Source organism: Xylophilus sp. Leaf220 (assembly GCF_001421705.1).
In the GTDB taxonomy this organism is placed as follows: Bacteria; Pseudomonadota; Gammaproteobacteria; order Burkholderiales; family Burkholderiaceae_C; genus Xylophilus.
On the sequence record NZ_LMKO01000012.1, the window covers coordinates 1 to 57,671 of the forward strand.

General features: G+C 68.6%; 45 protein-coding genes and 1 tRNA gene (1 of these 46 running past the window's edge). 28 read left to right on the forward strand and 18 right to left on the reverse strand.

Features of this window, described 5'->3' with window-relative positions:
• Nucleotides 1-125: 125 nt before the first annotated feature.
• Nucleotides 126-1,481, forward strand: a complete 1,356-nt coding sequence (locus ASE76_RS08875) for an IS5 family transposase (protein WP_055837925.1) — start codon at nt 126-128, stop codon at nt 1,479-1,481.
• 1,112 nt (nt 1,482-2,593) lie between these two features.
• On the opposite strand, the gene ASE76_RS20520 is transcribed toward ASE76_RS08875, so the two are convergent.
• Together ASE76_RS20520 and ASE76_RS08880 are read right to left on the reverse strand one after the other, a co-directional pair.
• The gene (locus tag ASE76_RS20520) at nt 2,594-3,022 is read right to left on the reverse strand and encodes a hypothetical protein (RefSeq protein ID WP_156362609.1); all 429 of its coding nucleotides are present in this window, start codon (nt 3,020-3,022) and stop codon (nt 2,594-2,596) included.
• Nucleotides 3,023-3,368: 346 nt separating this feature from the next.
• Nucleotides 3,369-4,874 carry a SulP family inorganic anion transporter gene (locus ASE76_RS08880; RefSeq protein WP_055837928.1) on the reverse strand — a complete coding sequence of 502 codons (1,506 nt, stop codon included), beginning with the start codon at nt 4,872-4,874 and terminating at the stop codon, nt 3,369-3,371.
• A 368-nt stretch (nt 4,875-5,242) separates the two neighbouring features.
• Here ASE76_RS08880 and ASE76_RS08885 point away from each other — a divergent pair, with 368 nt between their 5' ends.
• Entirely contained in the window at nt 5,243-6,427 is a 1,185-nt protein-coding gene (locus ASE76_RS08885) for an MFS transporter (protein ID WP_055837930.1), read from the forward strand.
• Between the two features lie 19 nt (nt 6,428-6,446).
• Nucleotides 6,447-7,499 (forward strand): adenosine deaminase, encoded by a 1,053-nt coding sequence (locus tag ASE76_RS08890; protein ID WP_201781852.1) that lies wholly within the window; start codon nt 6,447-6,449, stop codon nt 7,497-7,499.
• A gap of 63 nt (nt 7,500-7,562) precedes the next feature.
• Here the strand turns inward: ASE76_RS08890 and ASE76_RS08895 are convergent, their stop codons facing one another.
• Nucleotides 7,563-8,468 (reverse strand): LysR substrate-binding domain-containing protein, encoded by a 906-nt coding sequence (locus ASE76_RS08895; protein ID WP_236698391.1) that lies wholly within the window; start codon nt 8,466-8,468, stop codon nt 7,563-7,565.
• A gap of 130 nt (nt 8,469-8,598) precedes the next feature.
• On the opposite strand from ASE76_RS08895, the gene ASE76_RS08900 reads away from it, so the two are divergent.
• A complete protein-coding gene (locus ASE76_RS08900; RefSeq protein ID WP_055837936.1) occupies nt 8,599-9,225 on the forward strand; it encodes an FMN-dependent NADH-azoreductase in 627 nt (208 codons plus the stop codon).
• A gap of 160 nt (nt 9,226-9,385) precedes the next feature.
• On the opposite strand, the gene ASE76_RS08905 is transcribed toward ASE76_RS08900, so the two are convergent.
• Nucleotides 9,386-10,582, reverse strand: a complete 1,197-nt coding sequence (locus ASE76_RS08905; protein WP_055837938.1) for an amino acid aminotransferase — start codon at nt 10,580-10,582, stop codon at nt 9,386-9,388.
• 180 nt (nt 10,583-10,762) lie between these two features.
• On the opposite strand from ASE76_RS08905, the gene uvrB reads away from it, so the two are divergent.
• From uvrB to glf, 12 genes are all read left to right on the forward strand, one after another.
• Nucleotides 10,763-12,880 carry an excinuclease ABC subunit UvrB gene (gene uvrB, locus ASE76_RS08910; protein ID WP_055837942.1) on the forward strand — a complete coding sequence of 706 codons (2,118 nt, stop codon included), beginning with the start codon at nt 10,763-10,765 and terminating at the stop codon, nt 12,878-12,880.
• Between the two features lie 199 nt (nt 12,881-13,079).
• Entirely contained in the window at nt 13,080-13,616 is a 537-nt protein-coding gene (gene iscR / locus ASE76_RS08915) for a Fe-S cluster assembly transcriptional regulator IscR (protein WP_055837945.1), read from the forward strand.
• An 80-nt stretch (nt 13,617-13,696) separates the two neighbouring features.
• A complete protein-coding gene (locus ASE76_RS08920; protein ID WP_055837949.1) occupies nt 13,697-14,917 on the forward strand; it encodes an IscS subfamily cysteine desulfurase in 1,221 nt (406 codons plus the stop codon).
• Between the two features lie 47 nt (nt 14,918-14,964).
• A complete protein-coding gene (gene iscU, locus ASE76_RS08925) occupies nt 14,965-15,369 on the forward strand; it encodes a Fe-S cluster assembly scaffold IscU (RefSeq protein ID WP_055837952.1) in 405 nt (134 codons plus the stop codon).
• Between the two features lie 3 nt (nt 15,370-15,372).
• On the forward strand, nt 15,373-15,696 hold the full coding sequence (gene iscA, locus ASE76_RS08930) for an iron-sulfur cluster assembly protein IscA (RefSeq protein WP_055837955.1): 324 nt from the start codon (nt 15,373-15,375) through the stop codon (nt 15,694-15,696).
• Between the two features lie 61 nt (nt 15,697-15,757).
• The gene (gene hscB, locus ASE76_RS08935) at nt 15,758-16,276 is read left to right on the forward strand and encodes a Fe-S protein assembly co-chaperone HscB (protein WP_055837958.1); all 519 of its coding nucleotides are present in this window, start codon (nt 15,758-15,760) and stop codon (nt 16,274-16,276) included.
• Between the two features lie 60 nt (nt 16,277-16,336).
• Nucleotides 16,337-18,205 (forward strand): Fe-S protein assembly chaperone HscA, encoded by a 1,869-nt coding sequence (gene hscA, locus ASE76_RS08940; protein ID WP_055837961.1) that lies wholly within the window; start codon nt 16,337-16,339, stop codon nt 18,203-18,205.
• A 47-nt stretch (nt 18,206-18,252) separates the two neighbouring features.
• The gene (gene fdx, locus ASE76_RS08945) at nt 18,253-18,591 is read left to right on the forward strand and encodes an ISC system 2Fe-2S type ferredoxin (RefSeq protein ID WP_055837963.1); all 339 of its coding nucleotides are present in this window, start codon (nt 18,253-18,255) and stop codon (nt 18,589-18,591) included.
• The gene (gene dnaQ, locus ASE76_RS08950; protein ID WP_055837966.1) at nt 18,591-19,334 is read left to right on the forward strand and encodes a DNA polymerase III subunit epsilon; all 744 of its coding nucleotides are present in this window, start codon (nt 18,591-18,593) and stop codon (nt 19,332-19,334) included. The genes fdx and dnaQ overlap by 1 nt, the downstream gene beginning before the upstream one ends.
• 26 nt (nt 19,335-19,360) lie before the next feature.
• Nucleotides 19,361-19,435: transfer RNA gene (locus tag ASE76_RS08955), tRNA-Val, on the forward strand.
• Between the two features lie 263 nt (nt 19,436-19,698).
• Nucleotides 19,699-22,269 (forward strand): glycosyltransferase, encoded by a 2,571-nt coding sequence (locus tag ASE76_RS20525; RefSeq protein ID WP_236698392.1) that lies wholly within the window; start codon nt 19,699-19,701, stop codon nt 22,267-22,269.
• Nucleotides 22,266-23,435, forward strand: coding sequence for a UDP-galactopyranose mutase (glf, locus tag ASE76_RS08965; protein WP_055837972.1), 1,170 nt, complete (start codon nt 22,266-22,268; stop codon nt 23,433-23,435). Before ASE76_RS20525 ends, glf begins: the two co-directional genes overlap by 4 nt.
• 28 nt (nt 23,436-23,463) lie before the next feature.
• Here glf and ASE76_RS20530 read toward each other — a convergent pair whose 3' ends face one another.
• The 3 genes from ASE76_RS20530 to ASE76_RS08975 all read right to left on the reverse strand — a co-directional run bounded on the left by ASE76_RS20530 (nt 23,464) and on the right by ASE76_RS08975 (nt 27,632).
• Nucleotides 23,464-23,670, reverse strand: a complete 207-nt coding sequence (locus ASE76_RS20530; RefSeq protein WP_156362613.1) for a hypothetical protein — start codon at nt 23,668-23,670, stop codon at nt 23,464-23,466.
• A gap of 159 nt (nt 23,671-23,829) precedes the next feature.
• Nucleotides 23,830-26,892, reverse strand: a complete 3,063-nt coding sequence (locus ASE76_RS08970) for an FAD-binding and (Fe-S)-binding domain-containing protein (protein WP_055837975.1) — start codon at nt 26,890-26,892, stop codon at nt 23,830-23,832.
• A 50-nt stretch (nt 26,893-26,942) separates the two neighbouring features.
• Nucleotides 26,943-27,632, reverse strand: coding sequence for a GntR family transcriptional regulator (locus ASE76_RS08975; RefSeq protein WP_055837977.1), 690 nt, complete (start codon nt 27,630-27,632; stop codon nt 26,943-26,945).
• A gap of 129 nt (nt 27,633-27,761) precedes the next feature.
• Here ASE76_RS08975 and ASE76_RS08980 point away from each other — a divergent pair, with 129 nt between their 5' ends.
• Complete coding sequence (locus tag ASE76_RS08980; RefSeq protein WP_055837980.1) at nt 27,762-29,000, forward strand: alanine--glyoxylate aminotransferase family protein; 1,239 nt, start codon at nt 27,762-27,764, stop codon at nt 28,998-29,000.
• Nucleotides 29,001-29,203: 203 nt separating this feature from the next.
• Here the strand turns inward: ASE76_RS08980 and ASE76_RS08985 are convergent, their stop codons facing one another.
• Nucleotides 29,204-29,707, reverse strand: coding sequence for a copper chaperone PCu(A)C (locus ASE76_RS08985; protein ID WP_055837983.1), 504 nt, complete (start codon nt 29,705-29,707; stop codon nt 29,204-29,206).
• A gap of 327 nt (nt 29,708-30,034) precedes the next feature.
• On the opposite strand from ASE76_RS08985, the gene ASE76_RS08990 reads away from it, so the two are divergent.
• A complete protein-coding gene (locus tag ASE76_RS08990) occupies nt 30,035-31,168 on the forward strand; it encodes an NAD(P)/FAD-dependent oxidoreductase (protein ID WP_055837986.1) in 1,134 nt (377 codons plus the stop codon).
• Nucleotides 31,169-31,198: 30 nt separating this feature from the next.
• Here ASE76_RS08990 and ASE76_RS08995 read toward each other — a convergent pair whose 3' ends face one another.
• Nucleotides 31,199-32,257: a quinone-dependent dihydroorotate dehydrogenase gene (locus ASE76_RS08995; RefSeq protein WP_055837989.1), complete on the reverse strand. Its 1,059-nt coding sequence runs from the start codon at nt 32,255-32,257 to the stop codon at nt 31,199-31,201.
• 35 nt (nt 32,258-32,292) lie between these two features.
• Between ASE76_RS08995 and rpiA the strand changes: the two genes are divergently transcribed.
• Nucleotides 32,293-33,000 (forward strand): ribose-5-phosphate isomerase RpiA, encoded by a 708-nt coding sequence (rpiA, locus tag ASE76_RS09000; RefSeq protein WP_055837992.1) that lies wholly within the window; start codon nt 32,293-32,295, stop codon nt 32,998-33,000.
• Between the two features lie 46 nt (nt 33,001-33,046).
• Here rpiA and ASE76_RS09005 read toward each other — a convergent pair whose 3' ends face one another.
• From ASE76_RS09005 to ASE76_RS09025, 5 genes are all read right to left on the reverse strand, one after another.
• A complete protein-coding gene (locus tag ASE76_RS09005) occupies nt 33,047-33,688 on the reverse strand; it encodes a glutaredoxin family protein (RefSeq protein WP_055837995.1) in 642 nt (213 codons plus the stop codon).
• A 181-nt stretch (nt 33,689-33,869) separates the two neighbouring features.
• Entirely contained in the window at nt 33,870-35,921 is a 2,052-nt protein-coding gene (locus ASE76_RS09010; RefSeq protein WP_055838000.1) for a M3 family metallopeptidase, read from the reverse strand.
• Between the two features lie 92 nt (nt 35,922-36,013).
• Entirely contained in the window at nt 36,014-36,868 is an 855-nt protein-coding gene (gene folD, locus ASE76_RS09015; RefSeq protein ID WP_055838003.1) for a bifunctional methylenetetrahydrofolate dehydrogenase/methenyltetrahydrofolate cyclohydrolase FolD, read from the reverse strand.
• Between the two features lie 73 nt (nt 36,869-36,941).
• On the reverse strand, nt 36,942-37,568 hold the full coding sequence (locus ASE76_RS09020; protein WP_055838006.1) for a response regulator transcription factor: 627 nt from the start codon (nt 37,566-37,568) through the stop codon (nt 36,942-36,944).
• On the reverse strand, nt 37,565-40,120 hold the full coding sequence (locus ASE76_RS09025; RefSeq protein WP_055838009.1) for a PAS domain S-box protein: 2,556 nt from the start codon (nt 40,118-40,120) through the stop codon (nt 37,565-37,567). The genes ASE76_RS09020 and ASE76_RS09025 overlap by 4 nt, the downstream gene beginning before the upstream one ends.
• A gap of 153 nt (nt 40,121-40,273) precedes the next feature.
• Here ASE76_RS09025 and aceE point away from each other — a divergent pair, with 153 nt between their 5' ends.
• The 3 genes from aceE to lpdA are packed head-to-tail and all read left to right on the forward strand — an operon-like array spanning nt 40,274 to nt 46,568.
• The gene (gene aceE / locus ASE76_RS09030) at nt 40,274-42,991 is read left to right on the forward strand and encodes a pyruvate dehydrogenase (acetyl-transferring), homodimeric type (protein WP_055838012.1); all 2,718 of its coding nucleotides are present in this window, start codon (nt 40,274-40,276) and stop codon (nt 42,989-42,991) included.
• A 17-nt stretch (nt 42,992-43,008) separates the two neighbouring features.
• Nucleotides 43,009-44,709: a dihydrolipoyllysine-residue acetyltransferase gene (gene aceF, locus ASE76_RS09035; RefSeq protein ID WP_055838015.1), complete on the forward strand. Its 1,701-nt coding sequence runs from the start codon at nt 43,009-43,011 to the stop codon at nt 44,707-44,709.
• The gene (gene lpdA, locus ASE76_RS09040; RefSeq protein WP_055838018.1) at nt 44,706-46,568 is read left to right on the forward strand and encodes a dihydrolipoyl dehydrogenase; all 1,863 of its coding nucleotides are present in this window, start codon (nt 44,706-44,708) and stop codon (nt 46,566-46,568) included. The genes aceF and lpdA overlap by 4 nt, the downstream gene beginning before the upstream one ends.
• A gap of 149 nt (nt 46,569-46,717) precedes the next feature.
• On the opposite strand, the gene ASE76_RS09045 is transcribed toward lpdA, so the two are convergent.
• Nucleotides 46,718-47,254 carry a C40 family peptidase gene (locus tag ASE76_RS09045; protein ID WP_055838021.1) on the reverse strand — a complete coding sequence of 179 codons (537 nt, stop codon included), beginning with the start codon at nt 47,252-47,254 and terminating at the stop codon, nt 46,718-46,720.
• Nucleotides 47,255-47,451: 197 nt separating this feature from the next.
• Here ASE76_RS09045 and ASE76_RS09050 point away from each other — a divergent pair, with 197 nt between their 5' ends.
• From ASE76_RS09050 to ASE76_RS09070, 5 genes are all read left to right on the forward strand, one after another.
• Entirely contained in the window at nt 47,452-48,537 is a 1,086-nt protein-coding gene (locus ASE76_RS09050; RefSeq protein ID WP_156362672.1) for a PQQ-dependent sugar dehydrogenase, read from the forward strand.
• Between the two features lie 74 nt (nt 48,538-48,611).
• Nucleotides 48,612-49,211 carry an isochorismatase family protein gene (locus ASE76_RS09055; RefSeq protein WP_055838024.1) on the forward strand — a complete coding sequence of 200 codons (600 nt, stop codon included), beginning with the start codon at nt 48,612-48,614 and terminating at the stop codon, nt 49,209-49,211.
• A gap of 114 nt (nt 49,212-49,325) precedes the next feature.
• Nucleotides 49,326-51,299 (forward strand): propionate--CoA ligase, encoded by a 1,974-nt coding sequence (locus ASE76_RS09060; protein ID WP_055838026.1) that lies wholly within the window; start codon nt 49,326-49,328, stop codon nt 51,297-51,299.
• A gap of 58 nt (nt 51,300-51,357) precedes the next feature.
• A complete protein-coding gene (locus tag ASE76_RS09065) occupies nt 51,358-52,038 on the forward strand; it encodes a DUF1345 domain-containing protein (protein WP_055838029.1) in 681 nt (226 codons plus the stop codon).
• Between the two features lie 199 nt (nt 52,039-52,237).
• The gene (locus tag ASE76_RS09070) at nt 52,238-53,218 is read left to right on the forward strand and encodes a ferritin-like domain-containing protein (RefSeq protein WP_055838032.1); all 981 of its coding nucleotides are present in this window, start codon (nt 52,238-52,240) and stop codon (nt 53,216-53,218) included.
• Nucleotides 53,219-53,335: 117 nt separating this feature from the next.
• Here the strand turns inward: ASE76_RS09070 and ASE76_RS09075 are convergent, their stop codons facing one another.
• From ASE76_RS09075 to ASE76_RS09085, 3 genes are read right to left on the reverse strand one after another with little or no spacing between them, the layout of a single operon-like run.
• Nucleotides 53,336-54,250, reverse strand: a complete 915-nt coding sequence (locus tag ASE76_RS09075) for a DMT family transporter (protein ID WP_055838035.1) — start codon at nt 54,248-54,250, stop codon at nt 53,336-53,338.
• On the reverse strand, nt 54,247-54,825 hold the full coding sequence (locus tag ASE76_RS09080) for a methylated-DNA--[protein]-cysteine S-methyltransferase (protein WP_055838037.1): 579 nt from the start codon (nt 54,823-54,825) through the stop codon (nt 54,247-54,249). The genes ASE76_RS09075 and ASE76_RS09080 overlap by 4 nt, the downstream gene beginning before the upstream one ends.
• A 54-nt stretch (nt 54,826-54,879) precedes the next feature.
• The gene (locus tag ASE76_RS09085; RefSeq protein ID WP_082448240.1) at nt 54,880-56,496 is read right to left on the reverse strand and encodes a DNA-3-methyladenine glycosylase 2 family protein; all 1,617 of its coding nucleotides are present in this window, start codon (nt 56,494-56,496) and stop codon (nt 54,880-54,882) included.
• 169 nt (nt 56,497-56,665) lie between these two features.
• On the opposite strand from ASE76_RS09085, the gene ASE76_RS09090 reads away from it, so the two are divergent.
• Nucleotides 56,666-57,671 carry the 5' portion of a phosphomannomutase/phosphoglucomutase gene (locus ASE76_RS09090; RefSeq protein ID WP_055838039.1) on the forward strand. 377 nt of this gene lie beyond the right edge of the window, so 1,006 of the gene's 1,383 nt are visible here — the first part of the coding sequence; it begins with the start codon at nt 56,666-56,668; the stop codon falls past the right edge of the window.

Genomic DNA, 57,671 nt, shown 5'->3' on the forward strand with positions numbered 1-57,671 from the left:
AGTCCGCCCTGAACAACCCGCAAGCCGTTGATCTGGTTCGTAGTTCTTCGGGTTGATGGGCGCGGGATTTGCAAGATATGGTTTTGCCAGTACCTGTTTTCTTGCAAATTCCTCCGGAAAGTCCGATGGGTCCAAAGCCTTCGCAGCCGCAAACGGCCGAGCTGTTCCGTCCACGACTGGACCAGCAGATCAACATGCAGCACCCGCTGGTCAGGCTGGCGGCGCTGATCGACTGGGCGCAGATCGAGCGTACGTTCGCGGTCTCATTCACGTCCGGCCGCGGGCGGCCCGCCTTGCCGGCGCGTCTGGTCGCCGGGCTGCTGTACCTGCAGCACACCTTCGATGCCTCCGACGAGGCGGTGGTCAACACGTGGGTGGAGAACCCGTACTGGCAGTTCTTCTGTGGCGAGACCTACCTGCAGACCGAACTGCCCATCGATCCATCCAGCCTGACGCGCTGGAGAAAGCGTGTCGGAGAAGAAGGCGTGGAGACGCTGCTGGCGGCCAGCATCGAGGCGGCCCGGCGTGGCGGCGTGATCCAGAAGGCCAGTGCGCAGCAGGTGATCGTGGACACCACCGTCATGCCTAAAGCCATCGCGCATCCGACCGACAGCCGGCTGCTTGACAAGAGCCGCCAGCACCTGGTCAAGGCGGCCGAGCAGAACGGACTGCGGCTGCGCCAGAACTACAACCGCGTGGCACCGCGCCTGGCCGCCCAGATCGGCCGCTACGCGCACGCCAAGCAGTTCAAGCGCATGAAGAAGGCCGTGCGCACGCTGCGCACCCGTGTCGGCCGGGTGCATCGCGAGGTACAGCGCCAGCTGCACTTACTGCCCGAAGCGGCCAAAGCCAAGGTGCAGGACCTGCTGCAGCGCACCGGTCGCATCCTGACCCAGCGCACGAAGGACAAGCACAAGCTGTACGCCCTGCACGCGCCCGAGGTGGAGTGCATCAGCAAGGGAAAAGCCAGGACGCCGTACGAGTTCGGCGTGAAGGTCAGCATCGCCACCACGTTGAAGGAAGGCCTGGTCGTGGGCATGCGCTCCATGCCGGGCAACCCTTACGATGGCCACACGCTGGCCGAGACGCTGGAGCAAGTGGGCATCCTCACCGGCACGGACAAGCCGCCCGCCACGGCCATCGTGGACAAGGGCTATCGCGGCGTGGAGATCGAAGGCGTGCGCATCCTGCGCTCGGGGCAGCGGCGCGGCGTCACCAGAACGTTGAAAGCCTTGATCAAGCGGCGCAGCGCCATCGAGCCGGCCATCGGGCACATGAAGATGGACGGGCGGTTGGGCCGCAATCCGCTCAAGGGCGCGCTGGGCGATGCGCTGCACGCGGTGATGTGCGGTGCCGGGCACAACCTGCGTCTCATCCTGGCCGCGCTGCGGCTTTATTGCGCCCGCTTCGGGCTGTCGATGCAGGCGGTTATTGCAGCGCTGCTCGCCGCTCCGGTCGAGAACCGATCGGCCTGCGGCTGAGAACGGAATTGTTCAGGGCGGACTNCTTTATTGCGCCCGCTTCGGGCTGTCGATGCAGGCGGTTATTGCAGCGCTGCTCGCCGCTCCGGTCGAGAACCGATCGGCCTGCGGCTGAGAACGGAATTGTTCAGGGCGGACTTGGTACGCAGTGACTATTCAATGAAATTGCAGGGAGTAGCAGTTGTCCAGCTACTTGCAAGATTTGCATTGAGCGCCGGTACCATGTCTGCTTTCGGCCAGAAGCGGTCACTCGCCAAGGCCGCTCATAACTTGTATAAGCAAATGACACTCCGCCCAGAAGTACGGCAGCTTACAGAACTTGGTGTTCTGCCAGCAGAGGGCTCAGCGTCCGTCGAGGTTCTTGAACGTTACGAGGCCCTCATCCGCGCCATATCTTCCCCACTCTTAGATGATGAAGCGCGGGCACTGTCCCGTCTGTTTGGGCAAGACGATTGCTTTGGTTTGGCATTTACACTCGTTCACCTTATTGAGTCTTCGCCTGGGTGGCCTTTGGCCGATGTGCTATCGGACCAATCGAACGAATGGCTTCAGAATTTGCAGGGCCGGGCGTCCTGGAAAATTGAATAACGCGTGGCTTAATCGTCCGCTTCTGCTCGGCGGATGTAGCCGCTTTGGGCCCGAACCAGCCGCACTACAACCTGAAAATGGCTCTTCCGTGACGCAGCTGTGGGCCTAAAGCCAAGCCACAGCGCTACAGAGCTAGCAAAACCACGCCATTACCTTCCATAGCTTGTCTAATTCGTCATCGTGCACCAGTAGAACAAATATGCCAAAGACGATAAAGCAAAGAGCAAAAAAAATGCCGAGTCCCGGTGAGTTCTTCAACCAGAACTGAGCGCCGAGGAAGCCTCCCAGTAGTACAAATACTGTAAACACGGACCAACGCTTAATCTCCTCCGAAGTTTTGTATTCATGGCGTTAGATACATGCAATAGGCTTGGTATTATGCTACTTCCTACTTCCTACTTCCTACTTCCTACTTCCTACTTCCTACTTCCTACTTCCTACTTCCTACTTCCTACTTCCTACTTCCTACTTCCTACWTCCTACCGCGCGGCTGCTTTGGTCCCAAATCGGACTCTCAGGTCAAACTACGACGGCGGCTTCCGATTAAGAACTCGTTCTGACCACAGACGGGATAAATAAGAGGTTAATATCGAAAACAGAAAAGTGGCTACACCAATGGTGACGATGAGTTCCCACTCATGAGGCTTGTCAGGGTCTGGGTGGGCCCGGAGATAAACGCCGCGTAAGCAAAAGAAGAGAGCCATGAGGCAAAGCATCCGCGTTCTAAAACGTATCGCCTTCCCGCGCGCTGCGAGCTTGACGTCCCGATCCAGGTCCGCAGCCTCGATTTCCTCACGGTAGGCAAGCCTATGCGAATCCAAATTAGATATGCCTCTCATGCGCAGTTCGGCTTGGAGGGCGGCAGCCGCTTCTTCCGTCAGCTCTCGCGTCAGCGCCAAATGGATTAACTCGTCATCATGCAGTCGTGAATAGTGCTCGCCGAAGGTGGACATGTTGGGGCAAATAGTACGGAGGGAGGGCTAGAGCACGGCTCTTTCTGAGTGACTGCTTCTGGCCGGTAGCAGCCACTGAATTTTAGGAGTGTTATTGCGTGGCTAGCGCGAACCACGACCTCCCGCGCCATGCAGAAATCTCAATCAGGCACTCCAGCAAAAGATCGCGCCGATGGCATGCTCTGCGCAGCGACATAAAGGAGGAGGCAGCAGGCCGGGGGACAGTCGCGGAGAAGAGTGCGCCGTCGGCGTGATTGCGCGCAACACCAACGCGGCTGCACAAAAGCCAACCACTCGGTAAGACACGGATCCAGAGCCCCGCGTCAAACCAGACCGGCCCCCACCCTCACCGCGACACCGACAACCGGTCGATCAACACCTCGCTCGCCCGGTTCAACCCCATCACCTCCACCCGGCACCCGTGGTGCTCCAGCCGCTGCACTACCTTGTCCAGCGCCGCGATCGCTGTCACGTCCCAGAAGTGGGCCTGCGATACGTCGATGCGCACAGGGCGGCCCTCGGCGCCCAGGATGTCGAAGGCGTCGATGAACGCGTCGGCCGAGGCGAAAAAGACCTGTCCGCGGACCTGCCAGTGGCGTGTGCCCGGGCCGCCACCGGTGGCACCAGTGTCGGTGTCGTCGTCGTGGGCCTGCACCTCCAGCAGCCGCGCCACCTTGAAAGTGAAGAACACGCCGCTCATCACCACGCCGACCGCCACACCTGACGCCAGGTTGTGGGTGGCCAGGGTGACGGCCACGGTGGCCAGCATCACGACGCTGCTGCTGCGGGGGTGGCGCACCAGGGTGCCGGCCGATTTCCAGTCGAAGGTCTCGGCAGACACCATCACCATGATCGCCACTAGCGCGACCACCGGCACCTGCGACACCCAGGGCTTCAGCGCCACCATCAGGATCAGCAAAAACACCCCGGCGAACAGCGTGGAGAGCCGGCCGCGGCCGCCGTACTTCACATTGCCCACCGTCTGGCCGATCATCCCGCAGCCGGCGATGCCGCCGAACAGGCTGGCGGCGATGTTGGCCAAGCCCAGGCCGGCGCATTCGCGGTTCTTGCTGCTAGGCGTGTCGGTCAGTTCGTCGACCACCCGGGCGGTCATCATCGATTCGAGCAAGCCGACCATCGCGATCGCCAGGGCGGGCAAGGCGATCAGCCGCAGGGTGTCGAGCGAGATCGGCACGCCGGGCCAGCCGAAGGCGGGTAGGCTGTCGGGCAACGTGCCCAGGTCTGCCACGGTGGCGACCGGAAGGTGCCACGCGGCGGCGACGACGCTCAGCACCACGATGCAGACCAATGGCGACGGGATGACGGTGAACACCCGCAGCCGCAGGCGCGGCAAGCCGTAGATCAGGGCCAGGCCCAAGGCCAGCAAGGCCCAGGTGGCGGGCGTGGCGCCGCGCAGATGCGGCAGCTGCGCCGCGAAGATCAGCACCGCCAGCGCGTTGACGAAGCCGGTGCGTACCGAGCTGGAGACGAAACGCATCAGCACGCCCAGCCGCAGCATTCCGAAAATGACCTGCACCACGCCGGCCAGCAGCCCGGCCGCCAGCAGGTAGGGCAGCCCATGCGACTGCACCAGTGGCGCCGCGACCAGCGCCACCGAACCGGCCGCCGCCGACACCATCGCCGGCCGGCCCCCGGTAAACGCGATCACGATGCTGATGACGAACGACGCGAACAAACCCACCGCCGGATCGACGCCGGCGACGAAAGAGAAGGCGATGACCTCCGGGATCAGCGCGAAGGTGGCCACCGCGCCCGCGAGCAGTTCGCGCGACAGGCTGGGGCACCATTCGGCGCGCAGGCGGGCCAGGGAGAGGGCGTGGGGCTGGGGCATGGAAAGGCGGCGCGGCCGGCGCGCGGTGAATCGGGGGAGGGGGAAGCTCGTGGAGCGGCACGGGTCGCGGCGGGCGGGCGGTGCGCGCCGGGCGCAGCGACTGCACGGGCCTGAAGAGCCGACGGGCACATCGCGCCGTGGCGAAGCCGGCGATGGTAAGCGCAACCGCATCGCCGGTGCTGCAGGTCGGCCACGCGGGCGGCACCGCGCCGCGGCCGATGGCCCCTCGCGGCAGCTTCGGAGGGCGCTGCTGGGATACTGCATGCCGCCGCAGCGCCGCGCTCGGCCGGGGGCCGGCTCCAGACCGTCCGATCCGCCCGCGGCGCCGCCGGCGTCCGACTCCGTCCATTTGCTCCCGCTCCGCCTTCATGCCCTCCGCCGATTCGTACGAGTTCCTGCAGCGCGGCACGCCTGCCTACCGGCGCGCCTCCTGGGCGCTGTTCTGCGCCGGGCTGGCCACCTTCGCCTTGCTCTACTGCGTGCAGCCGATCCTGCCGCTGCTCTCCGCGCAGTTCGGCGTGTCGGCGGCCAGCAGCAGCCTGGCGCTGTCGCTCTCCACCATCGGCCTGGCGGCCTGCCTGCTGCTGACGGGGGCGCTGTCGGAATCGTGGGGGCGCAAGCCGGTGATGCTGGCGGCGCTCGCGGTTGCCACGGTGCTGGGTCTGGCGTGTGTCTGCGTCGATTCGTGGACGCTGCTGCTGACTTGCAGGCTGCTGCTGGGCATCGCGCTGGCGGGATTGCCGGCGCTGGCGATGGCCTATGTGGGCGAAGAGTTCAGCCCCCAGGCGCTGCCCACCGCGATGGGCCTCTACATCGGCGGCAACGCGCTCGGCGGGCTGGTCGGGCGGCTGGTGGCGGGCGTGCTGGCCGACGTGGGCGGCTGGCGGCTGGCCCTCGGCGGCATCGCGGCGATGGCGCTGGCGGCGACGCTGCTGTTCGCCTGGCTGCTGCCGCCGTCGCGGCATTTCCGGGCGCAGCCGCTGTCGCTGGGCGGGCTGCTCGGCAACTTCGGCCGGCACCTGCAGAACCCGGCGCTGCGGCAGCTGTTCCTGCAGTCGTTCTTGCTGATGGGCGGCTTCGTCGCCATCTTCAATTACCTGGCGTTCCATCTGCAGGCACCGCCGTTCGGGCTGTCGTCCACCGTGGTGGGTCTGCTGTCGGTGGTGTACCTGGTGGGCATCGCCAGCGCCAACCTGGGCGGCCGGCTGGTGGCGCGCTGGGGCGCCGCAACAGTGCAGCGCGGCGGCATCGCGCTGATGGTGGTGGGCGTGGCCGGCTGCGCGGTGCCCTGGCTGCCGGCGGTGATGCTCGGCCTGGCGCTGGTGACGGCCGGGTTCTTCGCGGCGCACGCCGTCGCCAGCGGGCAGGTGGGGCAGAAGGCGCACGGTGCGCGGGCCCAGGCCTCCGCCCTGTACCTGAGTGCCTACTACCTCGGCTCCAGCGTGGTGGGCTACGCCGCTGGCTACCTGTGGGAGCATGCGGGCTGGCTGCCGCTGCTGGCCGCGCTGGCGGCACTGTTCTTGCTGGCCGGCTGGCGCGCCGGACGCACCTGATTTCCCGGAGTCTTCATCCATGAGCACCATGCCCTTCGACGTTCCCGCCATCCCCGCCGACCGCCTGCCCGACCTGCTGCGCGCCATGCCCAAGGCCGAGCTGCACATCCACATCGAGGGCTCGCTGGAGCCCGAGTTGATCTTCGCGCTGGCCGCGCGCAACGGCGTGGCGCTGCCCTATGCCGACGTGGAGGCGCTGCGCAGCGCCTATGCCTTCACCGACCTGCAGAGCTTCCTCGACATCTACTACGCCGGCGCCAGCGTGCTGCTCCATGCGCAGGATTTCCACGACATGGCGATGGCCTACTTCGCCCGCGCCGCGGCCGACCAGGTGGTGCGCGCCGAGATCTTCTTCGACCCCCAGACCCACACCGCCCGCGGCGTGCCGATGGCCTCCGTGTTCGAGGGCCTGCACCGCGCCTGCACCGACGCCAAGGCCCGCTTCGGCATCGACGCCGCGCTGATCCTGTGCTTCCTTCGCCACCTGAGCGAGGAGGACGCCTTCGCCACGCTGGAGGCCGCGCTGCCGTGGCGCGACCGTTTCATCGGCGTGGGGCTCGACAGCAGCGAGCTGGGCCACCCGCCCGAGAAGTTCGCCCGGGTCTTCGCCCGCTGCCGCGAACTGGGCCTGCACATCGTCGCCCATGCGGGCGAGGAGGGGCCGCCGGCCTACATCTGGAGCGCGCTCGACGTGCTGAAGGCCGAGCGCATCGACCACGGGGTGCAGGCGATCCACGACACGGCGCTGATGCAGCGGCTGGCGCACGACCGGATCGCGCTGACCGTGTGCCCGCTGTCGAACCAGAAGCTCTGCGTCTTCCCCGACCTGGCCGACCACAACCTGGGCGCGCTGCTGGACGCGGGCCTGGTCGCCACCGTCAACTCCGACGACCCGGCGTATTTCGGCGGGTACATGACCGACAACTTCCTGCAGGTGTTCGAAGCGACCGGCCTGACCGCGCAGCATGCCTACCAGCTGGGCCGCAACGCGTTCGAGGGCAGCTTCGCGGCGCCGGCGGACAAGCAGCGCTACCTGGCGCAGCTGGATACGGTGTTCGAGGGCTTTCGCTAGTCCCACGCCGACGGCGGCGGGTCATCGGCAACGCGCCCTGGCCGGCCTGCCGCCCGCGTTCCGTCACACCGGCGGATGCCCTTCGTAGCCCGCCACCAGCACATCGATCAACGAGCGCACCGCCGGCACCAGCCCCCGGCGCGACGGGAACACGACGTGCGCGATGCCCTCGGGCAGGGTGTAGCCCGGCAGCACCTGCTCCAGCTGGCCCTGGTCCAGCGCGTACTGCACCAGGTACTGCGGCAGGTAGACGATGCCCAGCCCGTCGAGCGCCGCCTGGCGCAGCGTGGTGAAGTCGTCGACCGCCAGCCGGGGCTGGTAGCTGCGGCTGGCGGTGCTGCCGTCGGGCGTCACGAAGCTCCAGGCGTGCCGGCCCGAGGCCCAGGCCGCGCCCATCGTCGGCATCGCGTCCAGGTCCTCCAGCCGCGCGGGCCGGCCGCGCTCGGCCAGCAGGGCGGGGCTGGCGACCATCACGGCACGGCTCTGGGTCAGGATGCGGACCACCAGGCCCGAATCCTCTAGCGGCGGGGTGCGCACCCGCAGGGCCAGGTCGAACCCTTCCTCGATCACGTCGACCCGTCGGTTCGTGGCCTCCACATGCATCCGCACCCGCGGATGCTGGCGCAGGAAGCGGGTGAGGATGTCGCCCACCCCGTTCTGCAGGAAGGCCGTCGGGCACGAGAGCCGCACCAGCCCCTGCGGCTCGCTGCGGGTGCTGTCGACCGTGTCCTGCGCCGCCTGCGCTTCGGCCGCCAGGGCGGCGCAGTGCTGGTAGAAGCGCTGGCCCACCTCGGTGACCGATACCCGTCGGGTGCTACGCTGGAGCAATCGCACGCCCAGTTGCTCCTCCAGCTCGGCCACCCGGCGGCTGAGGCGGGAGGTCTGTACGCCGAGCGCCCGCGCCGCGGCGCTGAAGCCGCCGTGCTCCACCACCTTGGCGAAAAAGAACATGTCGTTGAGGTCGTGCACCGGGCTCACCTTTGCGTTGACAGGAAGATGAATTGCGTTTTAGCCGATTCTCTTCTTGATTATTGCGAAATACCATGAGGCCACTGGTCGGCCGATGGGGTCGACCCCGTTTTTGAGAAAGCCACACACCATGAAGCTCCTGCACCTCGATTCCAGCCCGCTGGGCGCCGCCTCCGCGTCGCGCCGGATCGGCGCCGCCGTCGCCAAGACGCTGGCCGACGCCACGCCCGGCACCACCGTCGCCTACCGCGACCTGGCCGCCACGCCGCCTGCCCATCTGGGCGGCGAACTGCTGCAGGCCCTGCGCCCGGCGCCGGGGGCACCGGCTCCCGACAGTGCCGCGGTGCGTGCCGAGCTGGCCCTCACCGAGGAACTGCTGGCCGAGTTCCTGGCGGCCGACGTGGTGGTGGTCGGCGCGCCGATGTACAACTTCAGCGTACCCAGCCAGCTCAAGGCCTGGATCGACCGCGTCGCCCAGGCCGGCCGCACCTTCCGCTACACCGCCGCCGGCCCCGAAGGCCTGGCGGGCGGCAAGCGGGTGATCGTGGTGTCGTCGCGCGGCGGCCAGTACGCCGGCAGCGCCTACGAGGCGGCGCTGGACCACCAGGAGGCCTACCTGCGCGCGGTGTTCGGCTTCTTCGGCATCACCGACGTGCAGGTGGTCCGCGCCGAAGGCCTGGCGATGGGACCCACGGTGCGCGACGCGGCGATCGCCGAAGCGCTGGCGCAGGGCGAGCGGCTGGTCGAGACGGCCTGATCGCGGCGGCTGCCGGGAGCGAGGGCTTCTGACGGGATGCTATGCTTTCGATAGCTGGAGGCCGGCGTCCTGCGCCGGCTGCAGCATCGATCGATACCCAAGAACGACAGAAGCCGCCCGGGGGCGGCTTCTGTCATCGTGCCGGCGAGCCGGCCGTGCCTCAGATCACCTTGGCGATCGACGCGCAGACGTAGTCGATGTTCTTGCTGTTGAGCGCGGCCACGCACATGCGGCCGGTGTCGGTGCCGTACACGCCGAACTCGTTGCGCAGGCGGACCATCTGGTCCTTGCTCAGGCCCGAGTAGCTGAACATGCCGATCTGCTGGGTGATGAAGGACATGTCCTGCTGCACGCCGGCGGCCTTCAGGCCGTCGACCAGCTTCTGGCGCATCGCCTTGATACGCACCCGCATCTCGCCGAGCTCCTTCTCCCACAGGGTGCGCAGCTCGGGCGAATCGAGCACCGCGGCCACCACCGCGCCGCCGTGCGTCGGCGGGTTGGAGTAGTTGGTGCGGATCACGATCTTGAGCTGGCTCAGCACGCGGGAGGCTTCCTCCTTCGAAGCGCACAGCACCGACAGGGCGCCGACGCGCTCGCCGTAGAGGCTGAAGCTCTTCGAGAACGAGGTCGAGACGAAGAAGGTCAGGCCCGCATCGACGAACTTGCCGATCACCGCGCCGTCTTCGGCGATGCCGTGGCCGAAGCCCTGGTAGGCCATGTCGAGGAAGGCGACGAGGTTCTGCGCCTTGACCGCGGCGACCACCTCGTCCCACTGTGCGGCGGTGATGTCGTAGCCGGTCGGGTTGTGGCAGCAGGCGTGCAGCACGACGACGGTGCCGGCGGCGGCGGCCTCGAGCGTGGCCAGCATGCCGTCGAAATCGACGCCGCGCTTGGCCGCGTCATAGTAGGGGTAGGTATCGACCACGAAACCGGCGTTGGTGAACAGCGCGCGGTGGTTCTCCCAGCTCGGGTCGCTGATCAGCACCTTGGCATCGGGATTCAGGCGCTTCAGGAAATCGGCGCCGACCTTCAGGCCGCCGGTGCCGCCGATGCCCTGGACGGTGGCCACGCGGCCGGAGGTGACCGGCTCGCTGCCCACGCCGAAGACCAGGCCCTTGACCGCCGCGTCGTACGCCACGATGCCGTCGATCGGCAGGTAGCCGCGGGCCTTGGGCGCTTCCATCATCTTCTTCTCGGCGGCCTGTACGCATTGCAACAGGGGCAGCTTGCCGTTGTCGTCATAGTAGACGCCTACGCCCAGGTTGACCTTGTTCGGGTTGGTGTCGGCAGCGAATTGCTCGTTCAAGCCCAGAATCGGATCGCGCGGGGCCATTTCGACGGCGGTAAACAGAGACATCGGAAAATATCCTCAGGGAAATTGGGACGCTGGAGAAGGGGAGGCGCGCCGTAGCGCAGGCGGTCCGGGCGGCCGCCCGACAGGGCCACCACCCTTGAATCGGCGCCCTGCGGGACCATCTGGAATTCTACCCATGCACCGTCGGCGCAGCGTCTGCGCCGCGCCACCACGACTGCACCCATGCCCGAACTAGCCGAAGTCATCTCCGAGATCCCCGCCGAACGCGAGGGCACCTTCGTCACCTTCCCCGGTTCGCCGTTCGAGCTGTTCCAGCCGTACCCGCCGGCCGGCGACCAGCCCGCCGCCATCGAGAAGCTGGTGGAGGGCGTGCAGGACGGTGAAGTTTTCCAGACGCTGCTGGGCGTGACCGGCTCGGGCAAGACCTTCACCATGGCCAACGTGATCGCGCGGCTGGGCCGGCCGGCGATCGTCTTCGCGCCCAACAAGACGCTGGCGGCGCAGCTCTACAGCGAGTTCCGCGAGTTCTTCCCGAAGAACGCGGTCGAGTACTTCGTCAGCTACTACGACTACTACCAGCCCGAGGCCTACGTGCCGCAGCGTGACCTGTTCATCGAGAAGGACAGCGCGATCAACGAGCATATCGAGCAGATGCGGCTGTCGGCCACCAAGAGCGTGCTGGAGCGGCGCGACGTGGTGATCGTCGCCTCGGTGAGCGCGATCTACGGCATTGGCGCCCCCGAGGACTACACCCAGATGCGGTTCATCCTCAAGGTGGGCGGCAAGCAGAGCCAGCGCGAGGCGATCGCCCAGCTGATCCGGATGCAGTACACCCGCAACGAGGCGGATTTCTCGCGCGGGACCTTCCGGGTGCGGGGCGACACGATCGACATCTTTCCGGCCGAGCATTCCGAGCTGGCGATCCGCATCGAGCTGTTCGACGACGAGGTCGAGTCGCTGCAGCTCTTCGACCCGCTCACCGGCCGCATCCGGCAGAAGGTGCCGCGCTTCGTGGTCTACCCGGCCAGCCACTACGTCACCCCCCGGGAGAAGGTGCTGTCGGCGGTCGAAGCGATCAAGCTGGAGCTGAGCGAGCGCCTCAAGCAGTTCGTGTCTGAGGGCAAGCTGGTCGAGGCGCAGCGGCTGGAGCAACGCACCCGGTTCGACCTGGAAATGCTCGCCGAGATCGGCCACTGCAAGGGCATCGAGAACTACTCCCGCCACCTGAGCGGCGCGCCGCCGGGCGCACCGCCCGCCACGCTGACCGACTACCTGCCGAAGGACTCGGTCATGTTCCTGGACGAGAGCCACGTCATGATCGGCCAGTTGGGCGGCATGTACAACGGCGACCGGGCGCGCAAGAGCACCCTGGTGGACTATGGCTTCCGGCTGCCGTCGGCGCTCGACAACCGGCCGCTGAAGTTCGACGAGTTCGAGACTCGGATGCACCAGGTCGTCTTCGTCTCGGCAACGCCCGCCCAGTACGAGCAGGACAACGCCGGCCAGGTGGTCGAGCAGGTGGTGCGCCCGACGGGGCTGGTCGACCCGGTGGTCGAGGTGCGCCCGGCCACCCACCAGGTCGACGACGTGCTTCAGGAAATCCGCATCCGCGTCGAGAAGAACGAGCGGGTGCTGATCACCACCCTGACCAAGCGGATGGCCGAGCAGCTGACCGACTACCTGGGCGACAACGGCGTGAAGGTGCGCTACCTGCACAGCGACATCGACACGGTCGAGCGGGTGGAGATCCTGCGCGACCTGCGGCTGGGCACCTTCGACGTATTGGTGGGCATCAACCTGCTGCGGGAAGGCCTGGACATTCCCGAGGTGTCGCTGGTGGCGATCCTCGATGCCGACAAGGAAGGCTTCCTGCGGGCCGAGCGGTCGCTGATCCAGACCATCGGCCGGGCGGCGCGCAACCTCAACGGCCGCGCGATCCTGTATGCCGACAAGATGACCGACTCGATGAAGAAGGCCATCGGCGAGACCGAGCGGCGCCGCGCCAAGCAGATCGCCTGGAACGAAGCCAACGGCATCACGCCGCGCAGCATCGTCAAGCAGGTGCGCGACCTGATCGACGGCGTCTACAGCGAGAAGTCGGGCCGCGACGAAGCGGCGCTCGACCAGAGCGCGATGCAGAAGGCGCGGGTGGAGGACATGTCCGAGAAGGACGTGGCCCGCGAGATCAAGCGCATCGAGAAGCAGATGCTGGAACACGCCCGCAACCTGGAATTCGAGAAGGCCGCGCGGCTGCGCGACCAGCTGGCGCTGCTGAAGGAACGGGCTTTCGGCGCGCCGGGCAGCGACAACATCGCGATCTTCCCTGTAGCCGGTCGCTAGGCAAAAGGGAAGGGGTACCCGACAGGTAGTGCGGGTCTTGTGCTATACTTGACGGAAATACTCAACAACAACAAAGCCCGCGATGAAGGGCTTCGTACAGAGCGTTCTGTGCTGAAGTAAAACGGGTGGAGACCGTGTCCAGGCGTCCAGAAGATGCCCGGACTGTTCTGAAAATGCTACAGCCTTTTAAGGAGCTGCCATGCGTCTCACTACCAAAGGTCGTTTCGCCGTGACCGCCATGATCGATCTGGCCCTGCGCCAGAACAACGGCCCCGTCACGCTCGCTGCGATCAGCCAGCGCCAGCAAATTTCCCTGTCGTACTTGGAACAACTGTTCGGCAAGCTGCGCCGCCACGAACTGGTCGAATCGACCCGTGGCCCTGGCGGCGGCTACACCCTCGGCCGCAAGGCGGCCGACATCACGGTGGCCGACATCATCGTCTCGGTGGACGAGCCGATCGACGCCACCCACTGCGGCGGCAAGGAAAACTGCCTGGGCGAAGCGGGCCGTTGCATGACCCACGAGCTGTGGGCCTCGCTAAACCAGCGCATGGTCGAGTTCCTGGACTCGGTCACGCTGCAGAAGCTGGTCGACGAGCAGATCGCCAAGGGCGTGCAGATCGAGGACCGGCCCGTCGTGCGCCGTGCGATCTCCAGCACGCCGGTGGTCAAGCCGATCCGGGTCAATGCGCCGAACTCGGTGTTCGCACTCGGCAACGTCTTCGCCAAATCCTGACATCCGCAGCGCCCGGCTGCCACCGCGCCGGGCCGCGTGCTTCTTGCCAGCCATACAGCCAGCAATCGATCGAGCCAGCCATGGACATGACCCCGCATTTCCCCATTTACCTTGACTACGGCGCCACTACGCCGGTAGACCCGCGCGTCGTCGACGCCATGATCCCCTGGTTGCGCGAACACTTCGGCAATCCGGCTTCGCGCAGCCACGCCTGGGGCTGGGAAGCCGAAGAGATCGTCGAGAAATCGCGCGGCCATGTCGCCGACCTGATCGGCGCCGACCCGCGCGAAATCGTGTGGACCAGTGGCGCGACCGAGTCGATCAACCTCGCGCTCAAGGGTGCCGCCCAGTTCTACAAGACCAAGGGCAAGCACCTGATCACGCTCAAGACCGAGCACAAGGCCGTGCTCGACACGATGCGCGAGTTGGAGCGCCAGGGCTTCGATGTGACCTACCTCGACGTCGAGGAAGACGGGCTGGTCGATCTCGAGAAACTGAAGGCGGCGATTCGCCCCGACACCATCCTGATCAGCGTGCTCTTCGTGAACAACGAGATCGGCGTCATCCAGGACATCCCGGCGATCGGTGCGATGTGCCGCGAGAAGGGCATCCTGTTCCACGTCGATGCGGCGCAGGCCACCGGCCGTGTCGAGATCGACATGAAGACGCTGCCGATCGACCTGATGAGCATGACCGCGCACAAGACCTACGGCCCGAAGGGCGTCGGTGCGCTGTTCGTGCGCCGCAAGCCGCGGGTGCGCCTCGAGGCGCAGATCCATGGCGGTGGCCACGAGCGCGGCATGCGCTCGGGCACGCTGCCGACCCACCAGATCGTCGGCATGGGCGAGGCCTTCCGCCTCATCAAGCTGGAGATGGCCGAGGTCAACGCCAAGGCCAAGGCCCTGCAGCAGCGTCTGCTGGACGGTTTGAAGGACATCGAGCAGGTGTTCATCAACGGCAGCATGGAGCGCCGGGTGCCGCAGAACCTCAACATCAGCTTCAATTTCGTCGAAGGCGAATCGCTGATCATGGGCATCAAGGGCCTGGCGGTGTCCTCGGGTTCGGCTTGCACCTCGGCCAGCCTGGAGCCCAGCTACGTGCTGCGCGCCCTGGGCCGCAGCGACGAGCTGGCCCACAGCAGCCTGCGCATGACCATCGGCCGCTACACGACCGAGGAAGAGATCGACTACGCGATCGCCACCATCCGCCAGAACGTCGCCAAGCTGCGCGAACTGAGCCCGCTCTGGGAGATGTACCAGGACGGCATCGACATCAGCACCATCCAGTGGGCCGCGCACTGACACGCGCCCCGGGCCTCACACACCACGAATAGAAAAAGGTATCCATCATGGCTTACTCCGAAAAAGTGATCGACCACTATGAAAACCCCCGCAACGTCGGCTCCTTCGAGAAGGGCGACGACAGCGTGGGCACCGGCATGGTGGGCGCGCCCGCCTGCGGCGACGTGATGAAGCTGCAGATCAAGGTCAACCCCGACACCGGCGTGATCGAAGACGCACGCTTCAAGACCTACGGCTGCGGCTCTGCCATCGCGTCGTCGTCGCTGGTCACCGAATGGGTCAAGGGCAAGACACTCGACGAGGCGGCTGCGCTCAAGAACAGCGTCATCGCCGAAGAGTTGGCCCTGCCGCCGGTGAAGGTGCACTGCTCGATCCTGGCCGAAGACGCGATCAAGGCGGCGGTCGACGACTACCGCAAGAAGCACGTGGCGGTCGCCGCCGCGGTGGCCTGAGCCATGTCCGTCACCCTGACCGAAGCCGCCGCGCGGCATGTGAATCGGTACCTGGCCAAGCGTGGCAAGGGTGTGGGCGTGCGCCTGGGCGTCAAGACCACCGGCTGCTCGGGCCTGGCCTACAAGCTCGAGTACGTGGACGACCCGGTGGAAGGTGACGTGCTGTTCGAAGACCACGGCGTGAAGGTCATGATCGACCCGAAGAGCCTGGCCTACATCGACGGCACTCAGCTCGACTTCGTGCGCGAAGGCCTCAACGAGGGCTTCAAGTTCAACAACCCGAACGAGCGCGACCGTTGCGGCTGCGGCGAAAGCTTCCGCATCTGACATTCTTCGGCCCGCCCGCCCAGGACCGCCTCCACCTCGGTGCCGGCGGTTTTTTTATGCCATGAACCTGCAATCCACCGACTTCGAACTCTTCGGCGTACCGCCCACCTTCCGCCAGGACGCGGCGGTGCTCGACGCCCGCTGGAAGGAGCTGCAACGCAGCGCCCATCCCGACCGCTTCGCCGCCGACAGCGACGCGGCGCGGCGCGCGGCGATGCAGTGGTCGGTGCGGATCAACGAGGCCTACCGGCGGCTGAAGAGCCCGTTGAAACGTGCGGCCTATCTCTGCGAGCTGAACGGCGCGCCGATCGAGGCCGAGAACAACACTGCGATGCCCGGCGCCTTCCTGATGCAGCAGATGGAGTGGCGCGAAGCCCTCGACGAGGCGGCAGATGCCGCCGCCATCGAAGCGCTGTCGGCCGAGATGACCGCTGCCCGCACCGAGACACTGGCGCGCTGCGCCGCACTGATCGACGAGTCGCACGACCACGCGGCGGCCGCGAAGGAGGTCAGAGCCCTCATGTTCATTGCGCGCTTTGCCGACGATGTCGATGCCCGGCGGGAGCAACTGGGACAATAGCCGGCTGCCGCACCTCGCAGCCGCCCGCGCGGCGGCCCTCTCCAGGATATTTCTCTCCCCATGGCGCTACTCCAGATTTCCGAACCGCACCAGGCCCCCGATCCGCACCAGCGGCGCATCGCCGTGGGCATCGACCTCGGCACCACGCATTCGCTCGTCGCCGCGGTCCGCAGCGGCGTGGCCGAATGCCTGCCCGATGCGGACGGCAACCGGCTGCTGCCGTCGGTCGTGCGCTACCTCTCGGCCCAGGGCCGGCAGATCGGTCAGGCCGCGCGCGACAGCCAGACGCAGGACCCGGAGAACACCATCGTCTCGGTCAAGCGGCTGATGGGCCGCGGCCTCGCCGACATCGCGCAGCCCGACAGGCTTCCCTACCAGCTGGTGGCGCCGGAAGGCGAGGGCGGCATGGTCGGCGTGCGGACGGTGGCGGGCGTGAAGTCGCCGGTCGAGATCAGCGCCGAGATCCTCGCAACGCTGCGCCAGCGCGCCGAGGACACGTTCGACGACGACATCTACGGCGCGGTCATCACCGTGCCGGCGTACTTCGACGATGCGCAGCGCCAGGCCACCAAGGATGCGGCGCGTCTCGCCGGCCTCGAGCTGCTGCGGCTGATCAACGAGCCCACCGCCGCGGCGATCGCCTACGGCCTCGACAACGGCAGCGAGGGCGTCTACGCGATCTACGACCTGGGCGGCGGCACCTTCGACATCTCGGTGCTGCGGCTGACCGCGGGCGTATTCGAGGTGATCGCGACCGGAGGCGATTCGGCCCTGGGCGGCGACGACTACGACGCGCTGCTGGCCGACCTGCTGCTCGCCAAGAGCGGCCTGGTCGCCGGTTCGCCGGCCGACCGGGCTGCGTTGCGCCAGGCCGCCCGTAGCTGCAAGGAGCAGTTGTCTGCTACGGAATCGATAGCTGGAAGCCTGCAACTAGCAACGGCTAGCGGCACTTTCGACATCACACGCGCCGAATTCGACCAGGCGACGCAGGCCCTCACCGCCCGCACCATGTCCGCGGTGCGCCGCACCCTGCGCGACGCCGAGTTGCAGCCCGACGAGGTGCAGGGCGTGGTGATGGTCGGCGGCTCCACCCGCATGCCGCAGATACGCGCCGCGGTGGCCGCGTACTTCGGCCGCGAGCCGCTGATCGACCTGGACCCGGACCAAGTGGTCGCCGTCGGCGCCGCCATCCAGGCCAACCAGCTCGCCGGCCACGCGGGCGCCGAAGACCTGTTGCTTCTCGACGTGGTGCCCCTGTCGCTCGGCATCGAAACCATGGGCGGACTGGTCGAGCGCATCATCTCCCGCAACGAGACGATTCCGACCGCCAAGGCGCAGGACTTCACCACCTACCAGGACGGCCAGACCGCCCTGGCGCTGCACGTGGTGCAGGGCGAGCGCGACCTGGTCGCCGATTGCCGCAGCCTGGCGCGCTTCGAGCTGCGCGGCATTCCGCCGATGGCCGCCGGCGCGGCCCGCATCCGGGTGTCGTTCACCGTCGATGCCGACGGCCTGCTGAGCGTGTCGGCGCGCGAGCAGGGCAGCGGCGTCGAGGCGCGGATCGACGTGAAGCCGTCGTACGGCCTCTCCGACAACGAGATCGCCCGCATGCTGCAGGAGAGCTTCAGCACGGCCCGCGAGGACATGGCCGCCCGCGCGCTGGCCGAGGCACGGGTCGATGCCGACCGCATGCTGCTGGCCACCCGCACCGCGCTGGCCGCCGACGGCGACCTGCTGGACGCCGCCGAACGTGGCCGGATCGACGCGCTGAGCGCCGCGCTGGAGACCGCGGCGCGCGACTCGGGCGATGCGGCGGCCATCGCCGCCGCGACGCAGGCGCTCGCCAAGGCGACAGAAGCCTTCGCCGCCGAGCGGATGAACCGCGGCATCCGCCGCGCGCTGGCCGGCCGCAAGGTCGACGCGCTCTGATCGCTGCCCACCCGTCTTCGACAACCTCCAGAAAAATTCCAAGCCCCATGCCGGTCATCAAGATCCTTCCCCATCCCGAATACTGTCCGCAAGGCGCCGAGATCACCGCGCCCGCCGGCACTTCGGTCTGCGAAGCGCTGCTCGACAACAAGATCAACATCGAGCACGCCTGCGACATGAGCTGCGCCTGCACCACCTGCCACGTGGTGGTGCGCACCGGCCTGCAGTCGCTCGGCGAGCCCGACGAGGCGGAGGAAGACCTGCTCGACCGCGCCTGGGGCCTCGAGCCGCAATCGCGCCTGTCGTGCCAGGCGATCCTGGCGCAGCAGGACCTGGTCATCGAGATTCCGAAGTACTCCCTCAACCACGCCAAGGAAAACCACTGATGGCGACCGCGACGAACGTCCGCCAGATCGTGCTCGACACGGAAACCACCGGCCTGTCGGCCGAGGGGGGCGACCGCATCATCGAGATCGGCTGCGTGGAACTGGTGGGCCGCAAGCTCACCGGGCAGAACAAGCATTTCTACCTGAACCCGGGCCGCGACAGCCATGAGGACGCGCTGCGGGTGCACGGCATCAGCAACGAGTTCCTCCGCGACAAGCCGAAGTTCGAGGCGGTGGTCGACGAGCTGATGGCCTACCTGGCGGGTGCGGAGATCATCATCCACAACGCCGCGTTCGACGTCGGCTTCCTGAACAAGGAGCTGGAACTGGTCGGCCGTCCGCCGTTCAAGCAGGGCGTCGGCAGCGTGACCGACACCCTGGTGATGGCCAAGGAGATGTTCCCGGGCAAGCGCAACTCGCTCGACGCCCTGTGCGACCGCCTCGGCGTCGACAACGCCAGCCGCACGCTGCACGGCGCGCTGCTGGATGCCGAACTGCTGGCCGACGTCTACATCAACCTGACCCGCGGCCAGGACGCGCTGCTGATCGACGATGCGGCGCCGGAGGAAGGGCAGAGCGAGGTCGTGCTGGTGGACCTGCGGGCTTTCACCCTGCCGGTCATCCTGGCGGGCGAGCAGGAGCTGGAGGCGCATGCGGCCGTGTTGAAGCAACTCGACAAGCCGAGCGGCGGAAAGACGATCTGGACACGCCTGGGCCAGACGACCGAAATTTCTGTGCCATAATAGTGGGCTGACGTAATACAGCGTTAGGGTGATTAGCTCAGCGGTAGAGCACTGCCTTCACACGGCAGGGGTCGCAGGTTCAAACCCTGCATCACCCACCAGATTTCATGACTTGCCGCAAGTGGCAAGTTCACCGGCAAAAAAAGCGGCAAGCCTTTTGGTTGTGCCGCTTTTTTCATGGCCGAGCCAGTGCGAACCGAAGCGGTTTTTCCGATCGCCCGCATGCCTCGCATTCGTGATGGCTGAACGCTTTTAAGCGCCATGGCGCGTGATGCCCGAGGGCGGGGAAAGAAGGCAAGTGCGCTCCAGCGAAAGAGCATCGGCCGGTTAGTCCCGCTTTGTGCAGACGACGCGCCCCGCAAGCTTGTGGCAAGGCGCATTCCGCAGCTTCGATTCATGCATCCGTGCACGGCTGGTTTCGACAGCGCAGTGCGGTTCCCGACTTTCTCTCCCACCGGACCAGGGTGCCCACCCTGCACGGGCGCTTGGCCTACGCCCATATAGGCCACAAATGTCCCGCGCCGATCGGCGCGAGGACCAGACTGGCTACGTGCACAAACTTTCGTCTGCCACCGATCCACAGGCGCCAGCACTGTTCCGAAGTTTCTGGATGGGGGGATTCGAAGGCGCGGACCACGTCAACGGTTTCGGTATCCCGCTCGACATCAACGCCCGCAACGGGCATGCGGATCGGCTATCGGAGGACTACCGGGCGCTCGGACGGTTCGACATGCGCACTGTCCGCGAAAGCATCGGTTGGCGTTTGACGACGGAGCGGGGCGATGCGGCCTGGGTCCGCATCGGCGAGCATGCGCGGATCGCCGCTGCGCACGGTGTGCAGGTGATCTGGTCGCTGATGCACTACGGGTGGCCGACCGGGCTCGACCCCTTCCTGGATCCTGATGCTTTCGTCGATGCGTTCGGCGTGCACTGCCGCCGCGTTGCGCAGGTGATCGGCGCCGCGGGCGGTATCGCGCCGGTGTGGCAGCCGGTCAACGAGATCTCGTTTCTCGCCTGGGCCGCCAGCAGTACCGGCCTCATCCATCCGCATCTGCCGTCAGAGCCCGAGAACGGTTTTCGCCTCAAGTGCGTGCTGGTGCGTGCGGCCCTGCGCGCGATGGACGAGATCCGTGCGGTGCAGCCGGCGGCGCGTTTCGTGCACACCGATCCGCTGGTGCACATCGAGCCGCCCCGCGGTGCCGGCCCCTCTGCCTGCGCAGCGGCTGCAGCCGCGCACGAACACCAGTTCCAGGCCTGGGACATGCTGGCCGGGCGGCAGGTGCCGGAGCTCGGCGGTGCCGCGCATTACCTGGATATCCTGGGCATCAACTATTACCACAACAACCAGTGGGAAGACGGATCCCACAGCCGCCTGCATTGGCACCTCAACGACACCCGCCGCAGACCGTTCGCCGATTTGGCCGAAGGCCTGTGGAAACGGTTCCGGCGGCCGATGTGCATCGCGGAGACCGGCCACGTCGGCGAGGGCCGGGATGCGTGGCTCGACCACATCGCGACCGAGGTCCTGGCATGCCGTGCGCGCGATGTGCCGATCGCGGGTCTGTGTCTCTACCCGGTCATCGACCGCCCCGACTGGCAGACCGCCGACCACTGGCACCACAGCGGCCTCTGGGACGTGCCGAACGCCGATCAGGGCGACTTCACACGGCATCTGTGCGTGCCGTATGCGGAGCGATTGCGGCACTGGCAACGCATCGTCGACCAGGTTTCCTTTTCCCATCCCTTCTCAAAAACAACGACAACCATGACCCATCTCATCGTTTTCTCCCACCTTCGTTGGGATTTCGTCTACCAGCGTCCGCAGCATCTGCTGTCCCGTCTGGCGGCTACGCGTCCGGTCGTGTTCGTCGAAGAGCCGATCCCGGGCGCTGCCGAAACCCGGCTCGAGACCTACCAGCCGTGCAGCGGGGTGACGGTGCTGCGGATGCACCTGCCGACCCACGGCGCGGGCTTCCACGATGCGCACATGGCCGCGATGCGCGACATGCTGCAGGCATGGATGACCCAGCAGGCGATCGAGGAATACGTGGTCTGGCTCTACACGCCGATGGCACTGCCGCTGGCCGAACGGCTGGAGCCGCGCGGCATGGTCTACGACTGCATGGACGAACTGGCCGCGTTCGACTTCGCACCGCCCGAGCTCATCGCGCGCGAGAACGCGCTGTTCGACACGGTCGATCTGGTCTTCACCGGCGGGCGCAGCCTGTACGAATCGAAGCGCAGCCGCCATGAGGACGTGCACTGCTTCCCGAGCAGCGTCGACCATGCGCATTTCGGGCAGACCGGCCTGGCGGACCATGCCGACCAATCCGCACTGCCGCGGCCGCGCCTGGGCTACTACGGCGTGATCGACGAGCGCCTCGACCTCGACCTGGTGGCCGCACTGGCCGATGCGCATGCCGATTGGCAGATCGTCATGGTCGGTCCGGTAGTGAAGATCGCGCAGGAGAGCCTGCCACGCCGCGCCAACCTGCACTGGATGGGACAGCGTCGCTACGACGAGCTGCCCTCGTTCCTGGCCGGATGGGACATCTGCCTGATGCCGTTCGCCCTCAATGCATCGACCCGTTTCATCAGCCCGACCAAGACGCTGGAATATCTGGCAGCCGGCAAGCCGGTGGTCAGCACCGCCATCCGCGACGTGGTGCTGCAGTACGCCCGGGTGGTGCCGATCGCCGCGGACGCCGCCGCATTCGTCTCCGCGTGCGAAGCCATCCTGGCCTGGTCTCCGCAAGACGCTGCGCGCTTCGCGCGCGATGCGGCCGAAGCCGTGTCCGCCACCTCGTGGGACCGCACCGCGGGCGCGATGCAGACCCTGCTGGAGCGCTTCGACGAGCGGATCATCCAGGTCGAGGACGATATGGCGCCCTCGCCATCGCGTGCCGTCGGCACCGCACCGGCGGCCGTGGCATGAGGGGCGAGGCCGGCCAAAAACGCATCGCCGTCGCAGGCGCAGGGTTCTCGGGTGCGGTGCTGGCGCGCCAGCTGTCCGAGGCAGGCTACCGGGTGGACGTGTTCGACACCCGGCCGCACGTGGCCGGCAACTGCCACACGGCGCGCGACGACAAGACCGGCGTGATGCTGCACACCTACGGTCCGCATATCTTCCACACCAGCAACCAGCGTGTGTGGGACTACATACGCCGCTTCGGCGAGTTCGTGCCGTTCGTGAACCGGGTCAAGACGATCACCGGCGGCCGGGTCTTCTCGCTCCCGCTCAACCTGCTGACCATCAACCAGTTCTTCGGCCGCACCTTTTCGCCGCGCGAAGCCGAGGCGTTCTTTGCCGAGATCGGGGAGGGCGGCGATGCGCCGCCTGCCAATTTCGAGGAACAGGCGCTGCGTCTCATGGGCCGCGACCTGTACGAAGCCTTCTTCGAGGGTTACACCACCAAGCAATGGGGCGTATCGCCGACCGAGCTGCCGGCCAGCATCCTGAAGCGACTTCCGGTGCGCTTCAACTACGACGACAACTACTACGCCAGCCACTTCCAGGGCATTCCGCGCGACGGCTACACCGCCATCGTCGAGAAGCTGCTGGACCACGAGGGCGTATCGGTGTTCCTCGGCACCCGGCTCGACCGCGCGGCGATCGACGACTACGACCATGTGTTCTGCAGCGGCCCGATCGACGCCTGGTTCGGCTACGGCGACGGCCGCCTCGGCTACCGCACACTGGATTTCGTGCGCGAGGACCATGAGGGTGACTACCAGGGCAATGCGGTGATCAACTACGGCGACCGTTCGGTGCCGTGGACCCGCATCTCCGAGCACAAGCACTTCGCACCCTGGGAGACCCATGAGAAGACGGTGGTGTTCAAGGAGTACAGCCGCCTGTGCGACGAGCAGGACACGCCGTACTACCCTATTCGCCTGACCGAGGAGAAGGCGCTGCTGAGCCGGTACGTGGCCCGGGCGCGAGAAGAATCGAAGGTGACCTTCGTCGGCCGCCTGGGGACCTACCGCTACATCGACATGCACGTGACGATCGCCGAGGCACTCGATGTGGCCGAGCGTTTCGTCGCCCACCGTGCCGACGGCACGCCGATGCCGTCCTTCGTGGTCGATCCGCTTGGTTGAGCGGTCGGGCCGGGCCTGTGCCCGGACCTCACTCCAATGGTTTCACCACCTTGGTGATGGAGACCGACACCGGGTCGCTCGCCGGAAAGGATTCCTCGACACCATTGTCGATCGATGTCTCCTGCACCTTGTGGTGTTCCGTCGCCGCTTGCGTGGGCGCGACGCCGTCTTTTTTCATCTGCTCCATCTGCGCGGAGGTGGGGAAAGGCGAAGAGGATGGGGTTTGTTGGGTCATTGTTTTCTCCATGGAACGGGACCGGATGTATCGCGGCTCGCGAAGCGTGCGCGCCGAACCGGCTCCCAGTTCACAGTGGCCGTATCGCCCCCGCACCGGCTGTAGGCCGAGGGCCTGTATTCGGGGTAGGCCAAGACCCTGGCGTCCGCGGTCCTGACGTCAAGCCACCAGGAGGGAATCCAGCAACCGCGCCACGTGCCACGCATCCCGGCCGGCACCATCGGCGATCTGGTGGCGGCAGCTGGTGCCGTCCGCCACCACGATCGCGTCCGGGTGCTGGCGTATCTTCGGCAGCAGGCTCGCTTCGGCCATCTGCATCGACACTTCCAGGTGCTTGGCCTCGTAGCCGAAACTGCCGGCCATTCCGCAGCAGCTGCTCTCGATCAACTCGGGCTGGGCGCCCGGGATGAGCCGCAGCACGTCGAGGATCGGCGCCACCGCGCCGAAGGCTTTCTGGTGGCAGTGGCCGTGCAGCAGGATCGGCTTGCCCGCGGCGCGCAGGCCCACGGCGAAGCGGCCGGCCTTCGCCTCGCGGGCGACGAACTCCTCGAACAGCAGCGCCTGCCCGGCGACGGTGACCGCCTTCTCGCCCAGGCCCATCACCAGCGCCTCGTCGCGCAGGGTCAGCAGGCACGACGGCTCCAGGCCCACGATCGGCACGCCGGCCTGCGCCAGCGGCAGCAGGGCATCGACGAGGGCGCCGGCGGTGGCCTTGGCCTGCGCGACCATGCCGGTCGCCAGGTAGGTGCGGCCGCAGCAGTGGTGGCCGCCGTCCTTCTCGATGGTGTGCAGCCGGTAGCCGGCGGCGGCCAGCACCCGGGCCGCGGCCCAGGCGTTTTCGGATTCGAAGCTGCCGTTGAAGGTGTCGACGAACAGCACCGCCGTCTTCTGGCCGGCCCGCGCGGCGGCAAGCGTGCTCTCGCGGTCGGAGAACAGCGCACCGCGGGCGCCTGCGGCATCGCCGCCGCGCCAGAAGGTGTCCCGCCGCCAGGTGGGCAGCGAGCGCCGGGCCGAGAAGCCCAGCAGGCGCTCGCCCAGCCAGGCGGCGCCGGGCAGGGTGTTGCGCAGGTTCAGCAGCCACGGCAGGCGGCTGGCCGCGCGGGCGTAGCGGGGCAGGTGGGCGACGATCCGGTCTTTCAGCGTGTGGCCGTGCCGTGCCTTGTAGTGGGCCAGGAACTCGATCTTCATCCGCGCCATGTCGACGCCGGTGGGGCAGTCGCGCTTGCAGCCCTTGCAGCCGACGCACAGGTCCATCGTCTCGTGCATCGCCTCGCCGGTGAAGGCGTCGGGGCCCAGCTGGCCGGATACCGCCAGCCGCAGCGTGTTGGCCCGGCCACGGGTCAGGTGCTGCTCGTCGCGGGTGACGCGGTAGCTGGGGCACATGGTGCCGGCGTCGAACTTGCGGCAGTGGCCGTTGTTGTTGCACATCTCCACCGCCTTGGCGAAGCCGCCGGTCACGTCGCCGCCGGTGCCGGGGGCGGTCGTCGCTTCGGTCACCGGGTCGGCGTCGACGTTCCAGGCCGACCAGTCGAGCACCGGCGTGAGCGGGATGCGGCGGTAGGGCGCGGATGCGGTGGCCGGCGCGAAGCGGAACAGCGCGCCGTCGTCCATCCGGGGCGGATCGATGATCTTGCCGGGGTTGAAGAGACCGATCGGATCGAGGTGCTGCTTGATCGCGCGGAAGGCGTCGTTGAGTTTGGGGCCGAACTGCCATTCGATCCACTCGCCGCGGCACAGGCCGTCGCCGTGCTCGCCGCTGTAGGCACCCTTGTACCGGCGCACCAGGGCCGAGGCCTCTTCGGCGATGGCGCGCATCTTGGCGGCGCCGTCCTGGCGCATGTCGAGGATCGGCCGCACATGCAGGGTGCCGACCGAGGCGTGGGCGTACCAGGTGCCACGGCTGCCGTGGCGGGCGAAGACTTCGGTGAGCGCGTCGGTGTACTCGGCCAGGTGCTCCAGCGGCACCGCGCAGTCCTCGATGAAGCTCACCGGCTTGCCGTCGCCCTTCAGGCTCATCATGATGTTGAGGCCCGCCTTGCGCACCTCCCACAGGTTCTTCTGCGGCGCGTCGTCGGCCATCTCGACCACGCTGCCGGGCAGGCCCAGGTCGCCCATCAACTCGACCAGCTGGCGCAACTGCGCCCGCAGCGCGGCCTTGTCGGCCCCGGCGAACTCGACCAGCAGGATGGCGGCGGGCCGGCCGATCAGCGCCGTCTCGATCGTCGGGCGGAACGCCGGGTTGGCCAGGCTCAGCTCGATCATCGTGCGGTCGACCAGCTCCACCGCGCTGGGGCCGAGCTTGACGATGTGCTGCGCCGCGTCCATCCCGGCGTGGAAGGTGGGGAAGTTGACGACGCCCAGCACCTTGGCGCGCGGAAGTTCCGACAGCCGCAGCGTCAGGCTGCGGGTATAGGCCAGCGTGCCTTCGGAGCCGACCAGCAGATGCGCCAGATTGACGCTGCCGTCGGCCGTGTAGGGCTTCTCGTTCTGGTTGTGGAAGATGTCGAGGTTGTAGCCGGCCACCCGGCGCAGCACCTTGGGCCAGTGGGCCTCGATCTCCGGGCGGTGCTGCTCGGCCAGCCCGCGCACGAAGCCGGCGATCTCGGCCGCACGGCCGTGCAGCCCGGACACCGGCCCGAAATCCAGCGCCTGCCCGTCCGACAGCCAGGCGCTCGCGCCCAGCACGTTGTGCACCATGTTGCCGTAGGCGATAGAGCGCGACCCGCAGGAGTTGTTGCCCGCCATGCCGCCCAGCGTGGCCTGCGCGCTGGTGGACACGTCCACCGGAAACCACAGGCCGTGCGGCTTGAGTTGCGCATTCAGGTGGTCCAGCACCAGGCCGGGCTCCACGGTCGCGGTGCCGGCCTGCGCATCGACCGCCAGCACGCTGCGGAAGTGCTTGCTGTTGTCGATCACCAGCGCCGCGCCGGTGGTCTGGCCGCACTGGCTGGTACCGCCGCCGCGGGCCAGCACCGGCACCTGCAGGCTGCGGGCGATGCCGATCGCGGTGGCGATGTCCCGCTCAGACGTCGGCACGAAGACGCCCGCCGGCATGATCTGGTAGATCGACGCGTCGGTGGCGTAGCGGCCACGCGCGCCGATGTCGAACAGCACCTCGCCCTCGGTCTCCGACCGCAGCCGGCGGGCCAGCGCGTCGAGCGTGTCGGTATCGGGCAGCACGGTACCGGCGGGGCGCAGGCGGTGGGGGGCGTCGATCTGCATGGGGTGTTCTCTTCGTCGTGGGGTTGCGAGGCGGTCCGGGCGGTGCGTCGTCAGCCTTCTTGGGCCGGCGCCTGGAAGCGGCCCTGCCGCATCAGGTCGAGCACCGTGTCGCGCTTGGAGTGCAGGTGCGCCACCATCAGGGTGCGCATGCCGGCGGCGTCGCGGGCGGCCAGGGCCTCGACCATCTGGCCGTGCTCGGCCACGGCGCGCTGCCACTTGGCCTCGTTGTGATTGGTGTGGAAGCGCATCGGATGGGCGCGTGCGTTCACGCTGCGGTAGGTGACGCCCAGCACCGGGTTGCGCGCCGCCGCGTTGATGGCGGTGTGGATGCGGGCATTGAGCTGGTAGTAGCCCGGCAACTGGCGCCGGGCGAAGCAGGCCAGCATCTCGTAGTGCAGGGCGCGGATCTCGGCGACCTCGGCATCGGTGATGCGCTGCGCCGCCAGCTCGCCCGAGAGGCCTTCGAGCGTCGCCAGCACCTCGAAGGTGCTGACCACGTCCGCTTCGGTGAGCCGCGCCGCCACCGCGCCCCGGTTGGGCACCAGGTCGACCAGCCCTTCGGCCGCGAGCAGCTTGATGGCCTCCCGCAGCGGCGTGCGGGAGACGCAGAACCGGGCGCACAGCTCCCGCTCGTTGAGCTTGGCCCCGGGCGCGATCTGGCCTTCCACCAGCATGCTGCGGACCCGCGCCGCGACCTGGTCGTGCAGCGACTGGCGGGGAATCTCGATGATGTCGGCCATGGTCTGGAAAGCCTCGCAATCAATTTGAATGCATTTTTTACGAGGCGATAGGCTGGCGCATCGTGGTAAACCAGCATGCGCTTTTGTTTTTTGAATGCAAAATTGCCGCACTCGAAAGGAACCGCCACCATGCTCGCACTCGACTTCCACCCCACCGGCCGCCATTTCCTGCAGATCCCCGGCCCCAGCCCGGTGCCCGACCGCATCCTGCGTGCGATGAGCCTGCCGACCATCGACCACCGCGGCCCCGAGTTCGGCGCGCTGGGCCGCAAGGTGCTGGGCGGCATCCGCGAGATCTTCAAGACGCAGCACCCGGTGGTGATCTACCCCGCATCGGGCACCGGCGCCTGGGAGGCGGCGCTGGCCAACACCCTGAGCCCGGGCGACAAGGTGCTGATGTACGAGACCGGGCACTTCGCATCGCTCTGGAACAAGATGGCGCTGCGCCTGGGCGTCGAGCCCGAGTTCCTGGCCTACGCGGGCACCGACGACGTGCTGCCGCAGGCCGCCAGCTGGCGCCGGGGGGTGCAGCCCGACATGCTGGAAGACCGGCTGCGCAAGGACACCGAGCGCAAGATCAAGGCGGTCTGCGTGGTGCACAACGAAACCTCGACCGGCGCCACCTCCGACATCGCCGCGGTGCGCCGGGCGATCGACGCGGCCGGCCATCCGGCGCTCTTGATGGTCGATTCGATCTCGGGCCTGGCCAGCGCCGATTTCCGGCACGACGAATGGGGTGTGGACGTGACGGTCAGCGGTTCGCAGAAGGGCCTGATGCTCCCGCCGGGCATCAGCTTCAACGCGCTGTCGCCCCGGGCGCTGGAGGCGTCGAAGACCGCCCGTCTGCCGCGCGCCTTCTGGGCCTGGGACGAGATCGTCGAGATGAACAACGACGGTTACTGGCCCTACACGCCCAATACCAACCTGCTCTACGGCCTGTCGGAAGCACTCGACATGCTGCTGGGCGAGGGCCTCGACAACGTCTTCGCCCGCCACCAGCGCTGGGCCGCCGGCGTGCGCGCCGCGGTGAACGCCTGGGGCCTGCCGATCCAGTGCGCCGACCCGGCCGTCTACTCGCCGGTGCTGACCGGCGTGATCACGCCCGAAGGCGTCGACGCCGATGCGCTGCGCAAGCTGATCCACCAGCGCTTCGACCTCTCGCTGGGGACCGGCCTCGGCAAGCTCAAGGGCCGCATGTTCCGCATGGGCCACCTGGGCGACAGCAACGACCTGACGCTGGTGGCGATGGTGGCGGGCGTCGAGATGGGGCTGCAACTGACCGGCGTGCCCCTGGCGGGCAGCGGGGTGCAGGCCGCGATGGCGCATTTCGCGGCGCACCCTGCGGCGCAGGCGCTGCGCACGGTCTGATCCGCGCCGTCCTGCCCGGCGCAGTCGGAAGGCCTGGGCCGCACCTGGACGCTCTATGCTATCGAATCAATAGCTGGATGCCGGCGTACGGCGCCGGCTGCAGGCCTGTTTCATCCGAGTTCCGCTAGGGGAAGCATGGTGACGGACCGGGGTTAGCCGAGGGCCGCACGCCGCCTCCCCGCATCCCCTACCGGTCGACCCGGTCAATGCTTGTGGCCGGCACCGTGCACATGGTCGCCGTGGCCGGCCGAAGCCGCCGGTGCGGCACGCGCGTTCAGCGGTCGAACGGCGGCCTGCACCTCGACCGACTGGCGCTTGCCGTCGGCGCCTTCCACCACCAGGGTCAGCGGCACCGTGTCGCCGGCCTTCACCTGCTGCTTGAGGTCGAGCAGCATCATGTGGAAGCCGCCGGGCGTCAGCGCCACCGGCTTGCCGGCGGGCAGCGCCACGCTGTCGACCTGGCGCATCTTCATCACGTCCTTTTCCATCGCCATTTCGTGCACCTCGACCGAGGGGGTGAGGGAAGAGCGCGCCTCCACCAGCCGGGCATCGGTGGGCGAGGTGATGGTCATGAAGGCGCCGGTCGATTTCTGCTGCGGCACCGTGGCCCGTACCCACGGGTCGGTCACCTGGATCTGCGCCTGGGCGGCGGCCGTGCCGGCGACGAGGGAAAGCGCGAGGGCGAGGGTGGTGGGGAAGGATCGCATGGGAAGTCCTGTGTTCTGGGAGGGGGGCCGTACCGGTTACCCGGCAGCGGGCCGAGGGCACCTGCGCGCGAGGCGCAGGCGTGTCGCCGTGCGACGGGCGCCGGGAGCCGGCGCACCGGGCCAGGCCGGGCGGAAACCGCGTCCGGATTATCCCTCCGGCCCCGGCGCGGCCCGGGGAAGACCCTGCCCGCCTGGGGCACCCGGCAGCGGGCCGGCCGGGCTGCGACACAATTCCCCGATGCATCCATCGACCACCTTGTTCCTGCACCACTGTGCTGCGCCCGCCGGCTGCGGCCACCTCCTTTCGCTGCCTGTGGAGCGGCGGCCATGAGCGCCCCGGCCATCCGGTTCGACGACGGCGCGGCCGAGGATGTCGACTGCGTGGTCGCCGGCGCCGGCGTCGTCGGCCTGGCGGTGGCCCGGGCCCTGGCGCTGCAGGGCCGCGAGGTGCTGGTGCTGGAGGCGGCGGACGCCATCGGCACCGGCACCAGCTCCCGCAACAGCGAGGTGATCCACGCCGGCATCTACTATCCGCAGGGCTCCCTGAAGGCGCGGCTCTGTGTGCAGGGCAAGCAGCAGCTCTACCGCTACTGCGACGAGCGGGGCATCGGACATCGCCGCTGCGGCAAGCTGATCGTCGCCACCAGCGCGGCCCAACTGCCGCAGCTGGAAGCCATCCGCCAGCAGGCCGCCCGCAACGGGGTCGACGACCTGGTGCTGCTGGATGCCGCCGCGGCCCGGGCGCTGGAACCGCAACTCCAATGCGCCGGCGCGCTGCTGTCGCCCTCGACCGGCATCGTCGACAGCCACGCCTACATGCTCGCCCTGCAGGGCGACCTGGAGCATGCCGGCGGAACCGTGGCACTCAATTCGCCCCTGGCCGGCGCTGCATACCGGCATGGCGCTATCTATTTGGTAGCAAACGACGGACTGACGCTGCGGGCACGCAGCTTCGTCAACGCCACCGGCCTGACCGCACCGCACCTGGCGCAGGCGATGGGTGGCTACGACGCCGCCTTGGCGCCGCAGGCCTACTACGCCAAGGGCCACTACTTCTCTCTGGCGGGCCGCGCCCCGTTTGACCGCCTGGTCTACCCGGTGCCCGAGGCCGCCGGCCTGGGCGTGCACCTGACGCTGGACCTGGGCGGCCAAGCCCGCTTCGGCCCCGACGTGGAATGGGTCGATTCGCCCACCGACCTGGCGGTGGACGCGCGCCGCAGCGAAGCCTTCTACGCCGAGATCCGCCGCTACTGGCCCGCTTTGCAGGACGGCGCGCTGCAGCCGGCCTACGCCGGCATCCGGCCCAAGATCACCCTGCCTGGCGCACCCGCGGCCGATTTCGTCGTGCAAGGCCCGGCTGAGCATGGCGTGCCAGGCCTGGTGCACCTGTTCGGCATCGAATCGCCCGGTCTGACGAGTGCGCTGGCGCTGGGGGCCGAGGTGGTGCGGGTTCTTGCCTAGCGGCCGGGCAGGACGGCCGGCCGCCACAGTTCAGGTGCGTCGCGGCAGCCGCGCCAACGCCTGCGCCGCTTCGCGCACCAGCACCGGCCCGCGGTAGATCAGCCCCGTGTAGATCTGCACCACGTCCGCTCCCGCGGCGATCTTGTCGACCGCGTCCTGGGCCGAGAGGATGCCGCCCACGCCGATGATGGGGAAGCCGCTGCCGAGGCGGGCGCGGAGCTGGGCGATCACCCGGTTGCTGGCCGCGCGCACCGGGGCGCCGCTCAGGCCGCCCGCTTCGGCGCCGTGCGGCAGGGTGGCGACGGCGTCGCGGGCGATGGTGGTGTTGGTGGCCACCACGCCGTCGAGGCCGTGGCGCTGCAGCGTCGAGGCGATCGCCTCGACCTGGGTCTCGTCCAGGTCGGGCGCGATCTTCACGAAGACCGGCACCTTGCGGCCGTGCCGGGTGGCGAGCAGCGCGGCGCGCTCCACCACGGCGGACAGCAGCTGGTCGAGCGCATCGTCCGACTGCAGTGCGCGCAGGTTCTTGGTGTTGGGCGAGCTGATGTTGACGACGACGTAGTCGGCGTGCGGGTAGACGCCGTCCAGGCACGCCAGGTAGTCGTCTGCGGCGCGCTCGATCGGGGTGTCGGCGTTCTTGCCGATGTTCAGGCCCAGCAGCAGGCTGCCGCGGCCGGCCGGGCTGCGCAGCCGGGAGCGCTGCACGTTGGCCAGGAAGGCATCGAGGCCCAGGTTGTTGAACCCGAGCCGGTTGATCAGCGCGTCGGCCGCGGGCAGGCGGAACATCCGCGGCCGGGGGTTGCCCGGCTGGCCGCGCGGCGTGACGGTGCCCACTTCGACGAAGCCGAAGCCCATCGCGCCCAGCGCGTCGATGCAGCGCGCGTTCTTGTCCAGGCCGGCGGCCAGGCCGACACGGTTGGGAAACGACAGGCCGGCAAGCTGCACCGGGTCCTGCACCCGCGGCTGCTGCCACAGGGCATGCAGCGGGGTGTTCTGGCCGCGGGCGAGCCAGTCCATCGTGAAATCGTGGACGGATTCGGGATCCGCGCAAAAGAGGAAAGGGCGGGCGAGGGCGTAGGGGAGCAGCATTGGATAATTCCGGGTCAACCCCCGGATTTTCGCCCATGACTACCGCCGCTTCTTCTTCCTCTACCCCGTCTCTCTCCCAGGACCAGCTCAAGGCGCTGGTCGGCCGCGCGGCGCTCGACTACGTCGTGCCCGGCCAGGTGGTGGGGGTAGGCACCGGATCGACTGTCAACCATTTCATCGACGCGCTGGCCACGATGAAGGACCGCATCCCCGGCGCGGTCTCCAGCTCGGTCGCCAGCACTGCGCGGCTGAAGGCGCTGGGCATCCCGGTGCTGGAGGCCGAGGCGGTGGAATCGCTGGCGGTGTACATCGACGGCGCCGACGAGATCGACGGCCGCGGGTTCATGGTCAAGGGCGGTGGCGCCGCGCTGACCCGCGAGAAGATCGTGGCCGCGTTGGCGGCGCGCTTCGTCTGCATCGCCGACGCGTCGAAGAAGGTGCAGCTGCTGGGCGCGTTTCCGCTGCCGGTGGAGATCATCCCGATGGCGGCGCAGCGGCTGGTGCGCCAGTTCGCGGCCCTCGGGGGCACCGCGTCGCTGCGGCTGAAGGACGGCGCGCCGCTGGTGACCGACAACGGCCAGCACATCCTCGACGTGCGCGGCCTGCAGATCGCCGAGCCGCTGGCCTTCGAGGACCGGGTGAGCCAGTGGCCGGGCGTGGTGACGGTCGGCGTGTTCGCGCACCAGAAGGCCGATGTGTGCCTGCTGGGCACGCCGGGCGGCGTCGAGACGCTGACCTACTGAGCGCTTCGTGCCCGTCCGCAGCGGCTGCGAGGGCCCAAGGATCCGCTCAGAACCGGATACCGGCGGGGTTCGACGGGCTGGGCGCCGGGGCGGCCACCGCCGGTGCCGGCGGCGGCGCCGGAGCGCGCGGAGCCGGAGCGGCCTGCTCGGCCTGGGCCGGCACGGCGCGCGGGGCCAACGCGGTCGGCACCGGCGGGTTGTAGTTGGCCGGCAATTGCGACTGCTTGGGATAGCCTGCGGCGTCGAGGTAGCGGGTCCAATCCATTTCGGCGAAACCCCGGATCTGCTGGGCGCCGAGGGTGGCGAAGGGCAGGTTGTTGTCGCCGCTGAGCCGGCCGAGCGCCTCGACGTCTTCCGACGTGTTCACCGTGCGCTCGGCGAACGGCACGCCCCGTGCGCGGAGCAGGCTGCGCGCGGCGGTGCAGGGCTCGCAGTTGCTGCCAGTGTAGAGCGTCAGCGGGTACTTCTGCACCACGACGCGCAACTCGTACGGAAGGGCCGAGGCGGTGAGCACCGGGTTGACCTCGGTCGCGACCGGTGCCGCTGACCTGGCGCCTTCGACCGCCTGCGGCCGGTCGGAGTAGGTCACCCGGCCATCGGGCCCGACGATGCGGTAGAGGGTTTGCGCCTGTGCGCTGGCGGCCAGGGCCACCAGCAGGATGGCAAGGCAACGGGGCGTCGCGGACATGGATTCTCCTGGGCAGTCGATGCAAAAAACCGCATGGTAGGCGATGGGCGCGTTCGGCCGCTTCCGTTCGTCCGGGGTACCGGGGTGGGTCGAAGCGCACGATGCCGGGCGCCCTCTCCTTGGAGCAGAAAACTCCCGGTAGCGCGGCCGAAACCGCGCACCAGGCCCCGCCGCCTTGCCGTCAGGCCGCCATGCCCTGGTGGCGCAGCAGCGCGTCGATCGTCGGCTCGCGGCCGCGGAAAGCCTTGAAGGATTCCATCGCCGGGCGGCTGCCGCCGGCTTCCAGGATGGCCTCGCGGTAGCGGCGGCCGGTCTCGGGGTTCGGCAGGCCGTCGGGCGTGGCGGTTTCCTCAAAGGCGGCATATGCGTCGGCAGACAGCACCTCGGCCCATTTGTAGCTGTAGTAGCCCGCCGCATAGCCGCCGGCGAAGATGTGGCTGAAGGTGTTGACCGGGCGGCTGAAGGCCGGGGCGGGCAGCACCGCCACCTCGGCGCGCACCTGCTGCAGCAGCGGCATCACGTCCTGCGAAGGGTCGTGCTGGGCATGCAGCAACATATCGAACAGCGCGAACTCGACCTGCCGCAGCGTGGCGAGTCCGCTCTGGAAGTTCTTGGCGCGCAGCATCTTGTCGAACAGCGCGCGCGGCAGTGGTTCGCCGGTGTCGACATGCGCCGTCATGTGGCGCAGCACGTCCCACTCCCAGCAGAAGTTCTCCATGAACTGGCTGGGGAGTTCCACCGCGTCCCACTCCACGCCGCTGATGCCCGAGACGTCGCGCTCGTTCACCTGGGTCAGCATGTGGTGCAGGCCGTGGCCGAACTCGTGGAAGAGGGTGGTCACGTCGTCATGGGTCAGCAGGGGCGGCTTGCCGCCGGTACCGCTTGAGAAGTTGCAGACCAGGTGCGCCACCGGCGTCTGCAGCCGGCCGGTGTCGGGCCGCAGCCAGCGGGCGCGCACGTCGTCCATCCAGGCGCCGCCGCGCTTGCCGGCGCGGGCCGACGGGTCGAGGTAGAACTGGCCGACGAGGGTCGGCGCGCCGCCGGCGACGCCCGCACGCTCGATCCGGTAGAACTCGACCGAGGGGTGCCACACCGGCGCATCGTCGCGGCGGATCGACACGTCGAACAGTGTCTCGACGATCTTGAACAGGCCGGCCAGCACCTTGGGCGCCGGCAGGTACTGCTTGACCTCCTGCTCGCTGAAGGAATAGCGCTGCTCCTTGAGCTTCTCGCCGATGTAGGCCCAGTCCCAGGGCTGCGGATCGGCAATGCCCAGATGCTCGGCGGCGAAGGCGCGCAGGTCATCCACGTCCTGCAGGGCGTAGGGTCGGGCCTTGGCAGCCAGGTCGCGCAGGAAGGCGACCACCTGGGCCGGCGAATCGGCCATCTTGGGCACCAGCGACACGTCGGCGAAGCTCGGATAGCCGAGCAGCGCCGATTCTTCCTTGCGCAGCGCCAGGATCTCGCCGATCAGGCGGCTGTTGTCGAACTTGTGGAACTCCGCGGCCGACTGGTCGCTGGCGCGGGTGGAGTAGGCGGTGTAGACGCGCTGGCGCAACGCGGCGTCGTCGGCGAACTGCATCACCGGCAGGTAGCTCGGCATCTTCAGGGTGATCTTGTAGCCTTCGCGGCCCTCGGCTTCGGCCGCGGCGCGGGCCGACTGGACCACGTCGGGCGGCACGCCGGCCAGCTCGGATTCGGTCGCGTAGTAGGCGAAGGCTTCGGTCGCGTCGAGCGCGTTCTCGCTGAACTTCTGGCTGACCTCCGCCTGGCGCTCCTGGATCTCGGCGAAGCGATCCTTGGCCGCGCCCTGCAGGTCGGCGCCCGACAGCACGAAGTTGCGCATCGCGTTGCGGTGCGCCTGCCGCTGCTCGGCGCCCAGGGTGGCGGTGTCGATCGCCTTGTACTTGGCGTACAGGCGCTCGTCGGCGCCCAGGCGGGTCCAGAACTCGGTGGTGCGCGGCAGCTCGGCGTTGTAGGCGGCGCGCAGTTCGGGGGTATCGGCCACGCTGTTGAGGTGGCTCACCGCACCCCAGGCAGTCCCGAGGCGCTCGGTGGCCACGTCGAGCACGGCGGCGATCGCATTCCACTCGGCGGGGAAGTCCGGCGCGGTGACCGTCTCCAGCGCCTTTTCTGCCTCGGCCAGCAGCTGGTCCAGCGCTGGCGCGACGTCGGCGGGACGGATGCGGTCGAAAAGGGGGAGGTCGGTGAAGTCGAGGAGGGGATTGCTCATCCCCTGGATTTTGCGGCACACCGCCCAGGTTCAAGGGGCGGCGAGCAATTGGGGCCGGCTATCTTCGCGATACCGACCGGCAATGCGGTGTACTAGGCGCCGGCCGCCCGCTCCGCCGCTTCCAGCGTGTTGACGAGCAGCATCGTGATCGTCATCGGCCCGACACCGCCGGGCACCGGCGTGATCCAGCCTGCGACCTCCGACACGCCCGCGAAATCGACGTCGCCGCAGAGCTTGCCTTCTTCGGTGCGGTTCATGCCCACGTCGATCACCACCGCGCCGGGCTTGACCATGTCGGCGGTCAGCACATTGCGCTTGCCCACGGCGGCCACCACCACGTCGGCCTGGCGGGTGAAGGCGCCCAGGTCGGGCGTGGCGCTGTGGCAAATGGTGACGGTGGAGTTCTGCGCCAGCAGCATCAGCGCCATCGGCTTGCCGACGATGTTGCTGCGGCCGATCACCACCGCATGCTTGCCGCGCAGGTCGTAGCCTATCGATTCGAGCATCTTCATGCAGCCGTAGGGCGTGCAGGGCCAGAAGCCGGGCGTGCCGGTCATCAGCGCGCCGGCGCTGGCGACGTGGAAGCCGTCGACGTCCTTTTCGGGCGAGATTGCCTCGATCACCTTCTGCGCGTCGATGTGCTTCGGCAGGGGCAGCTGCACCAGGATGCCGTGGATCGCCGGGTCGGCGTTCAGCGCTTCGACCCGGGCGAGCAGGTCGGCCTCGGACAGGTCCGCGTCGTACTTCTCCAGCACCGAGTGCAGGCCGCTGTCTTCGCAGGCCTTGACCTTGTTGCGCACGTATACCTGGCTGGCCGGGTTGTCGCCGACCAGCACCACCGCCAGGCCCGGCGTGGTGCCGCGGGCCTTCAGCGCTTCTGCGCGGCGCGCCACGTCGGCGCGGAGTTGGCGGGAGAGGGTGTTGCCGTCGATGGTCTGGGCGGTCATGGGCTGGGGCTCTTCAAATGAAAACGCCCGTTGGGCATGCCAGACGGGCGCTCGGGACGGTGAAAACGGCGTATCAGGTCTTGGGCGCGTTCTGGCCCAGGGCGATCTTCAGCAGGTCGGCGACGGTGTTGGCGTTGAGCTTTTCCATGATGTTGGCGCGGTGCGCCTCCACCGTCTTTATGCTGATGCCCAGGTCGTCGGCGATCTGCTTGTTGAGCCGGCCGGCGACGATGCGCTCGAGCACCTGCGCCTCGCGCGAGGTGAGCTTGCCGAGCAATGCGTCGCGGCTGGCGGCCTGCTGCGAGTCGGCGAAGACGCCCTTGGCATGGTCGAGCATCCGCTCCACCAAACCGACCAGTTCGTCTTCCTTGAACGGCTTCTGGATGAAGTCGAGGGCGCCCTTCTTCATGGTGTCCACCGCCATCGGGACGTCGCCGTGGCCGGTGATGAAGACGATCGGCAAGGGGGATTTGCGCTCGACCAGGCGGTCCTGCAGTTCGAGGCCGGTCATGCCGCCCATGCGGATGTCGACGATCAGGCAGGCGACCTCGCGGGGGTCGTAGCGCGAGAGAAAGGATTCGGCGGAATCGAAGCAGCGAACCCGGTAGTCCTTGCCTTCCAGCAGCCACTGGAGGGAGTCGCGCACGGCCTCGTCGTCGTCCACCACATATACCGTGCCGCGTTTAGGAATCAAGCTCATGCATTTGCCCCAGGGTCTCGTGTTGTTGCGGTCGAAAGCGCGGCGGCTTCTGCGGGTTGCGCCAGGGGAATCCAGAAAGAAAAGCGACAACCCGTAACGTCCGAACCATTGTAGATGTTCTCCGCCAGCATCCTTCCCTGGTGCGATTCGACGATGCTGCGGCAGAGGTTGAGGCCGATGCCCATCCCTTCGGCCTTGGTCGAGAAGAAGGCCTCGTAGAGCCGCTCCAGCACCTCGGGCGCCAGGCCCTGGCCCGAATCGAGCACCGCGAATTCGATCGTGTCCTGGTTCTCGATGCGCTTGGGCACCACCCGCAGTTCCACGGCGCGGCGGCCTGGCGGCCGCTGGGCCGAGTCGATCGACTCGGCTGCGTTGCGCATCAGGTTGACCAGCACCTGCTCGATCAGGATCGGGTCGACCATCAGCGCCGGCAGCCGCGCGGCCACGTAGTGCGACAGCCGCACGTTGCGCCGGCGCAGTTCAATCTCGGCCAACTCCACCGCCTCGGTCACCATCTCCTGCACATCGGAGGGCGAGCGGTTGGGCTCGCTCTTCTTCACGAAGGCGCGGATGCGCTGGATGATCTGGCCGGCGCGTTGCGCCTGGCGCGAGGTCTTCTCCAGCGCGCCGAGCAGCGCCTCTTCGGAGATGTTGCCTTCGCGGATTCGCGAGAGCATGCCGCTGCAGTAGTTGTTGATCGCGGTCAGCGGCTGGTTGAGCTCGTGCGCCACGCTCGACGCCATCTCGCCCATGGTGATCAGCCGGCTGATCGACTGGGCCCGCTCGGCCTGCTGGGCCCCTTGCTCCTCGGCCTGGCGGCGCGGGGTGATGTCGGTGGCGATCACCATCTGCGCCAGGCGGCCGTCGGTCCAGTTGAGGTAGCGCGACCGCACCTCCAGCCACTTGGAGAGTTCGGGCACGAAGATTTCGGCGTTCTCGGCCTGCGCGTCGGTGAGCGTCTCGGTCGGCAGGCCGGCCAATCCGTCGACGTCGTCGAGCGTCTGCTCCTGGTCGTTGCGCGGCACGGTGCCGGCCTGGGCCACCAGCTGCAGGTGCCCGCCGGTCTCGGAGCCGAACCACTGGCGGTAGAGCTTGTTGGCGAAGAGCAGCTCCTGGCTGCCGAGCGGCGCCACCGACACCGACGCGTCGAGCGCTTCCAGCACCACGGTGAAGCGCTCGTGCGAGGCCGAGAGCTGGCCGCGGATCCGGTTGGGCTCGGTGATGTCGGTCATCGAGGTCATCCAGCCGGTCTGCTGTCCGCGCGGATCGATCAGCGGCGAAACGTACAGCCGCGCGTCGAAGATGCCGCCGCGCTTGCGCTTGACCCGCACCTGGAAGCCGCCGGGGATGTGGTGCCCGCTCAGTTCGTCGCGCAGCCGCGCCGCCAGGATGTGGTGGTCCTCCGGCGGCCAGTAGGAGTAGGGCGGGCGCTGGCCGACCAGCTCGCTCTCGCTCCAGCCGGTCATCTGGCAGAAGGCGGCGTTGACGTAGGTGATGCGGCTGTCCATGTCGAGCGCCCGCATGCCGATCAGCATCGAGTTCTCCATGGCGCGGCGGAAGTTGGTCTCGGCCACCAGCGCTTCCTGCGCCTGCACCCGGCGCCGGGTGTGGCGCCAGGTGGCGATCAGCATCCAGGCGGTCATCGCGCTCAGGGTGCTCACCAGCCAGAAGAAGCCGCTGCCCACCACGCCCAGCGACGCGCGGTAGGCCTCGGCCTTGATTACCAGCCCGTTGCCCACCGGCGATACCGGCACCTCGTAGCTGATCGAGCGCGACGACCACGGCACCAGCCGCTTGGCGCCTTCGCGCGGCTGCAGCGCCACGCCGGCGAGCAGCCGGTTGCTGCCGTCGCGCAGCGAGACCGCATAGCGCGCCAGCACCTCGGTCGGCGCGCCGTAGCGCAGCAGTCCGTCGATCGAGTACTCGCCCAGCACCACCCCGGCGAAGTGGCCCTGGATCGTCAGTGGGATCTGCAGCTGCAGCAGGCTCGACACCGTCTCGCCGCCCGCCGGCTGCGAGTACACCGGCTGCTGCAGGTCGCGCGCCAGGCCGAAGACGCCCTCGGTCTCGCCGCCGGGCTTGAGCGTCTCGCCGACGATGCGCAACTGCGCGTCGGGCAGGCTGGGCGCCGCATGGCTCGCCTGCACCCGGCGGCGCTCGTCGATCCAGGTGAGCGCCTGCATCTCGGGGAACTGGCTGATCAGGGATTCGGCGCGGCTGGTGAACTCCTGCCGGTCCACCTCGCCGTTGGAGATGTCGCGCGCGATGCGCATCAGCTGCTCCTGCCGCTCCAGGAGGCGCAGCCGCACCCGCTGCTGGGTGTACTCCACATCGCGCCGCACCGCCTCGTGCTCGCGGTCGATCTCCTCGGCGCGCAGGTACCAGAAGGCCGAGACGATCGCCGCCAGGAACAGCACCACCGCCGCCATCGGCGCCAGCATCGCGAAGCGGTCCTGCCGGGTCGGCGACTGGCGGCGCCACCAGAGGCGCCACAGGGCGACGATGCGGGAAACCCGTCCGACGGGCAGTCGGGAAGCGCTGAGATAGGGCATGCCGCAAGTGTAGGCGGCCCCTCGACAGCCCATGTGCGGTCGCAGCAATTTACCGCCATATGAAACGGCATGACACCATTTGAAATGCGGTCGAAATATGCGAAACTTGACCGGCTCAACCGAGCCCCGGCCCCCCCAACGGAGACACAAGCCATGTCAGCCCTACCCGACGACCAGTCCGGCGCCGCCGCGCGCGATCCCCAAGATTCCGACCGCCAGGAAACACGCGAATGGACCGATGCGCTGGCCGCCGTCATCGAGTCGGAAGGCCCCGAGCGCGCTCACTTCCTGCTGGAGCAGTTGCTGGAAACCGCGCGCCAGAACAGCATCGACATGCCGTTCTCGGCCAACACCGGCTACGTCAACACGATCGAGCCCGACCAGGAAGCCCGCACCCCCGGCAACAACGACATCGAAGAACGCCTGCGCGCCTACATGCGCTGGAACGCGATGGCGATGGTGGTCAAGGCCAACCGCCTGCACCCTGCCGACGGCGGCGACCTGGGCGGCCACATCTCTTCCTTCGCATCGCTCGCGACCATGTTCGGCGCGGGCTTCAACCACTTCTGGCACGCCGAGAGCGAAGGCCACGGCGGCGACCTGCTCTACATCCAGGGCCACAGCTCGCCCGGCATCTACGCCCGCGCCTTCATGGAAGGCCGGCTGACCGAGGAGCAACTGCTCAACTTCCGCCAGGAAGTGGCCGGCAAGGGCCTCTCGAGCTACCCGCATCCGAAGCTGATGCCCGAGTTCTGGCAGTTCCCCACGGTGTCGATGGGCCTCGGCCCGCTGATGGCGATCTACCAGGCGCGCTTCCTCAAGTACCTGCATGCCCGCGGCATCGCCGACACCGCCAACCGCAAGGTCTGGGCGTTCCTCGGTGACGGCGAGATGGACGAGGTCGAGTCCCTCGGCGCGATCGGCGTGGCCGCCCGCGAGAAGCTCGACAACCTGATCTTCGTCGTCAACTGCAACCTGCAGCGGCTCGACGGACCGGTGCGCGGCAACGGCAAGATCATCCAGGAGTTGGAAGGCGAATTCCGCGGCGCGGGCTGGAACGTCATCAAGCTGATCTGGGGCAGCTACTGGGATCCGCTGCTGGCGCGCGACAAGGACGGCGCGCTGAAGAAGATCATGATGGACACGCTCGACGGCGACTACCAGGCGATGAAGGCCAACGACGGCGCCTTCGTCCGCAAGAACTTCTTCGGCCGCGACCCGAAGACGCTCGAGATGGTCTCGCACATGAGCGACGAGGACATCTGGCGCCTGCAGCGCGGCGGCCACGATCCGCAGAAGGTCTACGCCGCCTACGACGCGGCCGTCAAGCACAAGGGCCAGCCCACCATCCTGCTGATCAAGACCGTCAAGGGCTTCGGCATGGGCAAGGCCGGCGAGGGCAAGAACACCGCCCACCAGGCCAAGAAGCTGATAGACGAGGACGTCAAGACCTTCCGCGACCGCTTCAACATCCCGATCCCGGACGACCAGCTGGCCGACATTCCGTTCTACAAGCCGGCCGACAACACGCCCGAGATGCAGTACCTGCACGCCCGCCGCAAGGCGCTCGGCGGCTACCTGCCGCACCGCCGCGTCAAGGCGGACGAGCAGATCCCGGTGCCGCCGCTCGACACCTTCAAGGCCGTGCTGGAGCCGACCGCCGAAGGCCGCGAGATCTCCACCACCCAGGCCTACGTGCGCTTCCTGACGACCCTGCTGCGCGACAAGGAGCTGGGCCCCCGCGCGGTGCCGATCCTGGTCGACGAGGCGCGCACCTTCGGCATGGAAGGCCTGTTCCGCCAGATCGGCATCTACAGCCAGGACGGGCAGAAGTACACCCCGCAGGACCGCGACCAGGTCTCCTACTACAAGGAAGACAAGGGCGGCCAGATCCTGCAGGAAGGCATCAACGAAGCCGGCGGCATGGCCAGCTGGATCGCCGCCGCCACCTCGTACAGCACCAACAACCGCATCATGGTGCCGTTCTACGTGTACTACTCGATGTTCGGCTTCCAGCGCATCGGCGACCTGGCCTGGGCGGCCGGCGACATGCAGGCGCGCGGCTTCCTGCTGGGCGGCACCTCGGGCCGCACCACGCTAAACGGCGAAGGCCTGCAGCACGAAGACGGCCACAGCCACATCCTGGCCGGCACGATCCCCAACTGCGTGAGCTACGACCCGACCTTCGCCCACGAAGTGGCGGTGATCCTGCACCATGGCCTGGTGCGGATGGTGGAGAAGCAGGAGAACATCTACTTCTACATCACCCTGCTCAACGAGAACTACGCGATGCCCGGCATCCAGCAGGGCACCGAAGAGCAGATCATCAAGGGCATGTACCTGCTGGCGCCGAGCAAGCAGGCCCAGGGCGCCAAGGTGCAGCTGCTGGGCTCCGGCACCATCCTGCGCGAAAGCCTGGCGGCGCAGGAACTGCTGGCCGCCGACTGGGGCGTCTCGGCCGACGTCTGGAGCTGCCCGAGCTTCAACGAACTGGCCCGCGACGGCCAGGACGCCGACCGCTGGAACCTGCTGCACCCGACCGATGCGCCGCGCGCCTCCTTCGTCGAGCAGCAGCTCGGCAAGAGCGAAGGCCCGGTGGTCGCCTCGACCGACTACATGAAGGCCTACGCCGAGCAGATCCGTCCGTTCGTGCCGAAGGGCCGCACCTACCGGGTGCTGGGCACCGACGGCTACGGCCGCAGCGATTTCCGCAGCGAGCTGCGCAAGCACTTCGAGATCGACCGCCACTACATCGTGGTCGCCGCGCTGAAGGCGCTGGCTGACGACGGCAAGGCCAAGCCGGCGCAGGTCGCCGAGGCGATCAAGAAGTACGGCATCGACGCCGACAAGACCAACCCGCTCTACGCATAAAGCCGGAGACATTCACGATGGCACAAGTAGAAATCAAGGTTCCCGACATCGGCGACTTCGACGAAGTGGCGGTGATCGAGGTGCTGGTCAAGGTGGGCGACACGGTCAAGGCCGAGCAGTCGCTGATCACCGTCGAGTCCGACAAGGCGTCGATGGAGATCCCGTCGTCCGCCGCCGGCACCGTCAAGGAGCTGAAGGTCGGCATGGGCGACAAGGTCAAGGAGGGCTCGGTGGTGCTGGTGCTCGAGAGCGAAGGCGAAGCCGCATCCCCCGCACCGGCGAAATCCGAAGAAAAAGCCGCGCCAGCCGAAGCGCAGGGCCGGCCTGATGCTACTAAATCGGTAGCAAGCGCACCGGCGGCAGGCCCGGCGCCCGCACCGGCCGCCTCCGGCCCGGTCGAGGTCAAGGTGCCCGATATCGGCGACTTCAAGGACGTCTCGGTGATCGAGATCCTGGTCAAGCCCGGCGACACGATCGCGGCCGACCAGTCGCTGGTCACCGTCGAATCGGACAAGGCCTCGATGGAGATCCCGTCGTCGGCCGCCGGCGTGCTCAAGGAGTTGAAGGTCAAGGTCGGCGACGTGGTCAACATCGGCGACCTGCTCGCGGTGCTGGAAGGCAGCGCGGCCGCCGCACCGGCACCCGCCGCCGGCCCGGCGCCCGCTCCGGCCGCCAGTGCCGCCGCCCCTGCGGCAGCGCCCGCGGCGCTCGCCAGCCAGCCGGTCGAGCGCACCGACCCGACCGCCGCGCTGCCCGCGCACCAGCCGTCGGCCCCCACCGGCAAGCTGCCGCACGCGTCGCCCTCGGTCCGCAAGTTCGCCCGCGAACTGGGCGTGCCGCTCGACGAGGTCAAGGGCAGCGGCGCCAAGGGCCGCATCACCCAGGAAGACGTGCAGAAGTTCACCCAGGCGGTGATGTCGGGTGCCGCGTCCACCAAGGCGGCAGGCGCCAAGCCGGCGGCCGCCGGTGGCGGCGACGGTGCCGCGCTGGGCCTGATCCCCTGGCCGAAGGTCGATTTCGCCAAGTTCGGCGCGGTCGAGCGCAAGGAGCTGTCGCGGATCAAGAAGCTCAGCGGCGCCAACCTGCACCGCAACTGGGTGATGATCCCGCACGTCACCAACAACGACGAGGCCGACATCACCGAGCTGGAAGCCTTCCGTGTGGCGACCAACAAGGAGAACGAGAAGTCGGGCGTCAAGGTGACGATGCTGGCCTTCGTGATCAAGGCGGTCGTCGCGGCGCTGAAGAAATTCCCCGAGTTCAATGCCAGCCTGGACGGCGACACCCTGGTCTACAAGCAGTACTTCCACGTCGGCTTCGCGGCCGACACGCCCAACGGGCTGGTCGTGCCGGTGTTGAAGGATGCCGACAAGAAGGGCATCCTGCAGATCAGCCAGGAGATGGGCGAGCTGGCCAAGAAGGCCCGCGACGGCAAGCTGGGCGGCGGCGACATGCAGGGCGGCTGCTTCTCGATCAGCTCGCTGGGCGGCATCGGCGGCACCCACTTCACCCCCATCATCAACGCGCCCGAAGTGGCGATCCTGGGCTTGTCGAAGGGCCAGACGAAGCCGGTCTGGGACGGCAAGCAGTTCGTGCCGCGCTTGGTGCTGCCGCTGTCGCTCTCCTATGACCACCGGGTGATCGACGGCGCTTCCGCCGCGCGCTTCAACGCGTTCCTGGGCCAGGTGCTGGCCGACTTCCGCCGGGTGCTGCTATGAGCCGGATCGACGTCAAGGTTCCCGATATCGGCGACTTCGCCGAAGTGGCGGTGATCGAGGTGCTGGTGAAGCCCGGCGACACGGTCAAGCCCGAGCAGTCGCTGGTCACCGTCGAGTCCGACAAGGCCTCGATGGAGATCCCGTCCTCGCACGGCGGCGTGGTCCAGGAGGTGAAGGTGAAGGTCGGCGACAAGGTGGCCGAAGGCTCGGTGCTGATCAGCATCGAGGCGGAAGCAGGCGCCGCGGCGCCTGCCGCCGGCCCTGCGCCGGCACCGGCAGCCGCCGCTCCGGCGGCCGCCCCCGCGCCCGCAGCCGAGAAATCCGAGCCGAAAGTGCCTGCAGCCGGCGCGGATAGCCGACCAGCTGCTACCAAAAACGTAGCGAAGGCATCCGACATCGCCGACGCCGACTACGACGTCGTCGTGATCGGCGGCGGCCCCGGCGGCTACTCGGCGGCGTTCCGCGCGGCCGACCTGGGGCTGAAGGTCGCGATGGTCGAGCGCTACCAGACCCTCGGCGGCGTCTGCCTCAACGTGGGCTGCATCCCGTCGAAGGCGCTGCTGCACGTGGCGGCCGTCATGGACGAGGTGAAGCACTTCGCCGACCTGGGCGTGTCGTACGGCGAGCCGTCGCTCGACATCGGCAAGCTGCGCACCCACAAGGAGAAGGTCATCGGCAAGCTGACCGGCGGCCTGGCGGCGATGGCCAAGATGCGCAAGGTGACGGTGCTGCGCGGCCTGGCCACGTTCACCGGCGCCCACGCGCTGGAGGTGGCCGAGACCGGCGGCGCGGCGCAGGAAAAAACCGGCAAGACGCAGGCGGTGAAGTTCCGCCGCGCGATCATCGCGGCCGGCTCGCAGGCGGTGCGCCTGCCGTTCCTGCCCGACGATCCGCGGGTGGTCGATTCCACCGGCGCACTGGCGCTGCAGTCGGTGCCCAAGCGGATGCTGATCGTCGGCGGCGGCATCATCGGCCTGGAAATGGGCACGGTGTACTCCAGCCTGGGCGCGCGGCTCGACGTGGTCGAGATGCTCGACGGCCTGATGCAGGGCGCCGACCGCGACCTGGTGAAGGTCTGGCAGAAGATGAATGCGCCGCGCTTCGACAACATCATGCTCAAGACCAAGACGGTGGGCGCCAAGGCCACCGAGGCGGGCATCGAGGTGACGTTCGAAGGCGAGGGCGCACCTTCGGCGCCGCAGGTCTACGACCTAGTGCTGCAGGCCGTCGGCCGCACGCCCAACGGTGGCAAGGTGGGCGCCGACAAGGCGGGCGTGAAGGTGACGGACCGCGGCTTCATCGACGTCGACATCCAGATGCGGACCAACGTGCCGCACATCTTCGCCATCGGCGACCTGGTCGGCCAGCCGATGCTGGCCCACAAGGCGGTGCACGAGGGCCATGTGGCGGCGGAAGTCATCGCCGGCGAGCTGCAGGGCGACGAGAAGCTGGCCAGCGCCGCCTTCAACGCCCGGGTGATCCCGAGCGTGGCCTACACCGACCCCGAGGTGGCATGGGTCGGCATCACCGAGGACCAGGCCAAGGCCCAGGGCCTCAAGGTGGAGAAGGGCCTGTTCCCGTGGAACGCCTCGGGCCGCGCCATCGCCAACGGCCGCGACGAGGGCTTCACCAAGCTGCTGTTCGACGCCGAGACCCACCGCATCGTCGGCGGCGGCATCGTCGGCACCCATGCGGGCGACATGATCGGCGAGATCGCCCTGGCCATCGAGATGGGCGCCGACGCGGTGGACATCGGCAAGACGATCCACCCGCACCCGACGCTGGGCGAGACCATCGGCCTGGCGGCCGAGGTGGCGCACGGCAGCTGCACCGACGTGCCGCCGGCGCGCAAGCGCTGACGGGGCCCGCCAGGCGTCTTCCGGACGCCTGGCGGGTCATCGCGACGGGCCCGGGGGTCCGGTCCCTGTAAGTACCAAGCAAAACGCCCTGCAGTGCAGGGCGTTTTGCTTGGGGGTAGTCGCGCCGCGAAGGGCTCGCGGCCGGCCGGTCAGTCGGCTCCGGTGTCCTGCACCACGCGGCGGGCGCCGGTGAAGCGGGTCTTCCAGTAGCGGATGTCCATGTCCTCGACCCGCACTTCGGCGCCGGGCTTGGGGGCGTGGATGAACTTGTTCTCGCCGACGTACATGCCGACATGGCTGAACGCGCTGCGCATGGTCTTGAAGAACACCAGGTCGCCGGGCTTGAGTTCCTTGCGGTCGATCTTCTCGGTGGCGGCGGCCTGCTCGTCGGCACGGCGGGGGAGCAGCAGGCCGACGGTCTGGCCGTAGATGGCACGGACGAAGCCGCTGCAGTCGAAGCCCGATTCGGCACTGTTGCCGCCCCGGCGGTACGGCACGCCCAGGAAGCCCATGGCGCTCATCACGACTTCGGAGGTCTGGCTCTTGATCGACTGCCGCACATGTTCGACATGCGACAACAGGCCGCGATCGGCCAGAAGTGCGTCCATGTCGTCCGTTTTGTGGGAGGGTGCTGCGTAGGAGGCCGACGCGGCGGTGAGTAGGAGGACGCACAGGACTCTGGACATGGACGCGGAGATTAAAGGGGCATTGCGCCAGCGTCAAGCGCGGTTACATTCTCTAAGTGCTTGATTTTTAAGCAGAAGTACCATGTCCTCCTCGACAGGGTGCCCTTGTCGCCCTCTTGCCGTTCGGTTGGCACGCCAAATAAAGGATCGAAATGTCTGTAGGACTGCACCGCCGCGCGATCGGCGCTCTTGTCGGCATGGCGCTGGCCACCGCCTGCCTTGCAGGCCCGGCTGCGGCGGCCGATGCGGTGAAGGCCGTGCCGGTGGCGCAGGGCCTGTCGTCGCCCTGGGCGGTGGCGTTCCTGCCGGGCGGCAAGTTCCTCGTCACCGAGCGTCCGGGGCAGATGCGCATCGTCTCCGCGGCGGGCGAGGTGCAGCCGGCGTTGCAGGGCGTGCCGGCGGTCGCCGCGGCGGGGCAGGGTGGCCTGCTCGACGTGGTGACCGACAGCGGCTTCGCTGCCAACCGCGCGCTCTACTTCTGCTATTCGGAAGCAAACGCCAACGGCACGAACGGCACTGCGCTGGCCCGCGCGGTGCTGTCTGCCGACGAACGCCGGCTGGAGCAGGTGAAGGTGCTGTTCCGCCAGCAGCCGAAGATCGCCAGCAGCTTGCACTTCGGCTGCCGCATCGTGGAGAAGGCCGACGGCACGCTGTGGCTGACCCTGGGGGAGCGTTCGTCGAAGAAGGAAGAGGCACAGAACCTCAAGAGCCACCTGGGCAAGATCGTGCGCATCGCCAAGGACGGAACGGTGCCGCCCGACAACCCGTTCGTCGGCCGCGCCGACGCGCTGCCCGAGATCTGGAGCTGGGGCCACCGCAACGCGCAGGGCGCCACGCTGGGCCCCGACGGCCGGCTGTGGATGCACGAGCACGGACCGCAGGGCGGCGACGAGATCAACGTTCCGGTGGCCGGCCGCAACTACGGCTGGCCGGTGATCACCTACGGCGAGAACTACGGCGGCGGGCCCATCGGCCGCGGCATCACCCAGCAGCAGGGCATGGAGCAGCCGCTGCACTACTGGGTGCCGTCGATCGCGCCGTCGGGCATGGCGTTCCTCACCGGCGACCGCTACGGCCCGGCCTGGAAGGGCAGCCTCTTCGTCGGCTCGCTGAAGTTCGGCCGGCTGCACCGGCTGCAGATCGAAGGCGGCAAGGTGGCGCGCGAGGAGTTCCTGCTGGAGAGCCTGCGCGAGCGCATCCGCGACGTGCGCCAGGGCCCGGACGGCTGGCTCTATGTGCTGACCGACGGCCCGCAGGGCCGCCTGCTGCGGCTGGAGCCGTAGACCGCGGCCGGCGCAAGGGGGTGGGCTGCGACAATCGGCCCATCTCCCATTTCCTGCCCCTGCGCACCCCTGCCATGCTGCTCGACGCCTCCGAATCCCAACTCGTCCTGGTGGACTACCAGGAACGCCTGATGCCCGCGATCTTCGAGGGCCCGGCGGTGCTGGCCAACGCGCTGCGACTGGCCCGCGCGGCACAGCTGCTGGAGGTGCCGGTCTGGGGCACCGAGCAGAACCCGTCGGGCCTCGGCCCCAACGACCCCGCACTGCGCGCGCTGTGCCACCGCACCCTGGCCAAGATGCAGTTCAGCGCAGTCGAGGAAGGCCTGGGCGACTGGCTGCGGCCGGCGCCCAGGCCGCAGGGCGGCAACGCCCGCAGCCTGCCCAAGCACCTGCAGAAGCCGGCCCAGGCGCCCGAGCCCGGCGTCATCGTGATCGCGGGCTGCGAAGCGCACATCTGCCTGCTGCAGACCGCGCTCGACCTGCTGGAGGACGAGTTCGAGGTCTGGGTGGTGACCGACGCCTGCGGGTCGCGCACCGAGCGCAACCGCGACGCCGCCTTCGACCGCCTGGCCGGCAGCGGTGCCGAGCTGGTCACCACCGAGATGGTGCTGTTCGAATGGCTGGGCTCGGCCGAGCATCCCGATTTCAAGGCGATCCAGGACCTGGTGCGCTGAACGCCGGCGCCGGCGGCGTCAGCCCGCTGCAAGTCCCGCTCCGATAATGGACCGGCCCCCGCCACGAGGGGCGCCCGCCGACCCCCCGGCGGGAACCATGAGGAGACAGACGCGATGCAGGACACCGACCCGTACGGCCCCTACGCCAGCTTCCACCGCCGCTCCATCGACGAGCGCGACGCCTTCTGGGCCGAGCAGGCCCGGCTGATCGACTGGCACACGCCGCCCCAGCGCATCTGCGACTACGACCGGCCGCCCTTCGCCCGCTGGTTCCCGGGCGGCACCACCAACCTCTGCCACAACGCGGTCGACCGGCACCTCGCCACCCGGGCCGACCAGCCGGCGCTGATCGCCGTCTCCACCGAGACGGGCACCGAGCGCACCTACACCTTCGCCGAACTGCACGCCGAGGCGCAGCGCATGGCCGCCGCGCTCCAGGCCCTGGGCGTGCGGCAGGGCGACCGGGTGCTGCTCTACATGCCGATGATCGCCGAGGCCGTCTTCGCGATGCTGGCCTGCGTGCGCATCGGCGCGCTGCATTCGGTGGTGTTCGGCGGCTTCGCGCCGGCATCGCTGGCCAGCCGCATCGACGATGCCGAGCCGACCGTGATCGTCAGCGCCGACGCCGGGTCGCGCGGTGGCCGTGTGATCCCGTACAAGCCGCTGCTCGACGAGGCGCTGCGCCTGGCCGCCCGGCCGCCGGCGCATGTGCTGCTGGCCGACCGGGGCCTGGCGCCGATGGCCCTCGTGGCCGGCCGCGACCACCTGTGGCGCGACCTGCGGCAGCAGCACCTCGATGCGCAGGTGCCCTGCGTCTGGCTCGACGCCACCCACCCGAGCTACACCCTCTACACCAGCGGCACCACCGGCCGGCCCAAGGGCGTGCAGCGCGACACCGGCGGCTACACCGTGGCGCTGGCGGCCAGCATGCGGCACATCTTCGATGCGCAGCCCGGCCAGACCTTCTTCTGCACCAGCGACATCGGCTGGGTGGTGGGCCACAGCTACATCGTCTACGGCCCGCTGATCGGCGGCATGGCGACCATCCTCTACGAAGGCCTGCCGGTGGTGCCCGCGGCGCTGCGCGCGCCCGATGCGGCGGGGCCCGAGGGCCCGGATGCGGGCATCTGGTGGCGGCTGGTGGAGAAGTACCGCGTCACCCACATGTTCTCGGCCCCCACCGCAATCCGGGTGCTGCGCAAGCAGGATCCGGCCTGGCTCACCCGCCACGACCTGTCGAGCCTGCAGGGCCTGTGGCTTGCCGGGGAGCCGCTCGATGCGCCCACCGCCCAGTGGGTGCAGGACGCGCTGCAGGTGCCGGTGATCGACAACTACTGGCAGACCGAGAGCGGCTGGCCGATCCTGACCATCGCCCGCGGGGTGCACCGCACGCCGCCGCGCCTGGGAAGCCCGGGCTTTCCGATGTACGGCTACGACCTGACGCTGGTGGACGAGGGCACCGGAGACGAGATCACCGAACCTGGCCAGAAGGGCGTGATCGCGATCGACGGCCCCCTGCCGCCCGGCTGCATGCAGACCGTCTGGCGCGACGACGCCCGCTTCGTCGCCACCTACTGGCAGAGCCTGCCGGGGCCCGAGCGCTACAGCACCTTCGACTGGGGCATGCGCGACGCCGATGGGTATCTCTTCATCCTGGGCCGCACCGACGACGTGATCAACGTCGCCGGCCACCGGCTGGGCACGCGCGAGATCGAGGAGATCGTCTCGGGCCATCCGGGCATCGCCGAGGTGGCGGTGGTGGGCGTGGCCGATGCGCTGAAGGGGCAGGCCGCTTTCGCACTGGCGGTGCCGCGCGACCCGGCGGCGTGTACCGATGCCGCGGTCGCGGCCGCGCTGGAGGCGGCGGTCATGGCGCGGGTCACCGAGCAGCTGGGCGCGGTGGGCCGGCCGGCGCGGGTGCTCTTCGTGTCGCTGCTGCCCAAGACGCGCAGCGGCAAGCTGCTGCGCCGCGCGATCCAGGCGGTGTGCGAGGGCCGCGACCCGGGCGACCTGAGCACGCTCGAGGATCCTGCCGCGCTGCAGCAGGTGCAAGGCGCGGTCGCCGCCGCTCGGCCGGTGGCGTCCTGATACAGCGCATGACGGTTGCGGCTCTAAGGTCTGCCGCATTCTTCAACGGAGCCGACACGTGAAACGCCACCTGACCGAAACCACCGGCCTGCAGCGCCTGGGCTATGCCGCCGCGGCCGGCGTGCTGGTGTTCGCCGCCGCCACGCCGCTCGTGCCGCCCGTGCGCTTGCTGCTGGCCTGGGTCGTCGCCGGCGCGACCGATCTCTGCCTGGCCTGGCTGCTGGCACGCAACTTCGATGCGCCGCGGATCCGCGGCCGGGCCAAGGCCCAGGACGAATCGGCCGCGGTGCTGTTCCTGGCGATGGTGGTGGCGCTCTGCGCCAGCGTCGCGGCGATCGTGGTGCTGCTGCAGCAGACGCACGACCTGCCGCCGTCGCAGCGCGGTGCGCACGTCGCCTTGTCGATGCTGGCGCTGGCGACGTCCTGGCTCTGGATCCACACGCTCTTCGCCTTCCGCTACGCCCACCGCTACTACCAGAGCGAAGACGGCGGCCCGCAGGCGGCCGAGTCGAAGAAGGCCGCCAGCGGCGGGCTTGATTTTCCGGGGGAGGGCGATCCGGACTACTTCGATTTCCTCTACCAGTCGCTGGTGATCGGCATGACCTCGCAGGTGTCCGACGTGCAGGTGACCTCGTCCGCGATGCGCCGTCTGGTGACGGTGCACGGCCTGATGGCCTTCGTCTTCAACGTGGTGCTGCTGGCCCTGGGCGTGAACGCCGCAGCGTCGATGCTCGGGTAAACCCGCGAGAGTTCCGCGGCATGCTCGACGACGGGCGATCGTCCTACAAAAAAGGTGCATCCAGCTTGCAATCGGGGCCGTAATGCCTCCCGAAGATGCACGGGCTGCGGCGCACAAACAAACAAGTGCCATGGCAGTGTCTTTAGTCGCACCGCCATAGTGGCTCGCGATTCCCACCACGTGTACCGAGGAGTTGAGCATGATTCAAGAACCCGCAATGATGGATGTTTTGCAGCGCCGCAGCGAGAAGCTCGCAGAACGCCGGCAGTTCTTTCGCAAGACCGGCGGTTTCGCAGCCGGCATGGCCGGTGGCGCGATCCTGACCGCCTGCGGCGGCGGTTCCGGCGGCGCGGTCGCGGCCGATGCGCCGAGCGATGTCGAGATCCTCAACTTCGCGTTGAACCTGGAGTACCTCGAAGCCCAGTTCTACCAGCACGCCGTCTTCGGCGTGGGCCTGGCCGCCTCGCAGCAGACCGGCGTGGGCGTGCAGGGCGCGGTCGTAGGCGGTGGCCGCGCGGTGCCGTTCAGCGATCCGGTCGTCGCGGCCTATGCCCGTGAGATCGCACGCGACGAAGCCCAGCACGTGGCTTTCCTGCGTTCCGCTCTCGGCAGCGCAGCGGTGGCCCAGCCGGCACTCGACATCAGCGGCACCAATCCGAATGGCGCCTTCTCGCAAGCAGCGGTTGCTGCCGGCCTGATCACGCAGGGCCAGGTATTCGATCCGTATGCGAATGACGCCAACTTCCTGCTGGCCGCCTTCATCTTCGAAGACGTCGGTGTCACTGCCTACAAGGGCGCCGCGCCGCTGATCACCAACAAGACCTACCTCGAAGCCGCAGCCGGCATCCTGGCGGCCGAGGCCTACCACGCAGGCCTGGTGCGTACGGTGCTGTACTCTAAGGGCCTGCAGACGCCTGCGCTGCGCACCTCGGCCGACGCCATCGCCCGGGCCCGCGACACGCTCGACAGCTCGAAGACCGCCGAAGCCAGCCTGACCGGCACCGGCGGCACCGCCCCGATCGCCGGCATCGTGCCGCTCGACTCCAACGGCATCGCCTACAGCCGCAGCTACGACGACGTGCTCAACATCGTCTACCTGAATCCAGGTGCGGTCACCAAGGGTGGCTTCTACCCGAACGGCCTGAACGGAACGCTGGTGATGAGCAGCGCCTTCGCATAAATCTGCGCTGGCCCTGCCGGGCCAGACCGACAAAGGCGACCGTGTCCTCGTGGCACGGTCGCTTTTTTCATGGGCGCAACCTGCAACGGCGCCCGCGACCCGACGGCTTACGCAGGCTCAGGCCCGAGTCGCAGTTCGGCCCCAGCGCAAGAGCCCGGTCGAGACCAGCGTTCCCACCAGGATCACGAGGCCGCACCCCACCATCCACAGCGTGACCGGCTCGCCGAGCAGCACCGCGCCGTAGGCCACCGCGAACACCGGTGCCAGGAAGGTGACGGCCAGCGCCCGGCTCGGCCCGGCCCGTTCGATCAGGCGGAAGTACAGCAGGTAGGCCAGCGCGGTGCAGAGCACGCCCATCGCCACGATGGCGAACCATGCCTTGGCACCCGGCATCTGCGCCGGCCAGAACAGCGCGGTGGGAATCGCCAGCGCCAGCGCGGCGCCCAGCTGGCTACCCATGGCCGTGGCGATCGGGTGCACACCGCCGAGGTAGCGTTTGGCGTAGCTCGCGGCGGTGCCGTAGCAGGCACAGGCCACCAGGCAGGCCGCCACCGGCAGCAGAGTGCCGCCCAGCGCGGTGCTGGCGCCCGGCACCGCGCTGCTGCGGCTGGCGAGCAGGGTCACGCCGGTGAAGCCGATCGCCAGTCCGCACCAGCGCTGCCAGTCCAGCCGGTCGCTCAGCCAGAGCCAGGCGACCACCGCGCCGAACAGCGGCACGGTGGCGTTCACGATCGACGCGGTGCCGGTCGTCACATGCATCACCGCATACGAATACAGCGCGAACGGGATCGCCGAATTGAGCACGCCCGCCGCCAGGATGCGGCCGAAGTGGCGGCGCAGCGTCGGCACCTGGCCGCGCGCCACCAGCAGCGGCAGCAGCACCAGCGCGGCCACCGTGACCCGCAGCCCGGCGGTGGGCAGCGGGCCGAAATCGGTGGCGCCCAGGCGCATGAACAGAAAGGAACTGCCCCAGAGCGCGGCCAGCAGCAGGAAGTCGCCGAGCCAGGCGCGGGTGGGAATCGAGGGGGTCATGCCGGCGTACCGAAGAGGGAAGCGGCGCGGGGTGCGGACGGGCTGGCCTGGATGCCGGTGCCCGCGGCCTTCCCGCGCTCCAGCGCCAGCAGCGCCGCCTTGCGTTCCAGCCCGCCGGCATAGCCGGTCAGCAGCCCGGCGCTGCCCACCACCCGGTGGCAGGGCACGACGATGCTGACCGGGTTGCGGCCCACCGCGGCGCCGACTGCCCGCACGGCGGCAGGCCGGCCGACGGCCACCGCCAGCGCACCGTAGCTCGTCGTGGTGCCGAGCGGCAGCGCGACCAGTGCGCGCCAGACCGCCTGCTGGAAATCGGTCGCGCCCGGCAGGTCCAGCGGGATGGCGAAGCCCGCGCCGCTGCCGGCGAAGTAGGCGGAGAGTTCGGCCACGGCCCGGTCGAGCACCGCATGGGCGCGTTCGTGCAGCGGCCAGGTGCCGGGCGCATCCAGCTGCGGCGGCCGGTGGCGCTGGTCGAAGAACCACAGGCCCGCCAAGCCGCGCGGTGTGGCGGCGAGGTCGATGGCGCCCAGGGGCGATGTCCAGCGGCGCAGGACGGTGTCGGGTGGGTAGATCATGGTTTTGTAGTGTTTTGATGCTGTAGCCGGCGTCGTGCGCCGGCCTTCAGCTATTTATTCGATAGCGGATGGCTGGGGTGGTGCCAGCGGTTCCAGCGCATGCCAGGCGCGCAGCACCGCATAGCTGCGCCACGGCCGCCAGACCTGCGAGGCTTCTTCCGCCGCCTTGGCCGGCCGGGGCAGACCGCGCACGCCCATCGCCTGCTGCAGCGCCACGTCGCCGGCCTGAAACGCGTCGGGCCACGCCAATGCCCGCATCGCGATGTAGTGGGCCGTCCAGTCACCGATGCCCGGCAGGGCGACCAGGGCGGCGATGGCCGGGGCCGGCGCGCTGCCCGGCTCCAGGACCAGCGATCCGTCGGCCACCGCCCGGGCCAGCGCCTGGATCGCGCCCTGGCGCTGGCGCACGATGCCCAGGCCGCCCAGCGAGTCCGAATCTGCCGCGGCCAGCGCCGCCGGCGTGGGGAACAGCCGCAGCAGCCCGCCGTGCGGCGTGGCCAGCGGCGCGCCGTAGCGGGCGGCCAGCCGGTTGGCGAAAGTGCAGGCCGCCGCCACCGTCACCTGCTGGCCTAGCACGGCGCGCACCGCCAGCTCGAAGCCGTCGAAGCTGCCCGGCACCCGCCAGCCGGCCATGCCGGGGAAGTGGGGGCCGAGCAGTGCGTCGATCGCAGCCGGGTCGGCATCCAGGTCGAGCAGGGCGCGCACCTGGCGGATCACGGTGGGCAGCACCGGCAGCAGGCTGTCGCTCACCTGCAGCAGCACCTGGCTGCGCGCCTCGTCGAACTGCAGCTGCAGCCAGCCGGACGGCCCGGCGGCGCCCCGGGGCGCCAGCGCGCGCTGGAACGCCGGGCCGGTGGGGGTGTCGACCATCGCCTCCACCCCGGCCACCAAGTGGCGCTTGAGGAACGCCAGCATGCCCGCGACCGCATACGGCGGCCGGTAGGCCAGCCGTGCCTGTGCCACCGGGGCGGCGGTGCCGGCCCGTTCCGCCGACGGGGCCCGTTCCCGCCGCACCGCCACCGGCGCCAGCCCGTAGTGCGCCAGGAAGGCCGCCTGGAACCGCCGCAGGCTGGCGAAGCCCGCGGCCAGCGCCACGTCGGCCACCGGCAGGTCGGTGTCGGCCAGCAGCTGCTTGGCGGCCAGCAGCCGGCGGGTCTGCAGGTACTGCAGCGGCGACACGCCGAAAGCGCCCTCGAACACCCGCCGCAGGTGCCGGTCGCTGATGCCCATCAGCGCGGCGAGGCGCTGCACCGGGGCGGCGGCGCTGTCGCTGGTGACGGCAAGCCAGTGGGCGGGGTCGTCCAGCCGGCGGGCCGCCTCGTGCGCCAGCATCGCCGCGGCGTCGTGCATCGACCAGACGGTGCCGGCGGCGCCCGGCGCCAGCTCGGGCCGGCAGCGCAGGCAGGGGCGGAAACCCGCGCTCTCGGCCTGGGCCGCCAGGGCGAAGAAGCGGCAGTTCTCGCGCCGTGGGGTGCGCACCCGGCACACCGGCCGGCAGTAGATGCCGGTGGAGGTCACGCCGGTGAAGAAGCTGCCGTCGAAGCGGGCATCGTGGGCCGACAGGGCGCGGTAGCAGGCATCGCCGTCGGGCGCGGCGGCGGGGCCGGCGGCCGGCAGGTCGCCGTCCTCGGGTGCTGCGGGGCGGGCGGTGGGCGAAGCGGGCTGGTCCATGCGGTCGATGATACGGACGGGGCGGCGGGCCACACGCCGTTTTCGGACATCTCCCTGCGGCCGTCCATTACACCGTCGTCCGCCTAGCACGCGCATCTGTCCCACAGGGCCGGCGGGGTGGCATGCCTAGAATCGGCGAGCATTTTTCATCCAGCAGAAAGACGTTCCCATGGCATTCGCACCGTCCATCTTCAAGGCCTACGACATCCGCGGCATCGTGCCCGCCGCCCTCGACGAGGGCGTGGCGAAAGCGCTGGGCCTGGCCTTCGGCGCCGCCGCGCTGGCGCTCGGCGAGAAGGCCGTCGCCGTCGGCCGCGACGGCCGTCTGAGCGGCCCGGCCCTCAGCAAGGCGCTGATCGACGGCCTGGTGGCCTCGGGCGTCGAGGTGATCGATGTCGGCACCGTCACCACGCCGATGCTGTACTTCGCGGCCAGCACGCTCTGCAACAGCGGCATCCAGGTCACCGGCAGCCACAACCCGAAGGACTACAACGGCTTCAAGATGGTGCTGGCCGGCAAGGCGATCTACGGCGACGAGATCCAGGGCCTGCGCCGCACGATGGACGACGACAGCGCCCCGCGCAAGGACGGAGGCAGCGTCCGCACGGTGGACGTCACCGCCGACTACATCGCCCGCATCGCCGGCGACATCAAACTGGCCCGGCCGATCAAGATCGTGGTCGATTCGGGCAACGGCATCGCCGGCGCTTCCGCTCCCGACGTGTTCCGCGCCATCGGCTGCGAGGTGATCGAGCTGTTCAGCGAGGTCGACGGCAACTTCCCCAACCACCACCCCGACCCGAGCAAGCCCGAGAACCTGCGCGACGTGATCGCCAAGCTGCAGGAGACCGATGCCGAGCTGGGCCTGGCCTTCGACGGCGACGGCGACCGCCTGGGCATCGTCACCAAGGACGGCCAGAACATCTTCCCCGACCGCCAGATGATGCTGTTCGCCCAGGACGTGCTGAGCCGCGTGCCCGGCGGCGAGATCGTCTTCGACGTGAAGTGCAGCCAACGCCTGGCGCCCGCCATCGAGGCGGCCGGCGGCAAGGCCACCATGTTCAAGACCGGCCATTCGCTGATCAAAGCCAAGATGCGCGAGACGAACTCCCCGCTGGGCGGCGAGATGAGCGGCCACATCTTCTTCAAGGAGCGCTGGTACGGCTTCGACGACG

Coding starts and splice junctions, on each gene's coding strand:
- ASE76_RS08985 (WP_055837983.1), bottom strand. CDS start 29,707: ATGCGATCCTTCCCCACCACCCTCGCCCTCGCGCTTTCCCTCGTCGCC.
- iscR (WP_055837945.1), top strand. CDS start 13,080: ATGCGTCTCACTACCAAAGGTCGTTTCGCCGTGACCGCCATGATCGAT.
- ASE76_RS20530 (WP_156362613.1), bottom strand. CDS start 23,670: ATGACCCAACAAACCCCATCCTCTTCGCCTTTCCCCACCTCCGCGCAG.
- ASE76_RS09020 (WP_055838006.1), bottom strand. CDS start 37,568: ATGAGCTTGATTCCTAAACGCGGCACGGTATATGTGGTGGACGACGAC.
- iscA (WP_055837955.1), top strand. CDS start 15,373: ATGTCCGTCACCCTGACCGAAGCCGCCGCGCGGCATGTGAATCGGTAC.
- dnaQ (WP_055837966.1), top strand. CDS start 18,591: ATGGCGACCGCGACGAACGTCCGCCAGATCGTGCTCGACACGGAAACC.
- aceE (WP_055838012.1), top strand. CDS start 40,274: ATGTCAGCCCTACCCGACGACCAGTCCGGCGCCGCCGCGCGCGATCCC.
- ASE76_RS08880 (WP_055837928.1), bottom strand. CDS start 4,874: ATGCCCCAGCCCCACGCCCTCTCCCTGGCCCGCCTGCGCGCCGAATGG.
- ASE76_RS09060 (WP_055838026.1), top strand. CDS start 49,326: ATGCAGGACACCGACCCGTACGGCCCCTACGCCAGCTTCCACCGCCGC.
- ASE76_RS08875 (WP_055837925.1), top strand. CDS start 126: ATGGGTCCAAAGCCTTCGCAGCCGCAAACGGCCGAGCTGTTCCGTCCA.
- iscU (WP_055837952.1), top strand. CDS start 14,965: ATGGCTTACTCCGAAAAAGTGATCGACCACTATGAAAACCCCCGCAAC.
- fdx (WP_055837963.1), top strand. CDS start 18,253: ATGCCGGTCATCAAGATCCTTCCCCATCCCGAATACTGTCCGCAAGGC.
- rpiA (WP_055837992.1), top strand. CDS start 32,293: ATGACTACCGCCGCTTCTTCTTCCTCTACCCCGTCTCTCTCCCAGGAC.
- ASE76_RS20520 (WP_156362609.1), bottom strand. CDS start 3,022: ATGTCCACCTTCGGCGAGCACTATTCACGACTGCATGATGACGAGTTA.
- ASE76_RS09050 (WP_156362672.1), top strand. CDS start 47,452: ATGGCGCTGGCCACCGCCTGCCTTGCAGGCCCGGCTGCGGCGGCCGAT.
- ASE76_RS09025 (WP_055838009.1), bottom strand. CDS start 40,120: ATGCCCTATCTCAGCGCTTCCCGACTGCCCGTCGGACGGGTTTCCCGC.
- ASE76_RS09070 (WP_055838032.1), top strand. CDS start 52,238: ATGATTCAAGAACCCGCAATGATGGATGTTTTGCAGCGCCGCAGCGAG.
- ASE76_RS08905 (WP_055837938.1), bottom strand. CDS start 10,582: ATGTCTCTGTTTACCGCCGTCGAAATGGCCCCGCGCGATCCGATTCTG.
- ASE76_RS08975 (WP_055837977.1), bottom strand. CDS start 27,632: ATGGCCGACATCATCGAGATTCCCCGCCAGTCGCTGCACGACCAGGTC.
- hscB (WP_055837958.1), top strand. CDS start 15,758: ATGAACCTGCAATCCACCGACTTCGAACTCTTCGGCGTACCGCCCACC.
- ASE76_RS08920 (WP_055837949.1), top strand. CDS start 13,697: ATGGACATGACCCCGCATTTCCCCATTTACCTTGACTACGGCGCCACT.
- ASE76_RS08900 (WP_055837936.1), top strand. CDS start 8,599: ATGAAGCTCCTGCACCTCGATTCCAGCCCGCTGGGCGCCGCCTCCGCG.
- ASE76_RS09075 (WP_055838035.1), bottom strand. CDS start 54,250: ATGACCCCCTCGATTCCCACCCGCGCCTGGCTCGGCGACTTCCTGCTG.
- ASE76_RS08990 (WP_055837986.1), top strand. CDS start 30,035: ATGAGCGCCCCGGCCATCCGGTTCGACGACGGCGCGGCCGAGGATGTC.
- hscA (WP_055837961.1), top strand. CDS start 16,337: ATGGCGCTACTCCAGATTTCCGAACCGCACCAGGCCCCCGATCCGCAC.
- ASE76_RS09005 (WP_055837995.1), bottom strand. CDS start 33,688: ATGTCCGCGACGCCCCGTTGCCTTGCCATCCTGCTGGTGGCCCTGGCC.
- ASE76_RS09055 (WP_055838024.1), top strand. CDS start 48,612: ATGCTGCTCGACGCCTCCGAATCCCAACTCGTCCTGGTGGACTACCAG.
- glf (WP_055837972.1), top strand. CDS start 22,266: ATGAGGGGCGAGGCCGGCCAAAAACGCATCGCCGTCGCAGGCGCAGGG.
- lpdA (WP_055838018.1), top strand. CDS start 44,706: ATGAGCCGGATCGACGTCAAGGTTCCCGATATCGGCGACTTCGCCGAA.
- ASE76_RS08980 (WP_055837980.1), top strand. CDS start 27,762: ATGCTCGCACTCGACTTCCACCCCACCGGCCGCCATTTCCTGCAGATC.
- ASE76_RS09045 (WP_055838021.1), bottom strand. CDS start 47,254: ATGTCCAGAGTCCTGTGCGTCCTCCTACTCACCGCCGCGTCGGCCTCC.
- ASE76_RS09080 (WP_055838037.1), bottom strand. CDS start 54,825: ATGATCTACCCACCCGACACCGTCCTGCGCCGCTGGACATCGCCCCTG.
- ASE76_RS08970 (WP_055837975.1), bottom strand. CDS start 26,892: ATGCAGATCGACGCCCCCCACCGCCTGCGCCCCGCCGGTACCGTGCTG.
- ASE76_RS08995 (WP_055837989.1), bottom strand. CDS start 32,257: ATGCTGCTCCCCTACGCCCTCGCCCGCCCTTTCCTCTTTTGCGCGGAT.
- aceF (WP_055838015.1), top strand. CDS start 43,009: ATGGCACAAGTAGAAATCAAGGTTCCCGACATCGGCGACTTCGACGAA.
- ASE76_RS09010 (WP_055838000.1), bottom strand. CDS start 35,921: ATGAGCAATCCCCTCCTCGACTTCACCGACCTCCCCCTTTTCGACCGC.
- ASE76_RS09085 (WP_082448240.1), bottom strand. CDS start 56,496: ATGGACCAGCCCGCTTCGCCCACCGCCCGCCCCGCAGCACCCGAGGAC.
- folD (WP_055838003.1), bottom strand. CDS start 36,868: ATGACCGCCCAGACCATCGACGGCAACACCCTCTCCCGCCAACTCCGC.
- ASE76_RS08890 (WP_201781852.1), top strand. CDS start 6,447: ATGAGCACCATGCCCTTCGACGTTCCCGCCATCCCCGCCGACCGCCTG.
- ASE76_RS08885 (WP_055837930.1), top strand. CDS start 5,243: ATGCCCTCCGCCGATTCGTACGAGTTCCTGCAGCGCGGCACGCCTGCC.
- uvrB (WP_055837942.1), top strand. CDS start 10,763: ATGCCCGAACTAGCCGAAGTCATCTCCGAGATCCCCGCCGAACGCGAG.